Below are 57,428 nucleotides of genomic sequence, written 5' to 3'. Positions count from 1 at the left end.
TTCTTCTGAGTCTATATTTATTAAATATTCTCCTTCAAGTACATCTCTTGCCAAGTTCAAAGCTCCTGCCATTGAAGTTTCTTCTTCTGTAGTAACTAATAATTCAATTTGTGGTCCAACATAATTTTCATCTTCAAGCAAAGCTAATCCCATAGCAACAGCAATTCCATTATCTGCTCCTAAAGTTGTATCTTTTGCAGTTAAATATTTTCCATCAATTACTGGAATTATTGAATCTTTTAGGAAATCATGGTTTGAATCTTCTGTTTTTGATGCAACCATATCCATGTGACCTTGCAAGATTACTTTTGGTGCATTTTCATATCCTTTAGATGCTTTTCTTTTCAAAATTACATTTAAACTTTCATCTTGATATGTTTCAAGATTTAATTCTTTTCCTGTTTTTACTAAAAAATCAGAAACTTTTTTTTCGTGAAAGCTTGGTCTTGGAATTTCCATTAATTTTGAAAAATAATAAAAAACTCTTTCTGGTTGTAATTTTTCCATTATTTACTCTCCTTAGCATTTAACTCTACAATATTTTTTAGAACTTCGAGTGATTTTTCCATTATATCTACTGATAAAATTTCATATCTACCGTGGAAATTGTATCCTCCTGTAAAAAGATTAGGTGTTGGGAGTCCTTTGTATGAAAGACTTGCTCCATCTGTTCCACCTCTTACAGGTTTTACAATTGGATCCATGCCTGCTTTTTTGATTGATTCTTTGGCAAGCTCAACTATTTCTATACATGGCTCGATTTTTTCTTTCATATTGTAATAAGAATCTTCTATTTTTAAATCTATTATATCATCATATTTTTTATTTAGGAAATTTACTATTTCTTCTAATAATTTTTTCTTTTCATTAAATGAGTCTGTGAAAAAATCCCTTATTATATAAACAATATCAACTTCAGCAGATGTTCCATAAATTTCATCTAGCATAAAAAATCCTTCATATCCTTCTGAATATTCTGGTCTTTCATTTACTGGAAGCATTGAATTTAATTCTTGGCCTACTAGAAGAGCATTTATCAAAACATTTTTTGCAGCTCCTGGGTGAACTGATTTTCCTTCTATATGAATTTTTGCTGTTGCTGCATTGAAATTTTCATATTCTAATTCTGCAACAGGTCCCCCATCAATTGTATAGGCAAAATCAGCTCCAAATTTTTCTACATCAAATAGATCTGCTCCCCTACCAATTTCTTCATCAGGTGTAAATCCTATTTTTATATCCCCGAATTTTAAATCTCTATTTTCCATGAAATATTTTGCTATTTCCATAATTATAGCGATACCAGCCTTGTCATCTGCTCCAAGCAAGGTTGTTCCATCGGTTGTAACTAATTTATGTCCTACTAATTCTTTTAAAAATGGATATTCTTCTTCGCTTAATTTATATTTTTCATTTAGAATTATATCTCCACCTTTGTATGAATCAATAATTTGAGGATTAACATTCTTGCCTGTTAATTCCAAAGCTGTATCCATGTGAGAAATGAAACCAATTGTAGGAACATTTTTTACTGTTCCTTCAATTGATGCATAAACATATCCATTTTCATCTACGTGAGCATTTTCAATTCCTATTTCTTTTAAATCCTCAACGATAACTTTTGCAAGTTTCATTTGTCCTGGTGATGATGGACATGATTCGTTTTTGTCATCACTTTGAGTATCATATTTAACATATTTTAAAAATTTGTCTAACATAGATTCTCCATTTCTAAATTACAGTTTGTATTCCCAACATAACTATGGCTAATACTAACAATATTCCCATTAATGGTGCAATAAATTTAATCCATTTATTATATGAAACATCTACCATTTCTAGAGTTGCCAAAATTAAACCTGTTGGAGCTATTATTGCCATCCAACCTTGTCCAAAATTGTATGCTGATACCACAACATCTCTTCCAAGAGAAACTGTATCTGCAAGTGGAGCAATAATTGGCATTGACAAAGTAGCAAGCCCTGATGATGAAGGAATAAAAATTCCCAAGAATGAGAATAAAATCATTTGTACTGATGAGAATAATACTCCATTTATTCCGCTAATAATATTAGATGCTCCATAAAGCATTGTATCTGAAATCATTCCATCATCTAAAATTATATTAATTCCCCTAGCTACTCCTATGATTAAGGCAACTGATACTAGATCTGCTGCTCCATCTAAGAATGATCCAACTGCTTCTTGTTCTTCTAAACCTGATAGAATAATCAATAAAATTCCAACTATCAAGAACAAGGTTGACATTTCTTCAAACCACCATTCTAAATTCATAACACCATAAATCATTATAGGAAATGCTAGCATAAATACAACAAGCATTGCAATTCTTCTAAAATTAAATGGTGCTACATTATCTGGATCATAATCTTTTAGATATTGATCTTTAATTCTAGGCATATCTTCTGCAATTATAGAATTTGATGGATCTTTTTTAACTTTTTTAGAATATCTATAGATATACCAAAGAGAAATAGCTTGAGCTAAAACCAAGCTTATAATTCTTACTCCCATTCCTTCTTTAAAAGAAATTCCAGCAGCATTTGATGCAACTACAACTGAGAAAGCATTTGTTGTTGAAAACATTGTTCCTATTGATGAGCCCATATAAATTGCAGCAATTGTTACCATAGCATCAAATCCTGATGCTAAAAATATTGGCATTAAAATAGGATAAAAGGCAATTGTTTCTTCTGCCATTCCAAAAGTTGTTCCACCAAGAGCAACAATACTTGATAAAATTGCAACCATCAAAAATTCTTTTCCCTTTGTTAATTTTGACAAAGCAGCAATTCCCGCATCAAAAGTACCTGTCTTATTTAAAACTCCAATACAACCACCAAGTAGCAATACAAAAACAATAATTCCTATAGAATCAGCTACACCATCTATTGGTGCTCTAGCTACCTTTAGAAAACCTTGTGGTTGTTGATCAAGCTTGTGGTAAGATCCTGGTATAGCTACAGGCTTTTTAATATCTTCCTTTACAAAACTTTTTAATGGAACAGTTATCTTTAACTTATCCAAAACATCTTGAGTTGCAGGAAGTTTTTCTTCCTCTCCATCAACTCCACTTCTTATGAATACATTTTCTTCCTTATTATATTCTAACCTATCATAAGAACCTGCTGGTACTAGGTAAGTTAAAATAGAAGCTAATACTAAAACTATAAATAGTACAGTAAAAGCTGAAGGAAACTTAAATTTCTTTTTCTTTTTTTCACTCATAATTATACCTCCAATTCAAACCATACAGGTTTTAACTAAGATTGTCAATAATATTGTAATGTTAATCAATCAATCTAAAAGATTGAATCATATTTGTGATTTAATTGAAATTATTATATTTTTTCACTTAATTTTATCTAACTTTCATATTTATTTATTGTAATCAATAAATATTAAATCATTTATTTGTTTTTAGATAAATCTTTTTTTGTAATAATAAAAAATACCAGATTTAAAATTTTAAAATCTGGTATTTCTTATAAATATAATAATTTTATATATCTTTATTCATTTTTTCATATTTAATTATTTCTCCAATCAAATAAAGAGATCCACACCATAAAACCAAATCATTTTCTTTAGCTATTTGTTTTGAATATTCGTAAGCATTTTTTATATCATCTATTGCCTTAACATTTGTAAATTTTTCTCTAACAATTTTTTCCAATTCGCCTAAATCAAATGCTCTTGGATTATCAACTTTTGTTATAACAATTTCATCTGCTATTGACGACAAATTTTCTATAATATACTTATAATCTTTATCTTTTAAAACAGAAAAACCTACTATAAGCCTATTATATTTAAAGATTCTTAAAGATTTAATTAAAGCATCTATAGATTCTTTATTATGACTTCCATCTATTAAAACCCTTGGGTTTTTGGAAATAAGCTCCATCCTTCCCGAATTTTTACTTTCAAATATCCCCTCTTTAATAATATTCTCATCCAAGAAAAATTCCTCTTTAAAATAATCCAAAAAATTTATAGCATTGCAAGCATTAAAAATTTGAACCTTTCCTATTAAAGAAGTTTTTATATTTTTATAATTTCTAAAATCAAATTCATTGTAGTTATAATTTTGAGTTTTTATTTTTATATCATCAAAATCAAATTTATAAATCCTAGATTTTTTTTCATTCGCTTCTTTTAAAATGACATCAAGTGCTTCTTTAACTTGAGGGTAAATAAATACAGGCACATTTTCTTTAATAATTCCCGCCTTATTCCAAGCAATTTCTTCAATAGTATTACCCAAAATATTTGTATGGTCCATTGATATTGTTGTAATAATTGAAGCAAGAGGTTTTTGTACAATATTTGTAGAATCCAATCTTCCTCCCAAACCAGTTTCAACAACACATACATCAACTTTTTTATCATAAAAATACTTATACATAAGAGCCGTCATAACCTCAAAATAAGTATTTTTCAAATCTCTTTTATCCAATTTTTCACAAACAGGTTTAATTAAGTCAATATAGGAAAAAAATTCCTCATCACTAATTGCTTTTCCATTTATTTGCACTTCTTCATTTATTTCAACCATATAAGGAGAAGTAAACAAACCACACTTAGAAGTTTTTGCTAGAGTTTTTGCAATATAATTTGCAGTAGAACCCTTTCCATTTGTTCCTGCTATATGAATAACCTTTATTTTATCTTGAGGATTTTCAAGCTCATTTAGTAAAGCCTTTATAGCTGATAAATCTCTCCTTTTGCCAGCAGAATTTCCTCTTCCATAAATCCAATCCAAATAATAATCTTTATCTTTAATCATCTCTACCTCTTTCTTAACACAAATATTATATTATAATAAAAAATAAAGTAAAATAATAATAGACACTCTTATTTTAAAGGAAAGAAAATGAAAAGAAACTACACACTAGATAAGTACAGAGGCTTTACAATAATATCTATGGTATTATTTCATCTTTGTTATGATATAAACCTATACATAAGGCTTGACTGGTACAATAATATTTATATAAATAAAATTTGGCAATTATCCATAGCCATATCATTTTTCATAATTTCAGGAATCAGCTCAAATTTTCTTGATTGGAAAATGAATTTAAAACGTGGAATAATAATTTCAATCTTAGGAATTTTAACTACTTTAATAACATATTTTTTTGTACCCGACCAATTAATAATTTTTGGGGTACTAAACGGTCTTGGTCTATCAATGATACTAATATCTTTTTTACAAAAAAATATAAAAATAAACAAAAACCTACTGGTTATTTTTATTATCTTGTTTGCTATAACTTATAGCCTACCTAGCGGAAAATTTTTAAGTAAAAATATAGAGCTTTCTTTATATAATAAAAATTTATTTATTCTAGGATTTCCATCAAATAGCTTTCATTCAACGGATTATTTCCCAATTATTCCGTGGTTTTTTGCTTATATGAGCGGTTATATCATAGGAAAAATTTTAATAGAAAAAAATTTTTATAATCATTACGGCAAAAATTCTTTACTAGCAAAAATAGGTCAAAATTCCCTAAAAATTTACCTCTCCCACCAGATAATAATATATGCCCTTGTTTATTTTGTTTTTGAAATAATTAAATAACAAAAGAAGGCGATAAATAAAAAATAATTTATCGCCTTCTTTTATTTTTTACAATTAGGACAAATTCCTCTAATTGTTATATCTACACTATTTATTTTATAGCCTTCTAATTCTTCTAATTTTAGATTGTCGATGTCAACATTTAAATCCAGAATATTTCCACATTTTTCGCAAATAAAATGAGAATGATTTTTTTGATAAAAATCATATCTTTTTCTTGGTTGATTAAAATCTAATTCACTTACTATATTATTTTCAACAAATAAATTTAAAGTATTATAAACCGTTGCCTGAGATATAATAGGATCATAAGATTTTAAATTTTTATAAATATCATCAGCTGTTGGATGATTTCTATTATTCACAAGAAAATCTAGTATCATTAGCCTTTGATGACTAACTCTAATCCCATGTTTTTTTAGTATATGTTTTTCAATCTCAAATTTTTTATTTTGATCGACATTTTCAAGAGAATCAATAATTTCTTTCATATTCTCCTCTTTCCAAAATTAAAATCCTTCATTTTTAATATACATTATAAACTAATAAGTGTCAATCTTCGCAAAGAAAAAAAGGCTCAATTGAGCCTTTTTATAAATAGAAACTATGCTAATTCTACTTCTGCACCAGCTTCTTCTAATTTTGATTTTAATTCTTCAGCTTCGTCTTTAGCTACGCCTTCTTTAACTGGTTTTGGAGCTCCATCAACTAATGCTTTAGCATCTTTTAATCCAAGACCTGTAACTTCTTTAACTACTTTGATTACGTTAATTTTTGAAGCACCTGCTGATTTTAATACAACATCAAATTCTGATTTTTCTGCTGCACCTGCTTCAGCTGCTCCTGCTGCAGCTACTGGAGCTGCTGCTACTGTAGCTTGAGCTGTTACATCAAATTCTTCTTCTAATGCTTTTACTAATTCTGATAGTTCTAATACTGTAAGTTCTTTAATTTCTTCTAATAAGTTTGTTACTTTTTCTGACATTTTTAATCCTCCGATATTTTAATTTAAATTGTTATTATATTAAGCTGCTTCGTTTTCTTTTTTTTCTCTAACTGCATCAAGTGCATAAACAAGTTTTGCATTGATTTGTGATAAATCACCAGCAAGTTTTCTAATTGGTGCTTGTAATGTATTAACAAGCATTGAAGCAAGTTCTTGTTGTCCTGGTAATTTTGCAATTGCTAACATTTCGTCTGGAGTTTGATAATTTCCATCAACTACACCAGATTTAATTATAAGCTTATCTTTGTTTGCATCGTCTTTATCGATGTATTTCCTTGCTACTTTTGGTCCATCAACCATTTCTTCATTTGAAAAAATTAATGCGTTAGAACCTTTTAGCTCTTCTGTAAATTGGTCAAATCCTAGTTGTTGGAATGCAAATCTCATCATAGTATTTTTGTATACTTTGTATTCAGTATTTGCATCTCTAAAATTGTTACGTAAATCAGTAATTTCTTTTACATCCATTTTATCAAACTCTACAAGAGTAACTGATTTAGCATTTTCAATTTTTTTAACTATTTCATTAACAATTACTTGTTTTTGTTGTATAGCTTTTTCAGACATATTTCACCTCCTATGGCTTTTGGTAGGTATATAAAAATCCCCACAATTAGGCATAATTATTATGCCTACATCGGTGGGGATGTAGATTCTTATTCCCACCTATACGGAATAATTAAACTATTAAGTCTCCGTAGTCTTTGGTAGCCTATTTATTTGACTATGATAGTATATCACTTGATAAATATGTTGTCAAATATTTTTTTATTTTTCAACCAAGTCCATTGCTCTTGCTGAAGATAATTTTACTCCAGGACCCATTGTTGAAGCAATAGTAATTGATCTTAAATATTTTCCTTTTGCTGAAGCTGGTTTTGCTTTAACAATAGCAGTGATTAAAGCTTTTAAGTTGTCTGATAATTTTTCTTTACCAAATGAAACTTTTCCAGTTGGCACGTGAACTAGATTGTTTTTATCTGTTCTGTATTCTACTTTACCTGCTTTTACTTCTTTAATTGCGTTTGCAATATCATTTGTTACAGTTCCTGATTTAGGGTTTGGCATTAATCCTTGAGGTCCTAAAACTCTACCAAGTCTACCTACTTGTCCCATCATGTCAGGGCTTGTTACTATTACATCAAAATCCAACCAGTTTTCTTTTTGGATTTTATCTGTATATTCTTCACTACCTGCATAGTCTGCACCTGCATTTAAAGCTTCTTCAACTTTATCATCTTTTACAATTGCAAGTACTTTAACATCTCTACCAGTTCCGTGTGGAAGTACAACAGTACCTCTTACTTGTTGGTCAGCATGTCTTGAATCTACACCTAATCTTACGTGTAATTCTACAGTTTCGTCAAAGTTTGCTTTTGCAGTTTTTTCAACTATATCTAATGCTTCTGATAATTCATATTCTTTTTGAGTATCAAAAGATTTTTTTGATTCTATATATTTTTTACCTTTTTTAGCCATGTTGCCTCCTTGTGGTATAACGAGTTTCCTCTTCCACTTATTCCTCTACAGTAATTCCCATGCTTCTGCATGTGCCTTTTATCATGCTCATTGCAGCTTCTAGGCTTGCAGCATTTAAATCTTGCATCTTAGTTTCAGCTATTTCCTTTACTTGTTCAAGTTTTATTGAACCAACTTTATTTTTGTTTGGTTCTCCACTTGCTTTTTCAAGTCCTATAGCTTTTTTGATTAATACTGGTGCTGGTGGTGTTTTGGTGATAAAATCAAATGATCTATCCTTATAAATTGTCATTTCAACCGGTATTATCATTCCAGCTTGGTCAGCTGTTTTAGCATTAAATGCTTGCACGAATTCCATGATGTTGATTCCGTGTGGTCCTAGCGCTGTACCTACTGGAGGTGCTGGTGTAGCTTTTCCTGCTGGTACTTGTAATTTAACTTTTGCTTGTACTTCTTTTTCTTTTGCTGGCATATTAAATCCTCCTTTGTGGTTTTTGGCGGGTTATCCCCTCCCACTTACATTACGTAAGCCAGTTTAAATTGTCTCAATATCCTCGAAACTTAAATCAATAATTGTATCTCTTCCAAACATATCAATTAAAGCTTTGATTATTTGTTTGTCTGTATCAACTTCTTTTACTTCAGCTACTAAATCTTTAAATGGTCCTTGGATAATATTTATATTATCTCCTACATTTATATTAATATTTAGTACAGGCTTATCTTCTTTAATACCAAATTTTCTTACCTCTCTTTTTGTTAATGGAACAGGTTTAGAATCTGGTCCTACAAAGCCTGTGACGCCTTGAGTATTTCTAATTATATACCAAGATCTGTTAGTAATATTCATCTTTACCATTACATAACCTGGGAACAATTTTCTTGTTTTAAGTTTCTTTGATTCATTTTTTACTTCAACATACTCTTCTTCTGGCACTGTTACATCGATGATATCAGGATTTTGTTCGTTGTCTATCATCATTTGGATCTTATCTTTGACCCTATTTTCGTAGCCAGTATATGTGTGAACTACATACCATCTTGGTTGTTTTTCTGAATCTTTAGAATCAATTTCTTCTTTAGTATTGTTTGGTTCATTTGAATTATTGTTATTAGATAAATCAGTCATATCTTACCTACATCAAAAATCCAAGCATGTTTCCAAAGACTATATCTAATAACCAAATGAGAAGTCCTGTAATCACACTGACAATAATAACAAGTAATGAGTAATTTAAAGTTTCATTTTTTGTTGGCCATGTGATTTTTTTGAATTCTCTACTTACAGATTTAAAAAATCCATCTTTTTTCTTAGCCATTTTAAAACTCCTTACTATTTTGTTTCTTTATGAACAGTGTGTTTTTTACAGAAAGGACAATACTTTTTAAGCTCAAGTCTTTCTTGAGTGTTCTTTTTGTTTTTTGTAGTATCGTAATTTCTATTTTTGCAAACTGTGCATTCTAGTTTTACTTTATCTGCCATTAAAACACCTCCTAATTTATATGGATAGTCCCATACAAACACATATATTACCATCAAATTACAATATTGTCAATATTTTCTATTGACTTTTTTCTAGGCTTTCATAAAGTTTTTTTCTTTTATTTATTAAAAAATCTCTAAGATCATCTAAGTCGTGATTAGAAAAACATGAGTCGCTATAATCAAGAAGTATTTCTTCTATATCTAAAAGCTCATATACTCCTTCGTCATACATTTTCCCCAAATAATTTTTGTTTTTATCATAAAATATTTTTGGCGGATAGCCTTCTAATTTTCTTGTGTCCATGCTTATATAAGATTTTTTTGAATATATTTTATTTCCTACTACAAGTACAGCTTCTTTTATATTTATTTCTCTACCCGTAAGATAATCTTTCATTAATTAAAGTCCGCTTTTTTCTATTGCTTCTACTATATTATCTACTTTTTCATTTGCTATTTCTTTTGTTTCAGCTTCTGCCATAACACGAATTAATGGTTCTGTTCCGCTTTCTCTAACTAAAATTCTTCCTGTATCTTTTAGACTTTCACTTTCTTTTTCTATAATATTTTTTATAGATTCATCATTTAATACAGCTTTTTTATCATTTACTCTTACATTTTTTAAAACTTGTGGATAAATTTTTAAATCTCTTTTCAATTCTGATAGGCTTGTTTTGTTATCTATCATAGCTTCCATTAGTCTAAGTGAAGTTAAAATTCCATCTCCTGTGTTTGCATATTTTGAAAAAATAATATGACCTGATTGTTCTCCACCAAGTTCATATCCATTTTCGCTCATTTCTATGTGGACATATTTATCTCCAACTTTTGTCTTGCTATAATTTATTCCTATTTTATCAAGTGCTTTGTACAAGCCTATATTTGACATTATTGTTGTTACAATTGTATTTGATTCTAAATATCCTTCTTCTTTCATGTGTTTTCCACAAATATAAAGAATAGCATCTCCGTCAACAACTTCACCATTTTCATCAACTGCAATACACCTATCAGCATCTCCATCATAGGCAAATCCACAATCAAGTTTATTTTCTTTTACGTATTTTTGTAAAACTTCAATGTGTGTTGAACCACAATCTACATTTATATTAAAGCCATCTGGATTATTATTTATTACGTAGGTTTCTGCTCCAAGAGCATCATAAACACTTTTTACTATTGAAGATGCAGCTCCATTTGCACAATCTAGTCCTACTTTTTTGCCTTTAAAAGATTTGGATACAGTTTGAATCAAAAATGCTGTGTACCTATTTCTTCCACCAACAAAATCATGAGTTCTTCCTATCTCTTCTCCAATTTTTAAATCAATATCTTTAATATCCGCATCAATATAATCTTCTAATTTTTGCAAAAATTCGTCATCCATTTTTTCTCCGTCAGAATTTATAATTTTTATTCCGTTATCATGATAAGGATTATGACTTGCTGTAATCATTACTCCACAATCAAAATCTTCACTTCTAACTACATAAGATACTGAAGGAGTTGTTGTTACATGAAGAAGATATGCATCAGAGCCTGATGAAGTAATTCCTGCTGATAAGGCATCTTCAAACATATATGATGATCTTCTAGTGTCTTTGCCTATTACAATTTTTCCGTTTCCATTTTTTTCTTTATTAAAATAATATCCTAAAAATCTTCCAATTTTAATTGCATGATAAAGGGTAAGATCTTGGTTAGCTTCTCCCCTAAATCCGTCTGTTCCAAAATATTTCATTCTAACCTCCTAATTTACTAATATAATTATAGATTAGTAAGTTCATTGATTCAAGTAAATTCTTTATTTTAAATAACAAAATAGATTTTATTGCTTATTTTTTTCATTATTATATAATTTAACTATGGAAAAATTAGATTACATACCAAAAACAAATTTATATATGAAACACGTAGATAAGTCTTATTCTTTCGGAATTGATTCTATTTTACTTGCAAATTTTTCAAAAATGAAAAAGAATAAAAGTTTAATTGATATTGGCTCTGGCAGTGGGATTTTATCTCTTGCTTGTTCTTCTTATTACAATTTAAGTAAAGTTTTTTCTATTGAAATTCAAAAAGAAAAAGCTAATCTTTTGAAAGAAAATATAAAATTAAATGGAATTGATAATATTGAAGTTATTAATGAGGACTTAAATAAGGTAAATTTTCCTAATAATTTTTGTGATTATATTATTACAAATCCTCCTTATTATAAAAAGGGAGCTAATATAAAAAATGAAAAGGAAGAATTTCTTTTGTCTAGGCAAGAAATTAAAATGAATCTTTCTGATATTTTTAAATTTTCTAATAAATGTCTAAATGATAGGGGAAAATTATTTATGATTCATAAACCCGAAAGGCTTGTTGATATTATAAAAGAAAGTGGAAATTTAAAATTGAAAAGAATAAAATTTGTTCAATCAAAAGCATTTGAAAAACCTGTTTTTATTTTAATGGAGTTTGTAAAAAATGCAAATGACGGATTAAAATTTGAAAATCCCCTTATAATATATGATGAAAATAATAATTATACAAAGGAGGTCAAAGAAATAAATGGATTATAGTATATATTTTGTTCCAACTCCCATAGGAAATTTGGACGATATGACATTGAGGGCTATTAATGTTTTAAAAAATGTAGACATTATAGCTTGCGAAGATACTAGAGAAAGTAAAAAACTTTTAAATTATTTTGAAATAAATAAAAAACTAACTTCATATCATAAATTTAATGAAAAGCAAAAATCACAGGAAATTATTAAAAACGCCCAAGAAGGTACAAGTTACGCAATTATAACTGACCAAGGAATGCCAGGAATTTCTGATCCAGGTCATATTCTAATTAAAGAATGCATTAAAAATAATATTTCTTACACAGTTTTGCCAGGTCCATCATCAATTCTTACAGGCTTAATTGCAAGTGGCTTTGATAATGATAGGTTTGCTTTTTATGGTTTTATTCCAAAAAAAAATTCTGATAAGAAAAAATTATATGAAGAGCTAAAAAATGAAAATAAAACCTCAATTTTATTTGATACTCCTCACAACTTAGAAAATACAATCAATGATTTTAAAATAGAATTTCCTAATAGAAAATTGGCGATTACCCGCGAATTAAGCAAAAAATTCGAACAATATCAAATTTTTGATATAAAAGATATAAACACAGATGAGCTTGCTTTAAAAGGAGAATTTGTTCTTATTTTGGAAAAAAATAATGAAGATGAATCTTTAGATATTTCATCATACAAAGAACAAATTTTACAAATGAAAAAAGATGGCGAATCAACTAAGGATATTGTAAAATCCTTGAGAAAATCCACCACTTTTTCAAAAAATGATATTTATGAATTTGTAATCAGCTTAGATTAATTTTCTAATTTATTTACTGGATATTCGTTTAAATATTCAACTATTTTCTCCAAACTTTGTCCTGCTGATGCTTCAACAGCAATTTGAACACTTGTTTCAACAATTGGTGTTCCAGCAAGATAAACTTTGGATTTTTTTTCATCATCCAACATATCAATTGCCATTTGACAATTCATCATGGAAGAACCCAAATCAAAAAATATAACTAATCCATCTGTTGAATATTCATTTATGATTTGATTAATTTCATTAAAATTTGAACCGATATTTCCATCCTTATCTCCGCCGCTTACCAAAATATTTACATTTGGAGCCATTTGAATGAGAATTTCTCTTAAACCTTCAGCCAATTTTTTGCTGTGGCTTGCTATTAATATATTAATCATTCAAATCTCCCACTATGCTTTTTATACACAAATATGAAGAATATGCGCCTGGATCAATATGTCCAATTGACCTATCCCCAAGATAGGCAGCTCTTCCTTTTCTAGCCTTAATTTCTTTTGTTTTTTCCATTTTTTCTTGTGCAATTTTAAGAATTTCTTCAAAGCTTGAATCATTTTTTAAAGCCTCTGCTACAGGATATAAAACATCAACCATAGTTTTATCTCCAACTTGAGCCTTGCCTCTCATTATTACTCCATCAACTCCGTCAGAAAAAGCTTTTGAAAATGAATTTTTATCCAATTCAATATCTCCATCAAAAGCTTGAGCAAATTTCATAAAAAATGTTCCATATAATGGCCCACTAGCTCCTCCAACATTAGAAATCAAAGTCATAGCAATCTTATTAAAAAGTGTTTTTAAATCTTTGTAATCATCATTCATGGCATCTTTCACTTTGTTAAAACCTTTTGCCATATTAAAACCATGATCACCATCGCCAATTGCCCTATCAAGATCTGTCAAATATTCTTCATTTTCAATAATTATATTTGATAAAGCTATTACCTTTGATTTAACTTTTTCTATATCCATGTTAACCCCTAACTATATCTACATTTTCTTCAATCAATTTTAAAATTTCATCATCAACTTTAAAAAGTGTTAATGAAAAACCTGCCATATCCATGCTTGTCATAAAATTACCCAAGAAAGTTTTTTTGATATTAATATTTTTTTCTTTCAAATAATCACTTGCAAAATTATTTACAATAAATAATTCCATTTCAGTAGTTTGACCCATGCCATTAACCATTAAAACAAAATCTCCATCTAGATTTTCAAAATCGTCAAGAATATGATCTAAAAGTTCCTTAGAAATTTCGTCAGCTGTTTTTATTTTTTCTTGTTTTACACCAGGCTCTCCATGAATTCCTACGCCAATTTCCATATCTTCTTCAGACAAATCAAAGCTTTCTTTTCCAGAAATAGGATTTATGCAAGCCTTAGTAGCCATGCCCATTGATTTAATATTTTTTACAATTTTTTCAGCCATAGCTTTCATTTCTTCCAAGCTTTTTCCACTTCTTGCCATAGCTCCCAAAACTTTATGAACAAAAATTGTTCCAGCGATACCCCTTCTGCCAGTAGTGTATGTGGAATCTTCAACTGCTACATCATCATTTACGATAATATAATCAACTTTTATTCCTTCCATCTCAGCCATATCTTTTGCCATTTCAAAATTCATGACATCTCCAGTGTAATTTTTAATAACCATAAATACACCTTGACCAGAATCAGCAAGTTTTATAGCTTCCAAAACTTGATCTGGAGTTGGAGATGTAAAAATTTCTCCACAAATTGCACAATCAAGCATTCCATCGCCAACATATCCAGCATGAGCAGGCTCATGACCACTTCCACCGCCAGAAATTAAACCAACTTTTCCTTTAATGGGAAGATCTTTTCTGTAAACTATTTTTAACTCTTCATTAATTTTTACCTTGTCCTCATTAGCTTTTTGAAGACCATTTAGCATTTGACTTATAATTTTATCCTTGTCATTAATTATTTTTTTCATACAAACCACCTCTCTTAATAAAAGTATACCCAAATCAAAATAATTTATGAAATTAATTGTATAATATTATTAGGTGATTATTATGAAATTTAAATTTGATAAAAACGCAAAACAATTTATAAAAAATAAAAAAATAGACAATATAGTTATACAAACAGATAATGATACTAAAAGCGCATGCTGTGGACTTGGAGCAATTGATTTTAATGTTTACACAAACTGTAAAGAAAAAATCAAAAATTTTAAGAAAGTAAAACTTGATAATGTAGAAATATATTATGAACCAGCTATGGATTTTTATTTCGAGGAAAACGAAGAAATTTTAATAGCACTTATAGGAATATTTTCATTCAAAAAATTAGCTATAGCTAATGAAGTAAATATTTTAAAATAATTATAAGCTCAGCTAATATGTAAATAATTGCATATAATAATTAAAGGATTTTCAGATGAAATTTTTATAATACTTTCAAATTAAAAAATTTCTTTGAAAGTCTTTTTTTGATTAAGATATAATTTTATTGAAACGCTAATTTGTAAAAAAAATATTTAATTTTCAATATTTTTTTATTTTATTTAAAAAAATTCTTAAAAAAATGCTTGACAATATTTTTATAAGTATGTATTATTATCTTAGATATTGATATAGGTTATCAGTATCAAAGAAAAATTTAAAATTTTTAAGGAGAAATTTATGAAAAAAATTGCTATTGTTTATTGGTCAGGTACTGGTAACACAGAAGCTATGGCTAATGAAATTGCAGAAGAACTTAAAAAAAATGATGTAGAAATTGAATTATTAGATCCAAATTCTTTTACAAAAGACTCAATTGATTCTTTTGATGGATTTGCATTTGGTTGTCCTGCTATGGGCAGTGAAGAATTGGAAGAAACTGAATTTGAACCTATGTTTGAAAGTATTGAAAAAGATCTTTCTAACAAACCCGTTTTAATTTTTGGATCTTACCAATGGGCTGATGGCGAATGGATGGAAATTTGGCAAGATAGATGCAAGGAAGATGGAATAAATCTTGTAAGAGATGGTCTAATTGCTTATGATAGTCCAGATGACGAAGCTTTAAGCGAATGTAGAAAGGCGGCATTAGATTTATCTAAAGCCATAGGTTAATTTTATGAACGAAGAATTGTTAATTGATTACGCATCACAAACTTTAGCGAATCAAAAACTTGCTAATTTATTTACTTTTAAAAATTCTGAAAATATTGATATAGAAAAGATGGTTTTTGAGTGGAATGAAATACTTAATGAAAAAAATATGTACGTGGAAATACTTAATAACAATAAATCTTCCGCCCAAATTTATGCATACAGACCTCACAAGCTAAAATACGTATTAAATGAAACAAAAACAAAAACTCTCCTAAGTAAATTGGGTTATAATACCAATGACTTAAATCAATGCATAAACCATTTAAAATTCAGATTTAAAAAAGAAAATTTCCCACATGAAATTGGTATTTTTTTAGGATATCCTTTTGAAGATGTTATGGGATTTATTGAGAATAAGGGAAATAAATTTCTAATAAATGGATATTGGAAAGTCTATGCCAATGAAGATAAAAAAATAAAAATCTTTAATAACTACAATAAAATTAAAAAATCTTATAAAATCTTATTTAACCGTTACAAAAACATAAGCCAACTTTGTGTAAATTAACAATTCTTTAAAATTATATTAACCTACTAAAAATGGATTGTTGTAAAAATAGATAATCTTTTTATTTTAGAAAACTCTTTTAGGAAATTTTCCCAGCTAATCTAGAAAAATTTCCTTTGAGTTTTTCTAAATAATTTAAGATTTGTAATCTATTTACAACAATCCCTTTATTTTTAATAAATCACTGATTTTTTCAATTTTATAATCTGATAGGTCTCCCTCACTTTCTTTACCGTAGCCGTATTTTGCAAAAATGGATATATTATTATTTAGAAATCCAGCTTTTATATCGGATAACCTATCTCCTACCATTATAAAATTATTAATTTTATTTATTCTTATTATTTCTGCTTTTGATTTGTAATTGTAATCTTCTCCTACTAAATATTTACTAAAATATAAATCAAGATCATAGATTTTTCTTGCATTTTCTATATATTTTTTTGTACAAGAAGATAATATTATAAGTTCGTGTTTTTCTTTTAGGAAATTTAATACTTTTTCTGTTTTTTCATATAAACTACCAAAATCTTTCATATTTTCCATCATCAAATCCCCTGTTGATTCTATTAATTTTTCTTTATCATAGGAATCGTCTAGAAAATCATCCCAAATTTTTCTTGGTGGATATCCAAGATATGATTTTGGATCAAGATTTGGTTTTTTTATTTTATATTTTTTTAAAGTATCATAAAATGCTTTTTCATAAATTTCGTCACTTTTATGGATAGTTCCATCAAAGTCAAAAATTATTTTCATATAAGATCCATTAGATTTGCCATTTCAATTGCAGATATTGCTGCATCACTTCCTTTATTTCCAGCTTTTGTTCCTGCTCTTTGAACAGCTTGTTCGATTGTATCAGTTGTAACGACTCCAAAAATAATTGGCTTTCCGCTTTCAAGTGATACGTTTGCAATTCCTTTTGAAACTTCTGAGCAAACATAATCATAATGAGAAGTATCTCCTCTTATAACTGCTCCCAAACAAATTACAGCATCATAATCTTTGTGAGCTAATTTTTTTGCTGCAAGAGGGATTTCAAAAGCTCCTGGAACTCTTACAAGCTCAATTTCTTCATCTTTTACTTCATGTCTTTTTAATGTATCAAGACAACCTTCTACAAGTCTATCTGTTATAAAATGATTAAATCTTGCAACAACAATTGCATATTTTTTTCCATTTGAAACTAAATTTGCACTATATTCTTTCATTTAATTCTCCTTAAATTCTCTTAAATCGTGACCCATTCTGTCAGCTTTTGTTTTTAAATAAATTCTATCTATATGATTTGAATGAATTTCTATTGGAACTCTTTTATTAACTTTAATATCGTATTTTTCCACTTGTTCGATTTTATCAGGATTATTTGTGAGTAAGTCAATTGATTTTACTCCCAATTCTTTCAACATAAGACAAGCTATTTTATAATTTCTCAAGTCTGGTGCAAAACCAAGTTTTATATTTGCATCTACCGTATCATAACCTTCTTCTTGAAGATGATAGGCTTTTATTTTATTAAATAATCCAATTCCTCTTCCTTCCTGTCTTAAATATAAAATAATTCCTTCTCCCTTTTCATCAATCATCTCCATTGCCTTATGAAGTTGATTTCCACAATCACACCTGTTTGATGAAAACACATCCCCAGTCAAACATTCAGAGTGAATTCTAGTTAAAATATTTTCTCCATCAATCTTGCCTTTGATTAAAGCTAAGTGTTCTTTTTTTTCAACTTTGTCATAAAAACTTATGGCTTTAAATTTTCCATGATCTGTTGGGAGATTGATAATATTTGTTTTTTCCAAAAAATTTTCTTCATTTTTTGAAAAATCCAACTTGTTTTCTTTTATATATTTTTTTATCTCAGCAACACTTGTCATTTTCATTCCAAGTTTTTCTGCAAGCTCAACTACTGCTTTTCCTCTTAGCATGTGACCATCATCTGCCATAATTTCACAGCATAAACCAATTTCTTTTAAATTTGCAATTTTCATCAAATCAATTGTAGCTTCTGTGTGGCCTTCTCTTACCAAAACTCCCTTATCTTTTGCAATAAGCGGAAAAACATGGCCAGGTCTTCTAAAATCACTTGCTTTTGTATTACTATCAGCAAGTGCCCTTATAGTTTGTGCTCTTTCAAATGCTGAAATTCCTGTTTCTGTATCAACATGGTCAATTGAAACTGTAAAGGCTGTTTCGTGATTGTCAGTATTATTTTTAACCATCATTTCTAGGTCAAATTGTCTAGCAATATTTTTACCAATCGGTGTGCAAATCAAACCTCTTGCATATTTTGCCATAATATTAATCATCTCGCCTGTAACTTTTTCTCCAGCACAGATCATATCGGCTTCATTTTCCCTATTTTCATCATCAGTTACTATAATTATTTCGTTATTTTGTAATGCTTTTATTATCTCTTCCATATTTTTTAAAAACCATTTTCCAATAAAAAGTTTTTATCCAACCTTTCTTCTTTTTTATTTGCCATAGATTTTTGGATAAATCTATTTATAATATCAGTTTCAATATTTATTTCATCGCCAATTTTTTTGTATTTAAAATTTGTTCTTTCTATTGTTTCCGGAATAAGTGATACCTCAAAACTTGTAATTTTATCATCAGAAACAGTAAGAGAAATTCCATCAAGAGCAACTGAGCCTTTTTTCACAATCAAAGAGCAAATTTCTGGACTTGCTGAAATTGTATAAACATTTTTATTTATGTTTTTTATTTTACCAACTCCATCGACATGACCTTGAACAATATGGCCATCAAGCCTATCAGAAAGCCTCAAAGCTCTTTCAAGATTTACATTTTTATTTACAATTGACCTATCAAATTTAGTAATTTTTAAACTTTCATTCATAAGATCCGCCTTGTAAGTTTTATCAGTAATTTCTGTCACCGTAAGGCAAACCCCATCAGTCATAATAGAATCTCCAAGTTTTGTATCTTCCAAAACAATATTTGCCTGAACTTCAATTTGAACATGGTCATTAATTTTTTTAAAAGAAATTACCTTGCCCATTTCCTCAGATATTCCAGTGAACATTTTTAGCCTCAATCATAATATCATTATCAAATCTTTTCACATCTTCAAGCTCAAACTCATAAGCTTCCTTAATTTCATCTACTCCCCTTCCATAAAAAGAAGATTTAGAATCAAAACCACTAATTATTTTAGGCGAAATAAATTCATAAATTTTATCAACCAAGCCTTCTTCTAAAAATCCATAATTAAGACTTGAGCCACCCTCAACCAAAATCGAACCGATTTTCATTTGGTAAAGTTTAGTTGCCAAATCATTTAAATCAACATGGTTGTTTTTCATTTTACATTTAATAATATTTAAATCAGGATTATTAGAGGCCTTGCAAGTTGCTATATAAGTTTTTTTATCACTTTTTAAATTAAAAATCTTGTAGGACATATAATCTTTTTCAATTTCAAGATTAGTGTCCACAATAATTCTTACAGGATCAACACCGTTTTCAATCCTTGAATTTAAAGATGGATCATCCTTAATCAAAGTATTTTTTCCAACAATTATTGCATCATAATCACTTCTTAATTCATGAACATAAGCTCTTGATGATTCATTAGAAATCCACTTAGAATCATTAATATTAGAAGAAATTTTCCCATCTAAAGTTTGAGCAAATTTTAATGCAATAAGAGGTCTGTTATATTTTATATTGAAGAAAAATTTTTCATTTAATTTTTTTCCTTCATCTTCAAGCAAACCCGTAACAACTTCAATATTGTTATCTTTTAAAACTTTAAGACCATCAACCTTTGGATTAGTATCAATATTTGAAATTATAACTTTTTTAATATTTCTTTTAATAATTTCCAAAGTACAAGGACCTTGTTTGCCCCAATGAGAGCAAGGTTCCAAATTTACATACAAAATCGCTCCATCACAATCACTTTTCAAATTATTAAAACAATCAACTTCCGCATGAGTTTTCCCATACTCATGATGAAAACCCGTAGAAATAATTTCATTATTCTTTACAAGCACAGCACCAACAAGAGGATTTGTTAAAGTTTTTCCCCTTGCCTTTTTTGCAAGCTCAAAACATTTTCTCATATAATCTTTATCATTCATCTTGCCTCCTCCACAATTCTAGGCAAAAGAAAAAGTCCCATTTCAGGGACTATAATTATTTCAAAAAGAAAAATCAAAAAAATCTTCTCTCATCCAGACTATACTGTCGGTATAGGAATTTCACCTATTCAGCAAAAAGCTCGCGGACTTTACCGCCGGTGGGGAATCACACCCCGCCCTGAAGAATTGTGTTATTTTATTTACACTTTTATTATAATACAAATTTTATTTTTGTCAATCGTTTACATAAATAAAATAAATATAACTATTATATTAAAAATGAATTAATTTTTATTCTACCTTTTCTATGAAAGGAACTTTCAAATTATCATTTACAAGAATATATACTCTGGATTCATCTTCATCAATATATTTTGTCCTGCTTGGAAATCCTATCCATTCATTTACAGCATTTTCCATTTGATTTCTTTTCTTAAAAGGAAGGTAGAGAGTGTAATCTCTACAAATTTCATTTTCACTTTGATCATTTGTTTGAAAACCATAAGGAACTTCAACAAGTTTATATTTTTTTTCATCTCCATAACTAAATGGCTCATTGCCAAAACTTGTATATTCTACAAGTCTTAAACTATAGGTTAAATCATCTATTTTTTGATTAATTTCAAATTTACCCAAACCATTTGTCAAATAAATAGTGCTTTCATCTTCGTATTTATAAGATAAATCAAAGGTTCCCGCTTCTTCTCTAAAGTGTATTTTTGTAAACCAATTACCCCCTTCTTCTTGTAAAATAAGTTCTTTGCCTATTAAATCTTCAAGAATATCTTGATTTTCCAAATTTTTGCTATAAGTTTCTGTAGTATTATTATTCCTACTAGAAAAATCGCCAACAATAGAAGACCTTGATTTAAAAACTCTATCATAAAAATAATTTTTTTCGCCTCTTATTTCTTTTATAGAAATTAGGTCTTCAAACCCATAAGATTTTATAGGGAAAAATATAAGGCCTAAAATAAATAATATTATAAGTTTTTTCTTTTTCATAATACGCTCCTATCTTACATATTCAACCATAAAATTTTCTTCGCTAGCATCTTTTTTTCCTATGGCAAAAACTTTAAGTTCTCCATCTTTTATATGTTCATCATCAATTTTTGCAATATATCTTTCATGATCTTTTATATCATTAAGCTTTCTATGCGGTAGATAAAGAATATATAAATTATCCTTGTCATCTTTTCCATACATTTTAGATTCTATATATTCTAGGGTAAAGTCCATACCCTCAATATTTCTCATCTCACTTTCTCCTAGAGGAAGTTCATAATCTATCCTCCTTAAACTTATAAGATATGATGTTTCATCAAGTTTTTCTTTTATGTCAAATTTCCCATTATAAAGTGAAACTTTACCTTGGTTATAATCTCCACTTCTAAAGGCTCCATCAAAATACCCCTCTTTATAAAAATATATGACTTCTGCTTGACTTTGATAGGCATAGAAAAATTCTTTGCCCTCAAGCTCATCATATATTTTCTTATACTCATCCTTTTTTATATTTTTTACTTTCTTTGTTTCTTCTGATTTTTGGCTGCTTTCTACTTTCGAATTATCAACTTTTGTATTTTCCTTTGTGTCTTTTTTATTACACGCAGAAAAAATTAATAATATAGTTAGCACTATTAGTATTTTTCTTTTCATAAAAACTCCTTTTTGTACTTAAAAATACTATGACAGAATAAATATTTTATTCTATTTTCAAGAAAATCTATCATATACCTATCTTGATTACCTTTGTTTTGTAAATCTTCATTTAATGAATATCTAAAAAAATTTTCATCATTTTCTTTATAATATTTATAAGAAAGGTTTTCCTAATACGTATTAATTTGTCTTTTTAGAAATTAAGTTTAAATATCCCATATAAGCTATAATTATATTTCTCTTTTTTATATTATATCATCAGTTTAAATTTTATACTAGAAACCATTGTTTGAACAATCTTTAGCATTTTACATTACTTTTATAATCTACTATCTTATTAATGCATATCTTATACGTGACTTGAGAGTTAAGAATGTGTAACATTTTATTAAAATTGTACATAAATCCCAAGATCTCCCTATATATTTACTCTAAATCTTTTTTAAGCATAACCATATCTTTAGTTCTGTAATCTTCAGTAAATCCACAATCTAAAAAAAGATTTATAGCACTATTATCCAAAGCTACACTATCATATAAAATTCTTAAACCATTATTTTTTGCTAAACAGCATAACAGTTTCAAACCTTCACGTCCATAACCATTTCCACGATATTTTGAATAGATAATTACATTTACCAAATATCTATTCTCTATTTCATCTAAATGATAAGCTATCTCCCCAACAAAATTATTATTTTCATCAATTAAATATCTATAAAGCCTTTTGCCCTCTGAATTTTCTACCCAATAATGATACCATATTTGCCACTTGGATTCTGGAAAATCAATGGTTCCTCCCCATGCATTATTATAAGACATAGTGTCTGGATCAGATAGTAGCTTTTCTCTAAACCATAAGTCTTCATATTTTGGAATATAAATCTTAACCATTTATTTTACTCCTTCAAATAAAAAATCATTTTTAAAACACATTTGATAAATCACTTAGATATAATACATAAAATCTTTTAATTTTTTATTATATCATTTTATCAAAGCATTATTACAAATAGCAATAGCTTATACAACTTATCAGAATAATATCCCTTATGTTATAAATTTAAATTAATTATCGAAAAAAAAATAATTTTCACATAAAAAGACTTCTAAAGTTCCTTTTAAAACCTTAAAAGTCTTATAAATTATTTATTAAATTCTTTCGAGCAAATCTATTGATTCTGTATTCGTTATCTTAACAAACATATTTATCAATTTAATATATCCAATCTCGATATCGTTTTTAGTTTGTATCTTCAAATATCATGCTAGTGTTGATATGTCACAGGATATTTAGACGAATTTTTGTGTGATTGATTTTATTATTCCATAGACGACTTTAGAATCATTCCTTTTCGTTGTGTACAAAATAGTATGAATCCTAAGTATTCTTTTGTTAGTTTCCTATGATGTTTTTTGATTCTTCTATAATAGAATGAACGCTTTCAAAGTTGTCTAGTTTTTTGTTTTCGATGACATATTTTACTGTATCTTTTGCGACTCCAGCTCTGATTGTGTCGTATTGATTTACTTAGGAGAAGTATTATTTATGGCTTATTATAAATGACAAATCTGAGATTTTATCTACAAATTATTTTTTTATACTAAATCGATGTTTTTATTTTTTACATAAATTTCCACGATTTTATCCACAGATTGTAGATTTTCTAGGATTGCTTTTATTATCCAATATCGATATACTTAATACATACGTGCCGTTTTGCTAATTTATTCTTTAAAAATTTAGATATTATATCAAATTGACTTATTTTATAAATCTAAATCCATTTATACTCATATGGTATACCATCTAAAATATAATTAGGAATTTTTCAAACACGTCTATACTATAATGAAATTCTATCATATAATGTAGCTCCCCTTTATAGTAAAGTCGATTCTAGACAACAAACATCAAATCTTTTAATATAAATTCCACCCTAATTATTTTTCACTTCACAAATTATTTCACATTTGCTTGATTACTCAACATTTAATGCTCCACCAACTAGATATTTTGATTTTCTACTTTGTATGTAAGCAATGCTTGATCTCTGATAATAACAGCTGTGACTCTCACTATGTGTCGTCATTTCTCTATTATCATTATAAAATCCATAAAACTCTTTAAGCATAAAACACGGGTACATAGTTATTAACTAAACCTTCTTTTAAATCATCTAAAATACAATTTAAATTTTGAATATTAAAACTATAAAGTTTATCTAAAAAATACTGATTATCATATACATAGTTATCATCCATTAATGAAGATTTCCTAAGTTTAAAGTAGAAAGTTGTCTTTAAAAGTTTATCATCAGTATAAGTGAATGAAGAACCAAAAACACAAGCTTTTTTATAATCAGAATTTTTATTTATTCTTATAGTAGATAATAAATATATTAAATCCTTATTTTGTTGTTTAAGATTTGCTATAGTCGAGATTAATTCAATATAACTTTTAACTTGCTTATCTTTTAAACCAATTGGCATTGAAATAATTTTTTCAAAATTATTATTCTTAACATACTCAATTGTATTAAAAATAATACTCTGATCCAAAAGAGCTAAATATTTAAAAAAATCTGTAGAAAATCGGTTAGTATTAAGCGATTCTTTCAAATCTATTAACTGATAAATTTTTTTATCCTCTAATCCATTTATATCTATATTTATTCCTCTGTGAGGATTATATGTAAATTCGCTTTTTTCTAAATCTCTCAACATTTTCATTACCTTTATTAGATTATAATATTTCAATTAAAATTATATATATATATATATTGTCAAGTATTATTTCATTACGTAAGTTTTACATATAAATCTTAATATAGTAAATTATTTATAGATATAAATATAAGATAATTATTATATTAATTATGTGTTAATTTTTATTATTAATATAAATTACAATTGCAAAACAACATTATGTCTGCTATTATTATATATAATGAGTTAATATACGGAGGATATATGCGCCTTAATATAAATGATAAAGAAAAAGTAAAAAAATATTGGGATTTTTTTTATAATCACCCATCTTCAAGTTTTTACCAAGATAAAATTTGGGCCTTAATAAAAAACGGATGGAATAGTGACTATTTTTATATAGAAAAAAATAATGAAGTAATTGCTGTCGCACAAGTTTTATCTATATACAATTCAGAAGCAAAAAAAAATTTATTCTATTGCCCTCGTGGACCAGTATCAGATCTTTATGATATAGAAACAAATATAGAATTAATTAATGAAATCAAGAATTTTGCAAAGAAAAATAATGGATTTCTTGTTAAATTTGATCCCAATTATGAATATGATGAAAAACTTGTAAATGAATATAAAAAACATGGCATAGAATTTTGTCACAAAATGTATTCTTATGTTCAATTCCCTTTTTCAATGATGTTAGATATTAATGGAAGAAAATTCGAAGATGTCATCCAATCTTTTTCTAAAAACGGAAGAAAACAAGTAAGGAAATCATATAAACAAGATTTAGAACTATATGTTGGAAATAGAGATGACATTAAAACTTTTCACGAAATAACTGCTGATATGTGCGAAAGAAAAGGTATAACATATAGACCTATAGATTATTACTATCGTCTTTATGACAACTTTAAAGATAACGCAAGAATGACTTTTGTTAAATACAAAAACGAATTTTTGTCTTGTTCTTTTTTGATAACATTCAAAGATTATGCGATAGCTCTATATGGCGCAGATAATCTTAATATTGATTTAGGTCAATCTTATTTTTTAGATGCTGAAGAAATAAGATATTGTTGTGAAAATAATATAAGATATTATGATTTAGGTGGTGTTAAATCATTAGACATAAACGATGGTCTATATAGGTTCAAAAGAAAATTTACAAATAATAATATAATAAAATGGATTGGAAATATAGAATGTATCATTGATGAAGATTCTTACCAAAAATTTATAGAAAATAAAGATGATAGAGACTATACTCCCGAGCTTAAAGGAAATATTGCTGATTAATTTTGTCAGTAAATGTAAATCTTTTTCTATAGATATTTAAATAATTTCTTTATTCAATTTCTACTTATAATTTGATTAAAAATCAAATTATAAGTAGAAATTGATAAATAGTTTTTTTCTTGTTTATAATTAAAATATAAATTACCTTTCATAATTTTCTTATTTAGCATGCTCAGATGATAAAGCTAAGTTTTAAATATCAGATATTCTAGTTTTAAATAGTTTATGATTTATTTTTAGAAAATAGTAATAAAATCCCATTAATTTGTATTATTTTTTAATATAATGTTTTTGAAATCTCATCCCAAATCTCATTAAAACTTTTACCATCAAAAAGTTTATATCTAAACGCTTTATCTATGCTATTAAATATTTTTTCTTTTTTGAGAAATCCAATTGCTATATCATCTGATATACTAACAATAGCATCTTTTTTATGATAAATAAATTCATATCCACCTTTAAATTTTTTCCAATCAAATGGTGTAAATTTAGACTTTCCACTGAATATATAATGTAGATCTTCTATAAGATACTCTGTAAAATATTCATCATCAGAAATAACAAAATTCGTAGATTCCGGTTTCAAAGTCGCCAACATAGCAAGGTTATAAGACATACTCATCCTATCAATTTTACTTACCTCTACTTGTATTTGTCTTTTTTGGTTTTCTTTCGTAATTATAACTTCTGACCATAAATCAGCTTGTTCTCCAAAAATATTAAAATAATCAAAGCCTGCTGTTACAAGTCTATTGATAGCCTCTTTTAATATATATTTTTCTTTTATATGATGTCCAATAATAAAACAGTGTTCTCCTGAGCAAATTTCAAAATTCATATCATTGATATCACTTATACATATATTATTCCAAATCCATTTATTTTTATAGTACATACTTTATTAGCCTAACTTTCATGAAGATAAATTTTGATTTTTATCTTAATCCATTTACCTCGTATTTCTTTATCAATAACTTTAGCAAAAAGAATTTTTCCAGCATCCATAAGTCTAGAGAAAATAATATTATCTTGACGAGGGACATAGCCGATTTTATCTTTTTTCAATGTTTCTACTCTAATAGCTTGAGGATCATGTTCATTTTCTGGCTCACGATAAAAAACTAATTTGTCTCCGTCTTTTATATAAGATGAAATATTTTCAATTCCTTCAATATGTGTTGTCCCAGCAACATAAGTATCAAAAAGATAAATATCACGCTCAAAAGGTTTTGGTAAATCAATTCCTACTTCCTTATTCAAAAGATACTCAATTATTCCTCTCTGATCTTTTTTTTCTAAATTATTCATATCTCATCCCTAATTAAATTATTTATATATTCTTCTTGCGTTCGTACTGCATCATCAAAACTTTTTAAATCTTTTTCTAACTGACTTAACCTCTCTGACTTTTTCTTCTCATCTTCCACGTAAATTCTCCAAGTATAAGGAGGCATAGATTTAGTTAACTCAATGTCATTTTTAATTAGATTTACTAAATCAGTTAGTCTTATTACCTCTTCTTCCAAAGATTTACCAGCCAAACCTATATCATCTTTCATATCTTCACTGCAAACTATATCAAAAATAATTTGTAAAGATTTGAGATCCCCATTTTTATAAAATTCAGTAGCATTATAAAATAACTCTTTCTCAGAATTTGTTATCGATAGATTTATGTCTGGGTGTAATTTTTTTACAATAAATTTATATAATTTTTTTAGGCGTTTTTCATCATCATCAGATAATATTTCAGATTTTGAACGCCTTAATGCAGTATTAATTTCTTCAATTTTTTCATTTAATTTTTTCTTATATTCTGTAAATTCTAAGTCTAACTTTTTATCGATAACTTCCATATTTATTTTTTCTTGACGATTCTTTTTCGCTTGAATCATATCTTTTTTTCTTTTCAAACGAAGATAATTACAATAAGCTTTATAGATTTTGTACTCAAGACTTCCAAAAATAAGCATATATTCAGTTTTTATATTTTCACAAATTATATATTTAAGATTGTCCCTTTCAAAAACAAGATTTTCCAAGGTTTTTTTAAGCTTTTGGATTTTATCCTTTGATTTTTTATCATTTGGAAACTCAATAATTTGTCCCATATATACGTCTCCTAATACAATTATATTTTTTAATAATAGCTTTATACGAAGCTATTATTATAACATTAAGATGATACAAACAATTAGCATAATCAATTACAATAATATATAAATCCCAGTAGCCAATGCTACTGTCTAGACGTAGCTCAATACTTGCTGATTAATTATGTTCCGCTACAGGACTAACAACTAATTTTGTGTTAATATCTCTTAACAACAGGAATAAAGACGTAATAAGCAGCTAACCATCAATTATTTCTTGCTCACCATCTTTATTTTCATACGCAACGATATTACCAAGAAATACGAACCTTCACGTTCAATTCCTCCACTAGTAACCGTGAATCTTCATAAATCTTCAAACAGCATTTCTGCCTGTTCTTTAGTCCAAGCATAAGGTCGTTGATATTCTGGAATAACAAAGGGTTTTACTCTTCCACTACCAAGTAATGCCTCCATACTTTGTTTGTTAACTTCTATTGTTGTTGAAATAAATAGTCTTCCTCACTTCGTCACCATATCAAGGAGTGTCTTATAGCTATCAACAACATCGTAAATAACCTCACCATTGCTGATTGCCTTAAAGTGTTCTCTTGCACAGTGAATCTTTGATTCTTCAATTAAACGAAGCTGCATTGAATCCATAGAACCTTTTGTCTCTGCAACAAAATAAATGTGCTTAACGGTTCCTTCATAAAATGCAATTGCCCAGTCAGGATTATAATGTCCAACTGGAGTTGAAATATAAAATCCGTCTGGCAATTTAACATATACTGCTACATTTGTGTTTGTATCCAATTCAGTAGCAAACACCTGCTCGTTTGATGAATCATAAACGATATGGTCATACAAATGCTTTTTTGCTTTCATTGCATTTACACCTAAGCGCCCTTTGATTGTAGGATCAGTAAATACGTCAGTTCCATATTTATCATCCATAACATCGTAAGTAATATGTTCAATTATAACAGTTGCTTTTTCATCATTAATAAGTGCTGCTGCCTTAATGATGAATTCTTCTGGATTGTTCTTAAACTGATTAAAGGTTTCTGGCTTAATACCCTGAAGAATCTGGATTACAGCTTTTCTTGTAAGTCCAGTCTCATCTACAAGCTTTCCAATCAAGTCATATTTAACATTAGAATTTGCAGCAACAACATTACCGTAGCTTGCAGATTTTTCCTTAACAAAAGATTCACCACTCACAAGGTCTTCTTTTGATTTAATCTGTTCCATAGCTCCGATTTCAACCTTGAAATAAATCTTTGAAACGCGAAGTTTTCTATCTAATGAATCAATAGATTTTCTGACCAATTCATCTGTATCAAAATCAACAACATATACCGACTTAGAATTAATCTTTGCCCACAAAGCCTTGAACTCAGGCATAGCAAGTTTACTTTCATCAACCTCAAGTTCAATATTATTACTACGAGCATTTTCAGGCTTTATAGCTCTGCTGTCATAAATGGAATCAATAATTTCAATAACAGATCCTGCAGAATCAGCTACTTCTTCAGCAACCTTCAATTCACCATTAGCCTTATCCTCATAATATTTATCAGTAAGAACACCCTTCCTATCAATGTAGCCATTAACAATAAGATCAAAATGGATTGCTCTACCTATATCAACATCAATAACCCGTTCATTACCCTTGTCGTCCTTGATTACCTTACCAATGAACAAATCTGTAGTTACTGCCTTTGGTCTGTCAGAAATTGCTTCTGCGATTTCATTCTGAAGACCTTTAGCAAAGCTATCATAGCTTTCACTGGCAATTACAGTAAGCACATTTACGCTATGTACATCATTGCCGAGCACATTTGTATCCATACGTTCACCATCTTGATTAACACAAAGACGGAGACCACGTCCTACTTCCTGACGTTTGCGAACATCACTTCTGCTTTGCTTCAAAGTACAAATCTGGAATACATTAGGATTATCCCATCCTTCTCTAAGTGCAGAATGTGAGAATATAAAACGCACCGGAGATTTCTTCGGATTTCTATCAAGAAGAAGCTCTTTGTTTTTCATAATAAGATCGTAAGCATCAACGTCATTCGACATTTTTTCCTTAGAGTTTTCTCGCTTTTCATTTGCCTTACTATCAATCATCTTTCCTTTTTTATCGATAGAGAAATATCCAGCATGTGTCTTATCTTCAGAGATAGCAGAAAGATACTTCATGTAGTCGTCTTCTCCCATGCCAATTTGAAGATTACTGATAACATCCTTGTATTCTTCTTCGAACATCTCTGCATAAATACCATTTATCGGCTGACCAGTTGAATCATACTGCTTATACTTAGCAACCTCATCAATAAAGAACAGTGAAAGCACTTTAATGCCTTTATAGAACAATTCTCTTTCCCTTTGAATATGAGAAAGGATTGTTTCTCTAATTTGAATGCGACGAAGCTGGTCTTCTGATACCTTACCAATAACGTCACCTGAATAAAGTTTAATACCATTAATAAATTCTACAGAATCATCACGCCCATCAATTCTTGAAACAACAAATCCATGCTTGTACTCTTCCATCTGACCAGAATTATCATAAAGGTTATAACCCTCCGAAACAATACGAGTAATCTTTCTAATGCTAGTTGCACCTTTAAAATCAAACTGTATTGTCGCTGTAGGTGCAGCCTTTGAAAGATTTATACTTTCCAAGTAAATATAACTTTCAGTTGCATTACTACCAGATTCTGTAATCCCCTTAACAGCAATTTTTTTAACAAGACGCTTGTTGTAGGCTTCCATAGCATCCAAACGGTAAATCATATTATAAATACTATCTGACTTGTGAGTTGCAGAATAACGAAGAGTCATTAAAGGATTAAACTGTTTTAAATTTTCTTTTGTTTTCTTACCCTCTACAGATTGCGGCTCATCAATGATTATGATAGGATTTGTTTTTGCAATAATATCAATTGGACGACGAGAACGAAACTCATCCAATTTCATATAAATTCTTCTTGCATCTTTTCCCCTTGCATTGAATGCCTGTGAGTTGATAATCATTACGTTAATAGAACTATCTGATGCAAAGCGGTCTATTTCGGTAAGTTGTGCAGAGTTATATATAAAGAAACGAATCTTTTTTCCATACTCTTCAGCAAAATGATTTTGTGTCACTTGAAATGACTTATATACACCTTCACGGATAGCGATGCTTGGTACAACAACTATAAACTTACTCCAGCCATAAGCACGATTAAGCTCATACATAGTCTTTATGTATGTGTATGTTTTCCCAACACCAGTTTCCATTTCAATTGTCAGATTATATCTACCTTCTAGTTTCTCTGAAGGCTTAATCTGATTTGCTCTCTGAATTGTATTTATATGTTCCAGAATCAATCTATCATTTAATTCTGGTACAATCTTTTGATTGCTCCAACCAGTGAAATCATCTTCATCTGTTAATGATTGCTGGATATGTCCTAAACCTCTATCCATCATATAAGAAGGAGTCAAATAAGGCTGACCAGCAAATACATCAACTACAGCTTTTGCAGCATCTGCTTGGAATTTCTGACGCCTAAATTGTAGTTTCATAGCTGAATCTCCTTAAATAACCTTTACTCTTGTGTCAGGTGCCATCAATTTAAAGATTTCTCCAACATTAATCTTTGAAGGACTGTTTTCAAAACTGCTGTCACGGAATACTGCACGAAGAGGCTGTCTCCTTGCAATTTCCTTAATCACACTATCCGGAACATTTTTATCAAAACAAGCAATAAGGTCACCTTCGTTATAGTTATGAACTGTACATCCATCAATATGCTCAGAGCTGTAAGGAAGCGATAAAGGAAGTCCCCACTCAAGAAGACATCCAAACAATAAATCAAGGTCATTACGGTCAGATTTAACATTAGATTCAAGCATTGAGAGTATTTCTTGGCTGTATTCTGATGGTCTGTAGTAAACATCATTCATATTTGAATCATCAATTTTCAATACTCTAAAGCCCGTATCAAGGCTGACTGTTGTTATTGGATTTTCTTCTTTTATTTTTTTTCCTGCTCTTCGGATTCTTTCTTTACCAACATCACATATTACTTGATATCCCATTTTATAAGAATCAGTATTTACTGCAATTGGTTCAGGAATTTGAATCATAATAAATTTTCGATTATTTCCATCTTCAGAGTTCAGCAACATTGTTGCATGAGCAGTTGTTGCTGACCCACTAAAAAAATCAAGCACAATATCATTTTCATTAGTATTAAGTGAGATTAAGTCCTTAACTGTATAAACACTTTTTGAAAAATCAAATGGAGCTTTATCTCCGAATAACTCCTTAAGTTTATTCGTTCCGTTAGAAACATTGCTATATATATCTTCTGTCCATAAACTTATTGGAGTTCTAGTTTTATCTGATGGAATTTTAATTTGTCCTTTTTCGTATATATATGAATTACACTCAGCTGAAACTCTGTCGTATGTTCTCTGCCATACTTTTTCTTCTCCATTTTTAGATATAGGTAACACAAATGTATATCCTAATTCTTCATATTTGTATTTCAACTGAGAAATATATGCCTCATTAAATTCCCTTCTTTTAGAGTAAATCTCTTCATATTCCTCTTTATCAATAACTGAAACTTTACCATTTTTCACCAACATAGGATAAAATCTAAAAGGTCTTTCAAACTTTCTTGAATTTGTACCACTTCTCATTAAATATCTAAAATCCATATCATCTTCTAATTTTTTAATCTTTAGTGGTGGCATAGAAAATAAATCCTTAGCATAAAGCAAATGGTATTCGTGCACTGGATCAAGATTATTTTTGTTTCTTCCTTGTGGATTACATCTTGTAACTAATGTGCCAATAAAATTATGTTCTCCAAATACCTCATCACACATCATCTTCAATGTAAATAATTCATTATCATCAATCGCCAACGCAATATAACCATCATTTGTTAATAGGTTTCTAGATATTAATAGCACAGAATACATCATAGAGCACCAGTCCGAATGGAATCTGCCATTGGTATCAGTATTTTTCATTAATACATTGCCATTTTCATCAAATATACCAGTTTCATTATTATATTCATCTATAGAAATACTATAGTCGTTCGGATATATAATATTGTTTCCAGTGTTATAAGGTGGATCAATATAAATCATTTTAATACTATTTAGATAACTTTCCTGAAGAAGCTTTAATACTTCAATATTCTTACCTTCTAAATAAAGATTTTCTGTATTATCCCAATCCACACTCTCTTCAGGACAAGGACGAAGCGTTTTGCGAATAGATTTGTTCGCTTCAACTATAGATGCCTTTTTCCCAACCCATGTAAACTCATAAGCTTCATCTCCTTCAATTATATCTCCTGAAAGCATCTGCTTTAAAAGCTCAAAATTAATAGCTTTCTTAGGATTTCCATTCTCATCTGCTGTCTCAGTAATGCAGTTAGGGAAAAGAGCACCTATCTTATCAATATTTTGAGCAGTCAAATCGACTGATTCCATTCTCATTTTATCCATTTTAGAGAACCTCCAATTCTTTCTAGAGCTTCTTTAGCTCAGTGTTAATTTGCATCTGTTTATTAAGCTGTTTTTCTTTACGAATTTTATTTTGAAGTGTTGCTATCTTCTTTTGAATCGCCTGCTTCTGTTCATTTCGTGCAACGTACTATTTCCGTAATGTTATCAAATACTTTTACTTCCATAGATTTCATCCTCTTTAAATAGTATGAATAATCATGCTAATTTATATTTTCGACTGTCTACACAGCCACGCATTCTGTTATAGTCGTTCAGACATCCATTTATTTGGACTCTTTTGATTCATCTGTTGTATCATCTGGAACAACTTCGACAATATCTCCTATATCACATTTTAAATACTCGCATATTTTAAGGAGCAAATCCGTTGTTATATTAGCTCCTTTACCTAGTTTTGCCAACGAAGCCGAACTAATACCTGCATTCTTTGCCAACTCAGTTTTCTTCATGTCTTCTTCTACAAGTTTTACCCATAATTTTTTATATGATAGTTTCATTCCATCTCCTTCGGGAGGTATTTCCTCCAAATTGAATTAAATACTTAAACGTGCCTATACTTTTAATCACTATAATATGTAATCACTCTGCTCTGAACCTTTATGAATGACAAATTATTAATATAATCCATTCTTCAATGTATCCTCTTTAATTCGATCCTCTTTACGATAACTTGTCAAAAATAAAAACTTATTCTTATCAAAGCTAAATAAATAATAAACATACCTTAGCGTCAAAGTTTTACCCGTATTAGACATACCTTAAATAGCCTTAAATTTATATAAAACTCAATAGTTTCCCAATCAATGATAAGTTTTCCATCTTCAAAGTATATTCTATTTCAGCAAGGTTATTTAGACTAGGATTCGTCTCATAAATATTAATCTGAATATCGACATCATATATACCTTTGGATAAGCGACGAAAAATCTGATTAATAATATCTTGCATGGTCATCTCTATTTCAACTGTAATATATCTTCAAGCTAGAAAGCTTTGTAAATGATCTTTATCTAAATTATAAATATCCTATATTTCTTCAGCAAAATCAGCCTCATCGTACCTACTACAAATCAATCCATCCCTGTTCTTTAAAATATACTTTTTGCCTTTAAAAATTTGGTATTGCATATTTAAGAACAATTTAGTTACTTGATTGAACTTATCACTCACAGACATTTTTTCTTCTCCGTCAGTCATCAGGTCATGTAATGTATCTCCAACAAGCTGCAAAACAAAAATCCCACCGCGTTCTGACAGTGACATATAAGTCTTTAATTTTCCAGCTATCTAATGAAAATACACTATCCACCCCCTTTAACCTTTTTGGTCAAACCACAGTTACGCACGGTCAAACTTAAAAATATCCGATTTTCCATAATTGAATCATACTTAAAAGAGTTAAAATAGATTTTTTAAAGTATAACACACTTTTTCGCGTTTTTCAATATTTTACAAGTTAACGCTTATAAATTATTTACGAATGCAAAATATTTTTTTATTACTGATTCAATGAAGAATATAGCATTCACTTGGCAAGATATTAAACTGTTTAGATCAGATATTAATACTAGCTACCACATCGTTTGGAACTGAATCAGCAGTCTAGAATCCTACAGCCCTAAATACAATGCTAGAATTATCAATGAGCTTGACCTGAAATTAATTATACTTATATCTTTGAGTGAACTTCTTAGTGATAAATCAAAATATCAAAAACAGTTACAGCAAAACATTTCATTAGTCATCAAAATTTCTGCTACTATATTCACTGATGATATTTATAAGAAGCTTATTTGATTTCAGCATGAGCTTGTTAAAAGAGCCACAATAAATAAGCCTATGATGATATTGCAAACCAGATTTTTGCACTCAGATAAAAACTCCAGCATATATAAATAGATACGGAACAGTGTTACTAACAACTGCAATATATCACAGAATTGCAGGATTTAATCAAAGAACAGTCTTCCGATCTTACCGTATTTGATGAAGCAATTGTAAAGCGCTGTCTTAAACAAACCGTAATATGGTCAACTAATTGCACTGTTGAATCAAAATCCGGACTCAAGGTCGATGTTGAAAGATAACCCTATACGCACGAACCCCTCCCAGCCATGATGACGCGGAGGGTTGTTTTTGTAATTAGAACGCAATGTTATCCTCACAGTTTCTCTGTTTTAACCAAGACCAAGTCTCTTTATATATTTCATCAGCACCAAGTGGTATTCCATTCTTTTGCTTTGCTGGTAGATAGTCACTTGGTGTAGGCATATCTGTTCCATCAAGAACTGCGCCATCTGGTAAGTCAACTGCATCTATTTCTTCTGGAGTGAATGTTGGAATATCATTCATTAGTATTTCTACTTTTTTACCTTTCTCTATTTTTTCAGCAGCAGGCTGTGGTTTCCCTCCTGCTTTTACTCTTCTTCCACCTCTGTATGTTCCGTCTTTAGCGATAGTATCACCTCCTAATACTTAAATATAAAATCTCCCTTCAATAAACAATATTGTTTACTGTAGGGAGATTTTAGTTTAACTATGTTTGTCTAAAAATAGAAAAGATCCTCAAATTTCTTTTCTAAAGCAATGCAAAGTATCAAAGCTAATTTAGCAGTGGGGTTAAATTGACCAGTTTCAATTGAGCTGATTGTATTTCTTGAAACACCCACCTCATCAGCTAACTGTTGTTGTGAATAGCCTTTTTCTTTTCTGACTTCTTTTAAATGATTTTTAAGAACTAGTTTATCATCCATAATCCATCACTACTTCAATGTTATAAGGTTAGCTACAAATAAGGCAATTCCTATAATCGCCATAAGTATCCCCATTAACAATTGCTTTCTTTCTTTTAATTTTGCATACTTTACAAGTTCTTTCGTTGCTTCAATACTAAAATAAATACTTAGTATTCCATAATTAAAGGAATTGAAGAAAAAAGCTTCAATTCCAAATAGGATGGCAGCAACAGCTAATCCGATTTGGCTGGAAACTTCACCTGCTTTTTTAAAAATATCAACCATCATCTCATCGTGATATTTATACTCCTCACGACTTCTTGCTAAAACTTCATCTCTCTTCATATTTATTCTCCTTTATTCTTTTGCCAAGTTTACTTGGTATTTATATTATATCATGCCAAGTTTTATTGTCAATAGGTTAGAACAAATATTTCAGCTTTTAAAAGATTTTCATTAATACCCCCTTTGAACTCGAGTTTTTGTGTGCGCTTGCCCAAATGGCACCTACTAAAATACTAATTCTTGAATGGCAGGATTTACAAAGTGATATTAAGTTTGACTTATCACGATTTCATAAACGTCTTAAAGGTAAAATATGATGAACCTCTTGTGCTTTAGTAAAGCCTCCATCCTTTAAGCACTGTTCACATAAAGGGTTATCGTTTATATATCAATTTCTAATCTTTCACCACTTAGACCCATATCTTTTCTTTGTCAAAGGATCTCTTTTATATTTTTCATAGTATCTATTAACATCTCTTTTATGTTTTTTACAATAACTACCATCTTCTATTAATTCAGGGCATCCTTGATATGGACATGGTTTTCTTGGCATATTCTTCTCCATAAAAAAAGTCTTAAGGATGAAAAATCCCCAAGACTTAAATAATTATTATTTTCTACTCTAATACTACTACACTTAGCTACTATTATTCTATCAACTTTACTATATATTTTAGTATATCGTTAATCATTATACAGGTTCTTATCAATTATTTCTTCAATTGACAAATTTTCTATTCTTACTGAATTTAGTAAATCATTATATGAGCTAAAGATATATCCTTCTTCTGAATAGCTTAGAGAATACATTTTGTCCAAGTAATAAAATTCGAATTCATGGTTAATTGATATATATCTCCTAAAAAAGATTGTAAATTATAATCATACACAATAACAACCTATTCATTAATATTGATTTTAGGGAAATCAAATGATATTACATCTATGACATAATCAGCCCCCACTACTATAAAATGTATTAATTCTGTATCATCCTCATTAATTTTTTTATAAACTCAATAAACTGAGAATCTTTTGTATAATATATTGGATTATAATCAGAAAAATCTTCTATCCAAAAATCTGGTCTATATGACTCATCCGTCTCACAGTATGATAGAATTTTGTCCTATTTTAGTTGAATATTATTTTCATTACCCGCATCTTCTAAATTAATCACAAATCCATTATCTTTATAACCTGAATCTTTAATGTAAAAAACTTGCTTTATTTCTAAATCTATTTCATATTTAATAATCATATCATCTATACCTAATCTTAATTGGTCTTTTATACTGAATTTCTAAAGTTGGTCTACCATCTGTACTATTTGATCTCACATTAATCTTTGTGCCATCCGGTAATTGCCCAACTTTGGTACCATTTGATTTTTTTCAACCTTTCCTTCTAAAAATATTTCTTTAGTCTCAGCTCCTAAACCATTATAAATATCTTTTAAAAGTTTTTCCTCTTCATTTTTTCTTGCACCTTCTAAATATAAGTTATATACTTCAACATTTTCAGCAAAACTATGCTAGTATTCGTGATAACAATAGCAAAAACTAATATAAATGCAACAGTTTTATTATAGTCATAACCATTTTTATTACAGCAACTTAGTCAAATAATTATTATTTCTTAGTCTCACCTTCATTTATTAATCCTAGGCCATTAAAGTAGTTATATAGTTCATTATTATATTTTTTTACTATTTGGCTAGCCCTATTTTCCCAAAACTCATATATTCTTTCTATTTCATCAAGACAAGCTTTCTTGTCTTTTTCTTTATATATTTTTAATGGGTTATCAATCATTTTATATTCTGACAGACCATGAGTATCTAAAAAAGATTCCCACGTAAAATTTTTAAAATATTCTTGTGATTCTATAAACCTTAACTTCACTTCTCTTAAATAATAATTTTTTACTTCTTCCAAATAGTAGTCTAAGGAATCGTACCAGCTAAGCTTTGCACTTTTTCTTCCATGACACATAGGTATAATCCAAAAATTAGCTAAACAATGGTATTTTGAATGATAATCAATTAATTCTTCGGGCCACATTTCTTTTGGACTTCTACAGTATTTACATCTATCACCCAAGATCACATTCGCCAAAGAATTAAATGAATGCATAGTGTCTCCCATATAATTCTCATTTATATATTTTCCGTTTTCTTTTAGAATTTTTCCATTATTTTCCTTTAAAATATTCTTATATACTATTTTATAGAAACCCACACTAAAATCTGACATGTCTTCATCTAAACCACTATTATATAACTGTGGACTATATATAATATTATCTTGCATACAAATTTTTTTAACATTATTATCACATATGATAGGGGTAAGTAATACTTCATAAACTTTCTTTTCTATTTCTGTCATTTTATTTTACCTTTCTTCCACCATCCATACCGTTGAAACGACCCTTTTAGAATATTAATAGTTACGTTACAAGTCGGTTATTTAGGAAATATTTTTGAACGCTGATTTCAAGCCTTTTAAAGCTACTTTACTAGAATTCTCTTGTCATCAATACTAGAGTCTCGACATAGCTCGGTTGTTCAACCAAAAACATACTCAACCCCTATTGTACAAGGAAATGGTAGAACACCTATTTTCGCCTTAAAATGGGTATGTTGAACCGACACAAGTGTTGAGTTACTCCATTCATCAAACAGGGCAATATCTTCAAAACATTTTTATCAGTTGTCATTATAACCATTCTTAATCGTATCAAAGCAACGTTTCCAATATTGCTCTCTTTCAATAATCTTCACAGTATCATATGACAAACCAAAATACTCTAACAATGTATATGTAAAATACTTCTCAAAATACTCTGCACCCTTCTGTTCATAGAGTGCGATAAGTTTTTTATTTCCGCCATGCTTGGAATCTAGATAATTACCCCATCTTTGGGCAACTCCTTCTTCGCCTGTTGCAGAACCAATATATAACTTTCCTGTGTGAGTATCAGTTAAACAATAAACTCCTGTTATCTTTTTTAAGGCTTCATAATAAGTTGGGAGAATCCGACCATTGAAAATGTCAGATAATCTATGATATGGCAGATGCACACGGTCATATCCTTCAAACTTCTCGCCACTATAAACACATGGAAGAACCTCTCGGACAATTGCTTGATCAAGATATTTGCTCAAATTAAATACATATCTTGAAAAGGTGTTACCTTTCTTGCATTTGATGATGAGCCTTCCGAATAATGGAATAAATCTATCAAGCACTTGAACATCAGCCCAATCATTGGCTGGAGTATCTATTATCTGTGCAGCCGAAATAAGCAACCATTCATCTTCTGGCATTCTTGCGAAACTAAAAACCCATTGTCCAGGATAAAAGTTCCTCTGCTTTCCATACCAACCCCAATATGAACAGTCCTTGCAAGTACCGTTTGCTTTATCTCTTTCAGAATGTTTTAACCATCTATCAAGAAATGGTTGTCCTCCACTTCCGGCTTGCATATTAAATTCTATTTTACTATTGTTAATCTCTTCTTTTGACAAATAAAGAATATCGTTTAATAACAAGTCCATGTAGACACCACCATTGATATTATTTCTTTATCACTTTTATAAGTGCCTTTGCTACCTTGGGACCATACTTTTTTAAGCCTATCCCAATACCAGCAATAGCACCCATTCCAATTATATTATTACCTTGTTTTTGATGTTTTGGACATAATCCCGTTTTATTTTTTGGATCTGTAATGATTCTTCCACACACCATACAAGTTTTTTCTTTATTGCCCATAATCATCATTCTCCACTGTCATAACATATATTTCTTGATTTTGTGTTTCATCCATACCAATGGATAATGCACTCATACTTCTTTCAAGAGCCGGTTGCATTTCTTTCGAAAAATAATGCCAACAATTCAAATTATCCTTAGTATATGGGAAGTAATCATGCATCAAATTCACAGCCGTTATCCCTTTACGTGTCACTGGCTTTGTCAAAAAATCATAAACAACGTGTTGGTAGGCTTGTAGTACTTCCTTTGCTACATTTAAATCCCCCAAATATTCCAAAAGTTGCATTCTAACTCCTACATACTTTGTTGCTATTTGAAAATCACTAGTAAGAAAATTCATATAGGTATTCAACTGATTTCCAAACTGTAGAAATGGTGTATTGGTTCTTTTAGCAAATGAACGTGTTGTTGTTTCAATATCAGCATAAACAGCATTTAATGCCGTCCTAATCTTATCGTCTGCGGCTTTCAATGCTGCTATTTTTTCTTTTTCCGTTTGTTTATACTCTGCCTCCAAAACAAGTGATCTAGCATCTAAAAAAGGAACAATTATATCTCGGTCTCTATCCTTTTCAAGCTGATAGGTTTGAAACTCTTGAATATCAGCTAACTTCGCATATATTTGACGCATTTGCATTTGGTTTCCAATGCTACGCACAGTTTCAACGTTTCCTGGATTACTTATTACTCTTTTCAATGTAATATCCTTTACACGCACTCCTTCTTCATCAAGTATAACTGCACGAAGATTACCATCAACCTGTTTTGATTCACCAACAGTGTAAATACCCTTTTTTAGCTTATCTTTTATACCTACAGGAAGACCATCGAAATCAGGCAATAAAGTTATATTTCCCTTTAATACTACACTCGCTTGATGTATTGCATCGTTTATTATTCCTATACTGGCAACAGGAATATCTTGAATGACTTCAAGGTTAGATTGGTCTTTTATTGATAATGCCATTTGTTGAACATAACCATCAAAGAAATCACTCATCAATGTTATATCACGACCATATTTATCAGCATCTGTTTTAAATATAACGATAGGTCTTTTTTCAGCTTCAACAATTTTTACTTCTTCAATTGTTTTATTAGTATCTGAATCCACTATAATCACCTCATTCATTACTCGTTTTTATCTGTTCTCCATTCGGAAAGACAAATGACTGTTCAAAAGTAACCTCCGTCACATCAGCTATCTGTTTCAACTCCTCAAGAGTAACTGTATCTCGTTTCAGTTTCTTACCAAAGTTCTGTGGAGTCTGACCTATCCTCCTTGCAAGTTCCGAAACGCTTATATTCTTTTTATTACATAATTCTTTAATCATATCGGATGTTTTCATCTTAATCCTCCATGTCTAAAACGCACCTCACTTACTACATCATAATCCATTTGGTTTATAAATTCAATCCCGGCACGGTTTTGCTCTGTAAATTTTCTATGAACGTGAAAACACCCTGCATTGCTGCAAGGTGTTGATGTAATAGTTCCAATTCAATTATCTCTTGAGTTCAATAGTCATGCCGGATCTAAATTCGAAAATTAGTTTATCATCATAAACTGTGATTTTTTCAATAAGCCTTCTGACTAGTTGCTCATCATATTCTGTGATTCTGCTAGTTTGCGTTTGAAGAAAATGTCGCATTTCATTTATTCGTTTTCTGAGCATTTCCTGTTCAGCATCCTTTGTTACAACTGCTGCTTTCTTTTCTCTCAATATCAACACTATAGTCTCCATGTTAATTTTTAAGTCTATTTTTAAACTTCTTAAATTAATCTTATTTTTTTATAATAGCCACTTGTTTTTTTCCATATACTTTTGAAGTAAATTTATTATATACGCCTGATGATTTCCATTTTCCAGCAATAGCTATAATCTTATCTCTATTGTTATATATTTCAGATCGAATTTTTTTATAATTTTCTTCATCTGAAAATGATAATATAAACGTATATTTTTTACTATTAATAGGAGACACTAAATAAACTTCTTTCTTATTATCATTATATGATTTTACGTCTACAGTCGCTTCAATTATCTTATTGCCAAAACACCCTTTTGGATACATATATTCGCTCCTGTCATCTAATATCATTGAACCAATTGCTTTACCTGCATATGTATTTCTAACAGGGAAACTTTTACACAATGAATACATTTGTCTTAATGTTCTTGGTGGATGAGCACTAGGTTCACCAGTACCATGTGCATAAGGAATGCTTTTTTGTGATGATGGTTTTGTGTTGCATAAAAGATTATTTATTGCATCTTCATAATCGAACTTTGATTCATCAAATTTACTATTGTCAAATTCTGCAACACTATTCCCATATGGACAGTTTTCAATATGCTTAGAATCAGACTTTGTTGCTCTAAAATAAGCATTTTTACTTCCATCAATTGCACAAATATATAATTTTGCATTACATACAGGATTAGGACAATAAAATTCCTTATTTCTATCTTCTTCTATTGCCTGATTTGCAAAAATAATATTTTTTCTCTCTTTATCTCTATATGCATATTTTGTCATATAATTACCTCCTAGCTTATAAAAATATATTTTATGACAATAGTTCTATTGTCTCTATACACAAAAAAGCCTATTTGACAATAGTCCTATAGTCTTGTAATGAACAAAAAGTAGTTCTATAGCCACAACTAACTATTTCCAGTAGTAAATACTATTTTCAAATGCTATAAAATCACATTGTAAACAAGTCATCCAATCCAATGCATTTTTTGCTAAACTCATTGATTTCAACACTTTTATGGCCTATTATCTTAATTTCTTGTCATCAATACTACAGCCTCGACATTATCTTTATTGTCCAAACCAAAGTCAATCTCATTATCTATAAGCGGAAGCTTGAAAACAACCGATTTTATCCAAGTGTCCTTTTCTGTTTTTTCGTCATAAATTTGAATTTCTTCTATCATTTCGTTAAGTAATCTCTTCTTGTCGATATCTGAAAGAACTGTATAAAGGCTATTAAAATTTACAAGAATCTTATAAATATTATCCGAGGTTATTTTTTCTTCAAGAATTGCCTCTTTCCTTTTTCTGCTATCATTTAACTGCATTTCTGCATATTCTAACTGGTCATATATAGCATCAAGTCTAAGATTTAAATCGGTGTATTTTCTATCATAATGTTTATCTTCAAAATTTAAAGAATCTATTTGATTAATTAGTGATGCTTTTGTACCTGTTAATTGCCTAATCTTCGCTAAGTGCTTATTAATAACTTCATCAATTTCTTTTGTGTCTATTTGAATATTGATTTTTTCTTCAATTTTTTTGGCAAAAGTAGGATTACTAACTACTTGAGTAATTATTGTTTCAACTTCTTTTTCAATTAATTCAGCTCTAATTTGTTTATTAAAAGTACATTTATGTCCATTCATCATTTGTCTATGTTTACAACCGTAATAGTAATAATCTTTGTAATGCTCTCCTTCTTTGTTTTTATTACGTTTACGGCTTTTGTTTCCATACAAACCAGCACCACAATATGGGCATTTTATTAGATTTGATAAGATATGAACTCTCTCATCTTTTCCTCTATTTATCTTCTCATACTTTTTAGCTTGAGATTTTCTTTTTTCCTGTACTGTATTCCACAACTCATCATCAATTAAAGCTTCATGATTTCCTTGAGCTATAATATAATGATCAGATTTTTCTAATTTAATTTTACCAGTAGTTTTATCTTTAATTGTTTTTCTTCTTCCATATGCAATTTTCCCATTATATACAGGATTATCCAATATTTGTCTTATTAAACTAGCTGAAAAATATGGATTCTTGCCATTTTGTCTTATAGGTTTATTAATACCTAAAGAAACTAAATACTTAGATACTCCATTGGCTCCCATATCTGAATTAGCATATAAATCAAAAATCATCCTTACTGCTTTAGCTTCATCTTCATTAACAACTAATTCTCCATTATCTAATGAATAGCCAATTGGAGCAAAACCACCATTCCATTTTCCTTCTCTTGCCTTTTGTTTCCTTCCTTCCATAGTTTGAGAAAGTATATTTTCACGTTCCATTTCTGCTACTGCCGATAGAATTGTTATAACAAGCTTTCCAGAATCTTTAGAACTATCTAAACTATCATCAACACAAATCAGATTTACATTATGATTTTCCATGACTTGCAATGACTGCAATACATCCGCTGCATTTCTTCCAAATCTAGATAATTTAAAAACCATTACATAATCAACTTTATCTTTTTCAGCTTCTATATCATTAAGCATAGCTATGAATTCATTTCTACCTGAAATAGATGTTCCTGATTTTCCAGCATCTTTATAGGTTTCTATTATTTCTATACCATAAGCTTTTGCATACTGTTTTATTCTTTCTTCCTGAGCATCAAGTGAGTAACCGTCAATTTGCATAGATGTTGACACTCTTGTATATACATACGCCTTTTTATTTTTCATTTTTCCACCTTTAGTTTGGACATATTTTCACGTTATAGTTATACCTATATTTTACATAAATCATAATATAAAAGTCAATACAATAACCTAATCCGATGAATTAATATTATCCTCATTTTTATTTTTTTCTGAACATCTTGGCGGTACTTCCAATTTTTCAAAATCTAACTGATCTGCATACTTTTCTATTAATTCTTGTAAGAGACGTGCCAACCCATCTAATTCATAAGAACAATCTTTTACGCTATTTTTATTATACAAGGTAAATTGCCTCCTAATTTTGATTTCACCTTGTATATGTCAGAAAAAAGTATTGATTCGTGTTTTTCTCCACACAGACTTTTTTATTGAAAATCTTTTAATGCATATATTCAATAGTTAATTGAAGAAAGGAGTAAAAAATGAAAAAAGATAGGAAAATTCCACTATTAAACGAGTTTTATTGCCGCGGAAGGATTGTAGGAAAAGGAGGTTTTAAGGAAAGAAATCCATACTTAACAATCTTTATTAATGGGAAAAGAGAGCCAAATTATATGAAAGTATACTTTGAATCTATAGATATTCATGATTTTAAAATGAATCAAACTGTTTATATTACAGGTTTTGTGAAAAGCCCTGTCATTCCCTATTTATATGAAGGTAGAAAAGAACAGTATTTTCTTGGTGAAAAAATAGTCTTAGAGAACACTTTGTTATCAGAAGCCTTTGAAATAGAAAATATAGGTTTTTCTTTTAAAAACCCATTTTCACGAGTTTTTCTTAGCGGTTCTATCTTAAGCATCAAAGAGTTCAATAATTGGATTACGATTCAAGTGCGAGACTATAGAGAGCAAGTAATTACACTTCAATACTCTAAAAACATGCGTGTAAATGATGTTTCGCTCGAAATAAATGACTTTGTTTTCGTATCGGCAATACTAGTCTCTGCAAGGAAAAATTATGATGAAATTACAGTTGACTATGAGGATTTAATAGTGGATGATTTAGCTGTGAATTAAAAAATAAAAGCTTGAGGTTAGACAATCTCAAGCTTTTATTTTTACTAGATTTAATTATAATTTTTTAGTCACTCTCTTTGGATCTCATACACAAAGCTATGCCAGTTATTAAAGAATTTTTCATTAAACAAATGGGACAACTTTATGAAGTTTTTAAAGCCTATACTCTCTAAATCAAGCTCTATATCAAAACTTCCATAAACTTCTACATAGCATCTTATGGTTACTATCATATCGCTTAAAAAGTACTGAAGTGACTCACCTTCTCTTTCTAGTAAAATATCTCTGACGCCATCTACACAATAATAGTGTCCTCCAACATCTAGCCACACTTCTTCACTTAAAATAGATTTTTCTACCGACATAATATTCATGACTACACTTTTAAAAACCTTATCCAACAATTCTTCTTTTTCTAATATCATAATAATTTCCTTTCCTAATATATATAGTTACTTCTTACAGTCTTTATATGTCAGAATTAATATCCAATAACAAACTTGTCGTCATTGAAAATTCTTCCTATTATTATAAGAGATTGCTACTTATCTTTTACACTAACTAAAGAGAGTAATACTTTCTTTAAATTCTACTACTTACACCAATCGAATATCTATCCTTTTTCACAATACATATCACTTCTATCCTCATTTAATGAGGTCATGAAATTGACTTTTTATACTATAAACTAAATTTTCAACTTTCTCTTTTTTATTTTTAGAATAATAAAGATACGGCTCCTTGCATAACAGTCTTTTTATATATCCTAAAATGCGCCCTTTGTTTTTATCTTTTAAAAAAACTTCACTAACAATTTCTAACAAATCATCTGAATCAAAAAGTATTTGATAACCTAATTGCCTTTCTTGAATTAGGATATCGCTAATCATTAAGCTTCCCCACTCTTTTCCTCTTCGATCCTTTTCCCTATATTTTTTAACGGCTTTCACAAGAAGGTCTCTACACATTAATTTTTGCTTTTCATATGGCTTAAAAAGATTTTTTTCTAAATATAAGAATAATTTTTGACGAAACACTTCTTCATTTAAATTAAAAAGATTTGTTTCTTCAAAAAAATCTTTAAACTTATCTGTTTTTTTTATTGTATGCTCATATCTATAAATACTCCCATTTAGTATCTCTCCATTTTCATCAACGATGACGATTTCTTTATTTTTATGCTTCTTTTTTGTTTCTTTTAATTTATCATAAAATGTAATTTTATGTCGTTGATTTTGTGCTGTTATTGTTTTGGATTCATAGCCGTCTTTCTCTTTATGGTTTTCAATATCTATGCAAATTTTCATATACGGGATAAATCTAACCAGAGTACGTAATGGGTCTTCAAAATCTTTAGTATTACCTGTCGTTAAATAATTGTAGTTAATTTCACAATAGTTAAAAATGACATTTGATATGTCTATCTCAATTTTATAATCTTCGTATAATATATTTTTAATTTCCACAACCACATCTTTTAATTCTTCTAAAGAAAAATTTTCTATATTTTGTCCTAGAATGTCCGTTGGCGAAAAATCTATTCTTGCATATAAGCCACAATCTATGTTGCAACAATTCTCTCTTCTTATCTCCAATCGCCCAATTCCTCCCCTTTCAATTCGAATGGATTTCAGTTCTTTTCTATAATAACTAAATTTCGTTATTCCATATGAGTTCTGATATAAGCTTATTAAGTGATTAATCTCATACTCGGTAACTCTTACATTCTTAAATTTCACTCTATCAAAGCCAATGCGTTGAAATTTCTCATATCTTACTAAGATGTTTTTTTCTATTTTCATAATTCCCCCATATAAAAGAAAGTTTTTAATCTATCTCTTATATGTCAGAAAATTTAATATTTTTATTTTCTACACAGGATTTCCAATAAATAAAATCTGTTTATACGGTCCATTTATGGACGTATAAACAGATTTAGGGTATTTACCAAGGATAAGTTTTTAAACTCTTTTGTTATTAAGAACCTTTTCTGACAAATTATAAATAGAAGATTGATGGTATGGAGAAAATAAAAAAGATAAGTGATCAAAAATGAGGAAACAAAGAGAGGAAGTCGCAAAATATGAAGTAAGAAAAAAATAAAAAAGATTTATAGAGCAAAAATTTTAAGTATGTAAAAAAATGTATAGTGTAGGAATTCACTTACAAAAGCATTAAATAGCAAGCCAAGCTATCAATCTAAAAATGTGTACTTTAGAGCAAGCCAAGCTCTTTAAAAAATGTGTTTTGTCTTAGATTGGACAACTTAGAAGCTTCTACGGACTCGGTAGTATAAAAAGCTTAGTCTTAACAATTAGAGTAACAAATAAGGCTCTAGAATCGTTTTTAAGAGCTTTAATTTTAAAAAGATAGTTATATATTTGAAAGGAGCATTCTATGTCTTTTAATATCACAAACAAAGCTTTTAACAAAGAATTTGGAATAATAGATGAAGAAAAGAAAAAAACTAAAAAATGGGATAAAAGAAAGCAAAAAAACATTTTAAAAAATCAGATTTATGATAGATTAACAAGAATGTTAAATGATGGTATGAGTACATCAAGAAATGACGATAAAAATGATTTATCAACTACAACAATAAATAAAATTTATAGCGTTACAACTTATAAGACATACAAAAAACAATGTTATAAATTTGCAGAATTTTTGAAAGAAAATTATCCTGAAATAAAGAAAATGCAACAAGTTAAAACAGAACACGTAAATGAATATCTGAAAAACTTAACAAATCAAGACTTATCTGCTTACTCAATTAGCACATCTAAATCAGCTATAGCAAAGGTTTTAAGAACATCATCTACAAACTTTATAGCGACAGCTCCAAGGACAAGAAAATCAATTAAAAGAAGTCGATATGAAGCTAAAAGAGATAAACACATATCAGAAGAGCTAGAAAGAAAATTTTCTAAAATAACAAGCTCTACAGGATTAAGAAAAAAAGAAATGGAAGCTGTAAGAGGGGTTGATTTAAAAGAAATCAACGGAAAATATTATGTAAAAGTTAGACAAGGAAAAGGTGGAAAAAAACGCTTAGCTTTAATCATGGGCAAAGATAAAGAAGAAACAGATGAAATAATAAATATTTTTAAAGAAGCTGGAGAGCTTAAAATAGCACCAAAATTACCTTCTCATTATGACAACCACCACTACAGAGCAGTATACGCCAAGAGAATTTATAATCATTATGCAAGACCAATAGATGAAATACCTGGTGGTTTAATTTCAGAAGGAGGAGAAAGATACATCATGAGAAATGATAGAGCTGGAGAAATATTAGATCGAAAAGCTATGTTAATAACCAGCAAATACTTAGGACATAATCGTATTGATGTAATCGCTCAATCTTATCTGTACTAAAATAAATAGATGTAGATATAAAATCTAGGTTTGGAGAAATTGATTTAAAGCTAGTTATTTTCTTATGATATACAACATCCACTGAATAAATTTTAAAAAATTGAAACTGAAATAAAGATCTTACATCATGAAGTATAAAAATGTAAAAAAACTGAATAAAACCAATTTACAGAGAAGTATTATATCGAACTTTCTATTTATAAAATAGCTACTAATGAAATTTTAGAAATCTATAAAATATTACCAAACATAAAAGAAATATTAATCAGACTCGATAAGTTGCAATAAAAAAGAATACCCTTATGCAAGAGCATTCTTTGAATAAAGAAGAATTTTCTGACCTTTTTCAGTATAGGAAAAACTATGAAAATCACTTATGGGAAGGAAGTGGAGAGATAAAATGCTATAAGCAGATAAACTTATATCTTTTTAAGATTATTTACAAAATTTTACTCTAAGCTTATTATATTACTTAAGGAGATCCTACTAGATGACCTACGAACATTGTTATAGGAAGTAATAAAATCAAAAGGATATTTAATGCCATAAACAACTTATCCTTTTCCTTTACCCCATATACTAAACCTATTAGTCCAATAATTGGCAGAAAAACATTAATGTGAAATTTATAATAATCTTTATGAATTTCATGAGCATCTATATAATTACTTGATTTGATTTTTATTTCACATCCACCATTAAATTTACAAACAACTTCATAAATACCATCACTGGAAAAATTTAATGGATATTCAACATTTTCATCATGATTTATAACTCCAATATATGCCAATTTATCCATTATTATCCACCATAAAATTTACTACTATATCTTTTAAGAGACATTTTAAAAATAAAGAAGGTTAACAAAAACAAAAATGTTCTTGATAGTAGTAGTTTTATATAATCATGTTGTAGTAAACTTAAAACTTTTATAGTCATCGGAAATGTAATATATCCACTATTAACTACTAAAAGTACCATTAATAAAATGTAATAGTTTATATAAGTAAACAAATCCTTTTTTAATAGTAATAAAATAGATAGAACTATATAACTTGCAGATAGAATTTCTAAAATTGTTAATACATTAAACTTAATACTAATTAAATACACTTCACCTGTTATAAAATAATTAATTCCTTGAAAAAAAATTTGTCCCAAAATATAAAATATTAATTCAGTCCCCAAAATAATATAAAATATCTTTCTAATATTCTTTTTCTCGTTAATTGAATATATTACCATATAGTCTTTCTGTATACATATAAACTTTTCATTTATTACATTTAATACAAAAATAGGCACCAAGAATATTAAAAATACTTGATGAGTCAAAAGACGAAATAAGGAGTTACTCTAGCACTTTTATTGTTTTTTATTACTTCCATTGCATATTCTTCTCCATCTAGTTCATCTAATTCTTTAGTTGCTACTGCCATTTTCTCAGTTTAATATAGATCCTTGCCTAGCTTATCAAAATCGCTGAAGTTATTTATAAGGCTATAGCAATGCAAGTTGAAACTTAGGCTTACTAAATCTGCCATTGTATTAGGTTCTTCTGTAAAGGTCGCAGCACAAAACTTTTCTATTTCCCTTGGACTGAACCCATCAAATCTTTTCATTAAATAGTTTAGTTCATCTATATTTACATTTTTATCAGCCAGTATATTTGAAAATCTTTCATCCCTACTGCCTTCTATATAACAGTTTGACCTTGTACTCATTTCTATTCCTAATTCATTGCATACCTCTTGTAGTTTATCTTCCTCCATTGGAATCCATATGGTTTTTCTTTTATCATCATCCCTTGATTTTTTAATAGTTATATTCAATCTTTTTCCTCCATTCTATTTATTAATTAAAAATAACTCTGTCCCGTATCTATTGATTAAGGCAGAGTTAATTATTGATTTAAATATATAGTCATCTATTAATTCCCTATCTGCTAGCTCATTGATTCTTATACACTCCTTTCCAGTTGATAGGGTCTTTGCAGTTTGGTATAAGGCATAGCCATTGGTATCTATATCCCGAAGACATATTTGTTTTAAGCCAAACTTAACATTTAAAATATGATTTTCAGAAACCTTCCATAGATTTTCATCGGCAGTAAGTAAAAATAGGATAGCAATAAATCTTGGGGATATATCATGAATATCTAGATCTTGGTTTCGAAGAAAATTATAGAATCTTTCTTTGTGGTTATGATTTAAAAAGATTTCCCCCTTGAAATTATTTGCTAGACTTTCTAATCTTTCCTTTAAATAATAATTATTTATCTTTCCAAAGCACTCTCTGACTAGATCCTTATATCTACATCTATCCACATTGATTTTGAAGTTTGAACCAATGTGTCCACACTCCTTACAATCATCATCAACATTAATCACACCAATCTTGCAATCTCCATCACCCCCTTGGCAATTAAAATAATTATTGATGATTATTCCATTTCCTCTTGGCTGGAAATTTGGAACCATAACCATCAATTGCTCTATTCCTTCCAAGGATGTACCATACATAAATAATTTTGACATTGTTCCCAATCCTTTCTTTCTATTTTTAAGCATAAAAAAATGACGAAGTTTATTGGTCTTTAGTTGACCTAAACTTCGCCACCATATTCTCGATATTTAATCTTGATTTATATACAAATAGATGTATTAGAATATCAGATATTCTAATACATCTATTTGCTACATTTCAAATTCCTTTAAATATTATTTCTTCATTAATTAGTTGCACATATACCTACTATATCAATAAATTTTGAGTTATCATTGACTATATTAGTTGCTATTATCAGAATAGTCGTCGATAACTATATTTTCGTGCAAATATGCAAATAAGTAAAATGATAGTTATGTTATATCATAATAATTGAAAATAATAGAATGCATTTTTCAATGTAATCATAACCACCCGTCAAACGGGTGGTTTGATCACGGGCTATAAGCCCGAGTGATACCAACCAGCGTCTCAAGGCGCTGGTTTTCACTTTGTTCAAACCTTATTGTTTTTGCCTCTTTAGCTAGCCCTGAAAGGGCTTCATTCATCTTCTTTTGAATGGATCTTCGTATTCTTTTACACTTAATTTATCCATTGCTATGTCGTGTTGCTATTGCTCTCTTATATACTTTGCTATTGTTTGTTCATTCAATCCTACCGTACTTACATAATATCCCTCTGCCCAAAAATGTCTATTTCCAAATTTGTATTTTAGGTTTGCATGCTTGTCAAACATCATTAGTGCACTTTTTCCTTTCAAGTATCCCATAAAACTTGACACTGATATTTTTGGGGGAATACTAACTAACATATGCACATGATCTGGCATTAAATGTCCTTCTATTATTTCTACTCCTTTGTATTTGCATAATGTCCTAAATATTTCTCCCAAACTATCTCGGTATTGATTAAATACTATTTTTCGTCTATACTTTGGTGTAAAGACAATATGATATTTACACATCCATTTTGTGTGTGATAATGAATTTGCCTTTTGTGCCATATTAATCACCTCTTATTATTTTAGGTCTGAACAACTCTATTATAATACGAAGGTGATTTTTTGGTATAACCTATTGTTGCCTACCCGCATAGCGGGTAGTTTTTTGTTTCGCACGCGTTGCGTGCTCAACTGACTAAAGTCACAATAAGATTAAGCGTTCTCTTAAAGTTAGAGAACGCTTAATTATTTTTAATTTATTGAAATAATTTGTAACTATTGAAAACAGACAAAAATTGTTCATTGGATAATTTATCAAGATCAGTAACATTCGCATGCTTCAGCACCTGTCTTAATTGATTTTTAGTAAAAAGAACATGATATTCCCTGTTTACCCATTTATAAACGAAAAATCTATACTTTTTGTAGTCCTTCTTTAAAATAAATGGTTTATGCCTTTCAAGTACAATCAATACAGAATCTACATTAGGCTTAGGGTGAAAATATGCTCGTGGCACTTTTTTAAGAATTTTTATATCCATTTCCACCATTAACAGCAAACCTAAAGCTCGTTGGGTATTTTGCAACCTTTTAGCAAATCCCCTCTCTACAATAAGGTAGCTATATTTCGCTTGACTATCAAAAGCAATCTTTTTTACAATATCAGTACTAATATTGTAGGGAATATTACCAAATATTTTATAGTCTGTATTTTTAGGAAAGCTAAACTTCAAAATATCCTCATGAATAACTTTTATATTCTGAAAAGGTTCAACTGCTTTTTTCGTGGCATGACATAAACCTTCATCAATCTCTATAGCATTCACCCGTTGACTCATTTCCACAAGTTCCTTGGTAAAATGTCCTTTTCCTGACCCAATTTCTATTATTTTATCTTGTTTATTGATATTCGTATATTTTAATATTTCCTTTACATGCTTTTTAGATGTAATGAAATTTTGCGTATTTTTCGGGTTTTTCTGTTTCATTATAACCTTCTCCTTGCCGGTTATAATGAACTAATCTTAAGAGCTCATTATAACCAATTATTTTTGGTTTAGTTGATCATGAAATCTCTCAATAACAAATATAGAAAACATACCCATACCTTTACCTCCTTTAATTTTTTTCATTATAAATGAGATAAAGTAATATCTACTACTGCAATACATGTACACATATTTAACTCCTCCTTATGCAACTGATTATATCACTTTTAATTTCTCTATTCAATAAAGTTCTGTGCTAATCTACCTCACCCTATGGATTTTTAATCCCGAAACATCAAATGTCATCTGTCAAATGCCCTATTTAAAAGGGTCAAAAAACGGTATTTTTTAGCCTGTTTTTGACCCGATTTTCGTACTCAAACCACTACATGTTGTGGTTGACTCCTATTATTCCTTGTCCAAACCACAATACGTCATCAGAATTGCTGCTTCAACGTGTGTCGAGTTGCCTTGATAGCTATCAAAACTGCATTCTCAACCCCTAAGGTTATGGGGAACATATCCACGCTCGTAGATGGAAACATATCAAAGATTGGCTCTCGTTTGTAGGAACATATCGACTGTAATTATTTCATTTTCAAGCCTTTATCGATAGCTTCCTGAATAATCTTATGACAACAAACTCCCAACGGATTGTTTTCTTTACAATTAGAATTTTTCATTGCCCCAGTGATGGCATTTACTTCTTTTACGGATTTCGCGCCATGCTTTACAACTGCTTCAATTACCTGATTTTCTGTGACTTCGCTACAATAACAAGCATACTTAGGATCTGCATCTTTCTTAAACCAGATAGGAACTCTAACTTGGTCTTTCAAGAATTTTATTTCATTATCTAAGTTATAGTAAACAACGTCGCAGTCCTCGTTCATGCAAATCTTATATTGATCTCCGTTAACAGCATTACGATAATCATCTACCACTAGATGTTCAACAGTTACTTTACTAACGGAAATCCCTTCATTATTACATACAGGACAATTGTCTTTAATTTGATCCGGCTTTTCTGTTTTGCATCCACAACAACATTCATTATTAATCTTCATATTCTTAGCCTCCATATTTTCATTATAATTTCTTTTTTAAACTAGGTAAAACCAATTTCATATACTTGTCATTTATTAATAGCGTCAAACATTTTAGCTGGTGTTAATTTACTTAGCTCCCTGTTGTCAGCCAACGCACGTGTAGCTTTTTTGTGTATAAACACATCAGCGTCATGTTACCCATTGCTCGGCATTCTTCTAATGAACCCAAATACATGGAATGGCAACCCTTTTTTAGACAATTTATAACCGAACATTATCAAGCTTGAAAGTTTCTTTAGATTATAAAATATATTCTCAGACAATCAAGGGTAAAGGCTTCGCCCAAATTTCGTTGAAATTTGCCCTTGACAGTCTGTTCATATATTTTATTTAATTTATGAAACTTCCAGAGCTTTTTATTCTGCTTTTCTATATTCTACTGGTGTTTTATATCCTAAAGATCCATGAATTCTTAGGTTATTATACCAATATACGTATTCTGCTAATTTTAGATTAAGTTCTTGGAAATTAGTAAAGTTCTCCTGATATATGAATTCTGTCTTCATTACTTTATTGACTGCTTCGCTTACTGCGTTATCATATGGGCTTCCTTTTTTATTTAGCGATCTTTTTATCCCAAATACCTTTAATATTTCTTCTATTTTTATATTTTTAAATTCTCTTCCTCTGTCTGTGTGAAATATTTTTATACGATTTAGTGGCTGCCTTATTGAGTAAAATGCTTCTGCTTCTAGATTTGCATCTTTGTTTTTACCTGATGAGTATCCTATTATTTCACGACTGTTTAAGTCTATTATTAAACATATATAATTCCATGTTTTTCCTACTCTTACATATGTTAGGTCGCTTACTATTGCTTCTAAATAGTCTCTATTGTCAAATTATCTATTTAAAAGGTTAGGGATGTCTTCTTCGTTGCATTTGGATCTTATTACTTTATATTGTGCTACTGTATAGTTTGAGACTAGGCCATTTTTTTTCATTGTTCGGCCTATTTTTCTTCTCGATATTTTATATCCAATTTTCCCTAGTTCTTTTTTTATTTTGCGTGTTCCATAGTTGTTTCTACTTCTTCTGAATATTTCTTTTATTTCTTCTATTAGTTTTTCATCTTCATCTAATTTCACATCTTTTTCTTTGTTCAAATGATAATAGACTAAACTTCTTGTGACCCCAAGTAGTCTACACATTGCACTAATGCTATATTTATCTCGGTTCGAGATAATGAGGTCTATTTTTTGCCTAACAGTAGTGCAGCTTGCTTTAAAATATCATTCTCCATTTCAACCTGTTTCAATTTTTTACGAAGTCTGATTATCTCTTTTTGTTTCGCATCCACATTATCAAAATGGTTACTCTAAGCAGAACACCAACTATTTATTTTTTGAGTTTTAAACTTTGGTAGAAGTCTTGAACTCTTTATATTTACATAACTATTTGCCTCTATCACTATTATGACACGAAACCCTGCACAATGATCTAAAATTTTCAATTCTAACAAGTCTTTTTCAGTATTTTTAACTTCATAAAAACCTCTTTGGCAATAATGCCTAATTCTTCTTTAGTTGTTAAAATTTTTTATTTTACCATCATCGTTCCCCTGATTTTCAATTAATCTTCTTAGGTTATATAAGAAGTACATATCTTTTTAATCTTAAAGTTTTTAAGTCTTAATTTTAAAATTTTCAATCTTAGATATTATTTAAATCATTCCAAAATGCTCTAAAGCATCTTCGATTGCTTTTTCTTTTTCTTCTGGGCAATTTGGCACTCTTTGATTTTCTTTCTTACTAAAATTATAATTTTCTCTCTCTATTAGACCATGTTTCCTTTTTATTTGTGCAATATATAGGCTTGAAACTTTTAGTCCGTATTTATCTAACACATACTTTTTAATTTCTCCATAAGTTGCGTCTTTTGAAAAGTCAATTTCAGATAATTCATCTTCCCCTATTTCTATATCTAAATGATGTTCTGTATTTAGTTTGGACAACAGAGCTACCGTCTCCACATGCGTTGTCTTTTGCTTGGGAACATAATTTTTTATCCTCGTCATTCTTGTAGGAACACAATTTATTAATGTCATTGTCTTTGGCATTTTTTCTTTTATCTTTAAAGTTATTAGAATCTTGACTATCTTTAACTCCTGTTTTGAAATAGAATGTTAAGTCATAAGGATGAACTGTTCCGTCTTTGTCAATTCTTCCCACCACGACTTTATCAACTATGCTTTCA

The 57,428-nt window shown here is 29.2% G+C and carries 65 protein-coding genes, 5 pseudogenes and 1 riboswitch (1 of these 71 running past the window's edge); of the genes and pseudogenes, 10 read left to right on the top strand and 60 right to left on the bottom strand.

Annotation, left to right across the window (positions count from 1 at the left end):
• From pepD to HMPREF3045_RS00320, 4 genes are all read right to left on the bottom strand, one after another.
• On the bottom strand, positions 1-507 hold the start of the coding sequence (gene pepD, locus HMPREF3045_RS00335) for a beta-Ala-His dipeptidase (RefSeq protein ID WP_070736690.1). The gene continues 894 nt to the left of window position 1, outside the view; 507 of the gene's 1,401 nt are visible here — the first part of the coding sequence; the start codon lies at positions 505-507; its stop codon lies beyond the left edge, outside the window.
• Positions 507-1,718: a peptidase T gene (pepT, locus tag HMPREF3045_RS00330; protein WP_070736689.1), complete on the bottom strand. Its 1,212-nt coding sequence runs from the start codon at positions 1,716-1,718 to the stop codon at positions 507-509. The genes pepD and pepT overlap by 1 nt, the downstream gene beginning before the upstream one ends.
• 13 nt (positions 1,719-1,731) lie before the next feature.
• A complete protein-coding gene (locus tag HMPREF3045_RS00325) occupies positions 1,732-3,249 on the bottom strand; it encodes a YfcC family protein (protein WP_070736688.1) in 1,518 nt (505 codons plus the stop codon).
• 274 nt (positions 3,250-3,523) lie between these two features.
• Entirely contained in the window at positions 3,524-4,810 is a 1,287-nt protein-coding gene (locus HMPREF3045_RS00320) for a bifunctional folylpolyglutamate synthase/dihydrofolate synthase (RefSeq protein WP_070736687.1), read from the bottom strand.
• Positions 4,811-4,897: 87 nt separating this feature from the next.
• Here HMPREF3045_RS00320 and HMPREF3045_RS00315 point away from each other — a divergent pair, with 87 nt between their 5' ends.
• Entirely contained in the window at positions 4,898-5,611 is a 714-nt protein-coding gene (locus HMPREF3045_RS00315; RefSeq protein WP_070736686.1) for a heparan-alpha-glucosaminide N-acetyltransferase domain-containing protein, read from the top strand.
• Between the two features lie 41 nt (positions 5,612-5,652).
• Here the strand turns inward: HMPREF3045_RS00315 and HMPREF3045_RS00310 are convergent, their stop codons facing one another.
• From HMPREF3045_RS00310 to glmM, 10 genes are all read right to left on the bottom strand, one after another.
• Entirely contained in the window at positions 5,653-6,102 is a 450-nt protein-coding gene (locus HMPREF3045_RS00310; RefSeq protein ID WP_070736685.1) for a Fur family transcriptional regulator, read from the bottom strand.
• Between the two features lie 113 nt (positions 6,103-6,215).
• On the bottom strand, positions 6,216-6,596 hold the full coding sequence (gene rplL, locus HMPREF3045_RS00305) for a 50S ribosomal protein L7/L12 (RefSeq protein WP_019117746.1): 381 nt from the start codon (positions 6,594-6,596) through the stop codon (positions 6,216-6,218).
• 39 nt (positions 6,597-6,635) lie between these two features.
• Entirely contained in the window at positions 6,636-7,184 is a 549-nt protein-coding gene (gene rplJ / locus HMPREF3045_RS00300) for a 50S ribosomal protein L10 (RefSeq protein ID WP_004838716.1), read from the bottom strand.
• A 201-nt stretch (positions 7,185-7,385) separates the two neighbouring features.
• Positions 7,386-8,096, bottom strand: coding sequence for a 50S ribosomal protein L1 (gene rplA, locus HMPREF3045_RS00295; protein ID WP_070605320.1), 711 nt, complete (start codon positions 8,094-8,096; stop codon positions 7,386-7,388).
• Between the two features lie 37 nt (positions 8,097-8,133).
• Positions 8,134-8,568 (bottom strand): 50S ribosomal protein L11, encoded by a 435-nt coding sequence (rplK, locus tag HMPREF3045_RS00290; RefSeq protein WP_004838714.1) that lies wholly within the window; start codon positions 8,566-8,568, stop codon positions 8,134-8,136.
• Positions 8,569-8,631: 63 nt separating this feature from the next.
• Entirely contained in the window at positions 8,632-9,225 is a 594-nt protein-coding gene (gene nusG / locus HMPREF3045_RS00285; RefSeq protein ID WP_004838713.1) for a transcription termination/antitermination protein NusG, read from the bottom strand.
• Between the two features lie 7 nt (positions 9,226-9,232).
• The gene (secE, locus tag HMPREF3045_RS00280) at positions 9,233-9,415 is read right to left on the bottom strand and encodes a preprotein translocase subunit SecE (protein WP_004838712.1); all 183 of its coding nucleotides are present in this window, start codon (positions 9,413-9,415) and stop codon (positions 9,233-9,235) included.
• Between the two features lie 14 nt (positions 9,416-9,429).
• Entirely contained in the window at positions 9,430-9,579 is a 150-nt protein-coding gene (gene rpmG, locus HMPREF3045_RS00275) for a 50S ribosomal protein L33 (RefSeq protein ID WP_004816546.1), read from the bottom strand.
• A gap of 79 nt (positions 9,580-9,658) precedes the next feature.
• Positions 9,659-9,979: a hypothetical protein gene (locus HMPREF3045_RS00270; RefSeq protein WP_004838710.1), complete on the bottom strand. Its 321-nt coding sequence runs from the start codon at positions 9,977-9,979 to the stop codon at positions 9,659-9,661.
• 3 nt (positions 9,980-9,982) lie between these two features.
• Positions 9,983-11,323, bottom strand: a complete 1,341-nt coding sequence (gene glmM, locus HMPREF3045_RS00265) for a phosphoglucosamine mutase (RefSeq protein WP_070736684.1) — start codon at positions 11,321-11,323, stop codon at positions 9,983-9,985.
• A 124-nt stretch (positions 11,324-11,447) separates the two neighbouring features.
• Between glmM and HMPREF3045_RS00260 the strand changes: the two genes are divergently transcribed.
• Both HMPREF3045_RS00260 and rsmI read left to right on the top strand, forming a co-directional pair.
• Positions 11,448-12,149: a tRNA1(Val) (adenine(37)-N6)-methyltransferase gene (locus tag HMPREF3045_RS00260; RefSeq protein WP_070736683.1), complete on the top strand. Its 702-nt coding sequence runs from the start codon at positions 11,448-11,450 to the stop codon at positions 12,147-12,149.
• The gene (rsmI, locus tag HMPREF3045_RS00255) at positions 12,139-12,957 is read left to right on the top strand and encodes a 16S rRNA (cytidine(1402)-2'-O)-methyltransferase (protein ID WP_070736682.1); all 819 of its coding nucleotides are present in this window, start codon (positions 12,139-12,141) and stop codon (positions 12,955-12,957) included. Before HMPREF3045_RS00260 ends, rsmI begins: the two co-directional genes overlap by 11 nt.
• Here the strand turns inward: rsmI and dhaM are convergent.
• Genes dhaM through dhaK form a run of 3 tightly spaced genes read right to left on the bottom strand, consistent with a single transcriptional unit; the run spans position 12,954 to position 14,923 of the window.
• Positions 12,954-13,343, bottom strand: coding sequence for a dihydroxyacetone kinase phosphoryl donor subunit DhaM (dhaM, locus tag HMPREF3045_RS00250; protein ID WP_070736681.1), 390 nt, complete (start codon positions 13,341-13,343; stop codon positions 12,954-12,956). The two genes, rsmI and dhaM, sit on opposite strands and share 4 nt — an antisense overlap.
• Positions 13,336-13,935 carry a dihydroxyacetone kinase subunit DhaL gene (dhaL, locus tag HMPREF3045_RS00245; protein ID WP_070736680.1) on the bottom strand — a complete coding sequence of 200 codons (600 nt, stop codon included), beginning with the start codon at positions 13,933-13,935 and terminating at the stop codon, positions 13,336-13,338. Before dhaL ends, dhaM begins: the two co-directional genes overlap by 8 nt.
• 1 nt (position 13,936) lies before the next feature.
• Complete coding sequence (gene dhaK / locus HMPREF3045_RS00240; protein ID WP_070736679.1) at positions 13,937-14,923, bottom strand: dihydroxyacetone kinase subunit DhaK; 987 nt, start codon at positions 14,921-14,923, stop codon at positions 13,937-13,939.
• A gap of 82 nt (positions 14,924-15,005) precedes the next feature.
• On the opposite strand from dhaK, the gene HMPREF3045_RS00235 reads away from it, so the two are divergent.
• From HMPREF3045_RS00235 to HMPREF3045_RS00225, 3 genes are all read left to right on the top strand, one after another.
• Positions 15,006-15,317: a CC/Se motif family (seleno)protein gene (locus HMPREF3045_RS00235; protein WP_070736678.1), complete on the top strand. Its 312-nt coding sequence runs from the start codon at positions 15,006-15,008 to the stop codon at positions 15,315-15,317.
• 300 nt (positions 15,318-15,617) lie between these two features.
• The gene (locus HMPREF3045_RS00230; RefSeq protein ID WP_039920469.1) at positions 15,618-16,052 is read left to right on the top strand and encodes a flavodoxin; all 435 of its coding nucleotides are present in this window, start codon (positions 15,618-15,620) and stop codon (positions 16,050-16,052) included.
• 4 nt (positions 16,053-16,056) lie between these two features.
• Positions 16,057-16,602 carry a DUF3793 family protein gene (locus HMPREF3045_RS00225; RefSeq protein WP_004838694.1) on the top strand — a complete coding sequence of 182 codons (546 nt, stop codon included), beginning with the start codon at positions 16,057-16,059 and terminating at the stop codon, positions 16,600-16,602.
• Positions 16,603-16,755: 153 nt separating this feature from the next.
• Here the strand turns inward: HMPREF3045_RS00225 and HMPREF3045_RS00220 are convergent, their stop codons facing one another.
• From HMPREF3045_RS00220 to HMPREF3045_RS00180, 9 genes are all read right to left on the bottom strand, one after another.
• Positions 16,756-17,361 (bottom strand): HAD family hydrolase, encoded by a 606-nt coding sequence (locus HMPREF3045_RS00220; RefSeq protein ID WP_070736677.1) that lies wholly within the window; start codon positions 17,359-17,361, stop codon positions 16,756-16,758.
• Positions 17,358-17,816: a 6,7-dimethyl-8-ribityllumazine synthase gene (gene ribE, locus HMPREF3045_RS00215; protein WP_004838691.1), complete on the bottom strand. Its 459-nt coding sequence runs from the start codon at positions 17,814-17,816 to the stop codon at positions 17,358-17,360. The genes HMPREF3045_RS00220 and ribE overlap by 4 nt, the downstream gene beginning before the upstream one ends.
• Complete coding sequence (locus HMPREF3045_RS00210) at positions 17,817-19,031, bottom strand: bifunctional 3,4-dihydroxy-2-butanone-4-phosphate synthase/GTP cyclohydrolase II (RefSeq protein WP_070736676.1); 1,215 nt, start codon at positions 19,029-19,031, stop codon at positions 17,817-17,819.
• Positions 19,032-19,036: 5 nt separating this feature from the next.
• Positions 19,037-19,660, bottom strand: a complete 624-nt coding sequence (locus tag HMPREF3045_RS00205; RefSeq protein WP_070605290.1) for a riboflavin synthase — start codon at positions 19,658-19,660, stop codon at positions 19,037-19,039.
• Entirely contained in the window at positions 19,641-20,720 is a 1,080-nt protein-coding gene (ribD, locus tag HMPREF3045_RS00200; protein WP_070736675.1) for a bifunctional diaminohydroxyphosphoribosylaminopyrimidine deaminase/5-amino-6-(5-phosphoribosylamino)uracil reductase RibD, read from the bottom strand. The genes HMPREF3045_RS00205 and ribD overlap by 20 nt, the downstream gene beginning before the upstream one ends.
• Before the next feature lie 77 nt (positions 20,721-20,797).
• Positions 20,798-20,910, bottom strand: a riboswitch (FMN riboswitch).
• Positions 20,911-21,011: 101 nt separating this feature from the next.
• A complete protein-coding gene (locus HMPREF3045_RS00195; RefSeq protein ID WP_070736674.1) occupies positions 21,012-21,725 on the bottom strand; it encodes a hypothetical protein in 714 nt (237 codons plus the stop codon).
• A gap of 9 nt (positions 21,726-21,734) precedes the next feature.
• Positions 21,735-22,382 (bottom strand): hypothetical protein, encoded by a 648-nt coding sequence (locus HMPREF3045_RS00190; protein WP_070736673.1) that lies wholly within the window; start codon positions 22,380-22,382, stop codon positions 21,735-21,737.
• A gap of 429 nt (positions 22,383-22,811) precedes the next feature.
• The gene (locus HMPREF3045_RS00185) at positions 22,812-23,279 is read right to left on the bottom strand and encodes a GNAT family N-acetyltransferase (protein WP_070736672.1); all 468 of its coding nucleotides are present in this window, start codon (positions 23,277-23,279) and stop codon (positions 22,812-22,814) included.
• Positions 23,280-24,512: 1,233 nt separating this feature from the next.
• Entirely contained in the window at positions 24,513-25,112 is a 600-nt protein-coding gene (locus tag HMPREF3045_RS00180) for a hypothetical protein (RefSeq protein WP_070736671.1), read from the bottom strand.
• A gap of 246 nt (positions 25,113-25,358) precedes the next feature.
• Between HMPREF3045_RS00180 and HMPREF3045_RS00175 the strand changes: the two genes are divergently transcribed.
• Positions 25,359-26,390 carry a lipid II:glycine glycyltransferase FemX gene (locus HMPREF3045_RS00175; protein ID WP_070736670.1) on the top strand — a complete coding sequence of 344 codons (1,032 nt, stop codon included), beginning with the start codon at positions 25,359-25,361 and terminating at the stop codon, positions 26,388-26,390.
• Positions 26,391-26,667: 277 nt separating this feature from the next.
• On the opposite strand, the gene HMPREF3045_RS00170 is transcribed toward HMPREF3045_RS00175, so the two are convergent.
• From HMPREF3045_RS00170 to HMPREF3045_RS00075, 22 genes and pseudogenes are all read right to left on the bottom strand, one after another.
• Positions 26,668-27,288 carry a hypothetical protein gene (locus HMPREF3045_RS00170; RefSeq protein WP_070605274.1) on the bottom strand — a complete coding sequence of 207 codons (621 nt, stop codon included), beginning with the start codon at positions 27,286-27,288 and terminating at the stop codon, positions 26,668-26,670.
• Between the two features lie 11 nt (positions 27,289-27,299).
• Positions 27,300-27,701: an HIRAN domain-containing protein gene (locus tag HMPREF3045_RS00165; protein WP_070736669.1), complete on the bottom strand. Its 402-nt coding sequence runs from the start codon at positions 27,699-27,701 to the stop codon at positions 27,300-27,302.
• Positions 27,698-28,504 (bottom strand): molecular chaperone DnaJ, encoded by an 807-nt coding sequence (locus tag HMPREF3045_RS00160; protein WP_070736668.1) that lies wholly within the window; start codon positions 28,502-28,504, stop codon positions 27,698-27,700. The genes HMPREF3045_RS00165 and HMPREF3045_RS00160 overlap by 4 nt, the downstream gene beginning before the upstream one ends.
• Positions 28,505-28,852: 348 nt before the next feature.
• On the bottom strand, positions 28,853-28,963 hold the full coding sequence (locus tag HMPREF3045_RS09505) for a GmrSD restriction endonuclease domain-containing protein (protein WP_373880580.1): 111 nt from the start codon (positions 28,961-28,963) through the stop codon (positions 28,853-28,855).
• Positions 28,964-29,008: 45 nt separating this feature from the next.
• Complete coding sequence (locus HMPREF3045_RS00155) at positions 29,009-32,071, bottom strand: type III restriction-modification system endonuclease (protein WP_070736667.1); 3,063 nt, start codon at positions 32,069-32,071, stop codon at positions 29,009-29,011.
• Between the two features lie 12 nt (positions 32,072-32,083).
• The gene (locus tag HMPREF3045_RS00150) at positions 32,084-34,018 is read right to left on the bottom strand and encodes a site-specific DNA-methyltransferase (RefSeq protein ID WP_070736666.1); all 1,935 of its coding nucleotides are present in this window, start codon (positions 34,016-34,018) and stop codon (positions 32,084-32,086) included.
• 284 nt (positions 34,019-34,302) lie between these two features.
• A complete protein-coding gene (locus HMPREF3045_RS00145; protein WP_070736665.1) occupies positions 34,303-34,536 on the bottom strand; it encodes a helix-turn-helix domain-containing protein in 234 nt (77 codons plus the stop codon).
• A gap of 529 nt (positions 34,537-35,065) precedes the next feature.
• Positions 35,066-35,302, bottom strand: coding sequence for a hypothetical protein (locus tag HMPREF3045_RS00140; protein ID WP_070736664.1), 237 nt, complete (start codon positions 35,300-35,302; stop codon positions 35,066-35,068).
• An 894-nt stretch (positions 35,303-36,196) separates the two neighbouring features.
• A pseudogene (locus HMPREF3045_RS00135) lies at positions 36,197-36,496 on the bottom strand (terminase); the annotation flags it as partial.
• A gap of 89 nt (positions 36,497-36,585) precedes the next feature.
• Positions 36,586-36,792: a helix-turn-helix transcriptional regulator gene (locus HMPREF3045_RS00130; RefSeq protein WP_004816384.1), complete on the bottom strand. Its 207-nt coding sequence runs from the start codon at positions 36,790-36,792 to the stop codon at positions 36,586-36,588.
• Between the two features lie 9 nt (positions 36,793-36,801).
• Positions 36,802-37,119 (bottom strand): DUF6442 family protein, encoded by a 318-nt coding sequence (locus HMPREF3045_RS00125; RefSeq protein ID WP_070736663.1) that lies wholly within the window; start codon positions 37,117-37,119, stop codon positions 36,802-36,804.
• Positions 37,120-37,462: 343 nt separating this feature from the next.
• The gene (locus HMPREF3045_RS09480) at positions 37,463-37,612 is read right to left on the bottom strand and encodes a hypothetical protein (protein ID WP_180362990.1); all 150 of its coding nucleotides are present in this window, start codon (positions 37,610-37,612) and stop codon (positions 37,463-37,465) included.
• Between the two features lie 576 nt (positions 37,613-38,188).
• On the bottom strand, positions 38,189-38,320 hold the full coding sequence (locus HMPREF3045_RS09395; protein ID WP_257244366.1) for a hypothetical protein: 132 nt from the start codon (positions 38,318-38,320) through the stop codon (positions 38,189-38,191).
• A 370-nt stretch (positions 38,321-38,690) separates the two neighbouring features.
• Complete coding sequence (locus tag HMPREF3045_RS00115) at positions 38,691-39,449, bottom strand: hypothetical protein (protein WP_070736662.1); 759 nt, start codon at positions 39,447-39,449, stop codon at positions 38,691-38,693.
• A 320-nt stretch (positions 39,450-39,769) separates the two neighbouring features.
• Entirely contained in the window at positions 39,770-40,621 is an 852-nt protein-coding gene (locus HMPREF3045_RS00110; protein WP_070736661.1) for a GIY-YIG nuclease family protein, read from the bottom strand.
• A 19-nt stretch (positions 40,622-40,640) separates the two neighbouring features.
• Entirely contained in the window at positions 40,641-40,838 is a 198-nt protein-coding gene (locus HMPREF3045_RS00105; RefSeq protein ID WP_070736746.1) for a hypothetical protein, read from the bottom strand.
• Entirely contained in the window at positions 40,828-41,955 is a 1,128-nt protein-coding gene (locus HMPREF3045_RS00100; protein ID WP_218970135.1) for a hypothetical protein, read from the bottom strand. Before HMPREF3045_RS00100 ends, HMPREF3045_RS00105 begins: the two co-directional genes overlap by 11 nt.
• 10 nt (positions 41,956-41,965) lie before the next feature.
• A complete protein-coding gene (locus HMPREF3045_RS00095) occupies positions 41,966-42,190 on the bottom strand; it encodes a helix-turn-helix domain-containing protein (protein ID WP_070736659.1) in 225 nt (74 codons plus the stop codon).
• Positions 42,191-42,346: 156 nt separating this feature from the next.
• On the bottom strand, positions 42,347-42,565 hold the full coding sequence (locus HMPREF3045_RS00090) for a resolvase (protein WP_180362988.1): 219 nt from the start codon (positions 42,563-42,565) through the stop codon (positions 42,347-42,349).
• Between the two features lie 61 nt (positions 42,566-42,626).
• Positions 42,627-43,382 (bottom strand): hypothetical protein, encoded by a 756-nt coding sequence (locus HMPREF3045_RS00085; RefSeq protein ID WP_070736657.1) that lies wholly within the window; start codon positions 43,380-43,382, stop codon positions 42,627-42,629.
• Between the two features lie 251 nt (positions 43,383-43,633).
• Positions 43,634-45,307, bottom strand: a complete 1,674-nt coding sequence (locus tag HMPREF3045_RS00080) for a recombinase family protein (RefSeq protein WP_070736656.1) — start codon at positions 45,305-45,307, stop codon at positions 43,634-43,636.
• Positions 45,308-45,394: 87 nt separating this feature from the next.
• Positions 45,395-45,568, bottom strand: a complete 174-nt coding sequence (locus tag HMPREF3045_RS00075; RefSeq protein ID WP_000282420.1) for a hypothetical protein — start codon at positions 45,566-45,568, stop codon at positions 45,395-45,397.
• A gap of 140 nt (positions 45,569-45,708) precedes the next feature.
• On the opposite strand from HMPREF3045_RS00075, the gene HMPREF3045_RS00070 reads away from it, so the two are divergent.
• Positions 45,709-46,305 carry a hypothetical protein gene (locus tag HMPREF3045_RS00070; RefSeq protein ID WP_000711069.1) on the top strand — a complete coding sequence of 199 codons (597 nt, stop codon included), beginning with the start codon at positions 45,709-45,711 and terminating at the stop codon, positions 46,303-46,305.
• Positions 46,306-46,373: 68 nt separating this feature from the next.
• Here the strand turns inward: HMPREF3045_RS00070 and HMPREF3045_RS00065 are convergent, their stop codons facing one another.
• The gene (locus HMPREF3045_RS00065; RefSeq protein WP_070736655.1) at positions 46,374-46,730 is read right to left on the bottom strand and encodes a hypothetical protein; all 357 of its coding nucleotides are present in this window, start codon (positions 46,728-46,730) and stop codon (positions 46,374-46,376) included.
• A gap of 222 nt (positions 46,731-46,952) precedes the next feature.
• Positions 46,953-48,107 (bottom strand): hypothetical protein, encoded by a 1,155-nt coding sequence (locus HMPREF3045_RS00060; RefSeq protein ID WP_000687657.1) that lies wholly within the window; start codon positions 48,105-48,107, stop codon positions 46,953-46,955.
• A 595-nt stretch (positions 48,108-48,702) separates the two neighbouring features.
• Here HMPREF3045_RS00060 and HMPREF3045_RS00055 point away from each other — a divergent pair.
• A complete protein-coding gene (locus HMPREF3045_RS00055) occupies positions 48,703-49,683 on the top strand; it encodes a site-specific integrase (protein ID WP_000009490.1) in 981 nt (326 codons plus the stop codon).
• A gap of 162 nt (positions 49,684-49,845) precedes the next feature.
• A pseudogene (locus HMPREF3045_RS09390) lies at positions 49,846-50,082 on the top strand (hypothetical protein); the annotation flags it as partial.
• Between the two features lie 73 nt (positions 50,083-50,155).
• Here HMPREF3045_RS09390 and HMPREF3045_RS00050 read toward each other — a convergent pair.
• The 10 genes and pseudogenes from HMPREF3045_RS00050 to HMPREF3045_RS00005 all read right to left on the bottom strand — a co-directional run.
• A complete protein-coding gene (locus HMPREF3045_RS00050) occupies positions 50,156-50,485 on the bottom strand; it encodes a hypothetical protein (protein WP_000359188.1) in 330 nt (109 codons plus the stop codon).
• A 649-nt stretch (positions 50,486-51,134) separates the two neighbouring features.
• Positions 51,135-51,518, bottom strand: a complete 384-nt coding sequence (locus HMPREF3045_RS00040) for a hypothetical protein (protein WP_001027813.1) — start codon at positions 51,516-51,518, stop codon at positions 51,135-51,137.
• 15 nt (positions 51,519-51,533) lie between these two features.
• The gene (locus HMPREF3045_RS00035) at positions 51,534-52,223 is read right to left on the bottom strand and encodes a hypothetical protein (protein ID WP_000039974.1); all 690 of its coding nucleotides are present in this window, start codon (positions 52,221-52,223) and stop codon (positions 51,534-51,536) included.
• A 584-nt stretch (positions 52,224-52,807) separates the two neighbouring features.
• Positions 52,808-53,197, bottom strand: a pseudogene (gene tnpA, locus HMPREF3045_RS00030) (IS200/IS605 family transposase); the annotation flags it as partial.
• Between the two features lie 194 nt (positions 53,198-53,391).
• Positions 53,392-54,123: a 23S rRNA (adenine(2058)-N(6))-methyltransferase Erm(A) gene (gene erm(A), locus HMPREF3045_RS00025; protein WP_000810833.1), complete on the bottom strand. Its 732-nt coding sequence runs from the start codon at positions 54,121-54,123 to the stop codon at positions 53,392-53,394.
• A 57-nt stretch (positions 54,124-54,180) separates the two neighbouring features.
• Complete coding sequence (locus HMPREF3045_RS09500) at positions 54,181-54,240, bottom strand: erythromycin resistance leader peptide (protein WP_373880581.1); 60 nt, start codon at positions 54,238-54,240, stop codon at positions 54,181-54,183.
• Between the two features lie 470 nt (positions 54,241-54,710).
• Complete coding sequence (locus HMPREF3045_RS00020; RefSeq protein WP_000700631.1) at positions 54,711-55,190, bottom strand: Csac_0668 family 2Fe-2S cluster-binding (seleno)protein; 480 nt, start codon at positions 55,188-55,190, stop codon at positions 54,711-54,713.
• A 398-nt stretch (positions 55,191-55,588) separates the two neighbouring features.
• A pseudogene (locus HMPREF3045_RS09385) lies at positions 55,589-56,538 on the bottom strand (IS3 family transposase); the annotation flags it as partial.
• 357 nt (positions 56,539-56,895) lie between these two features.
• Positions 56,896-57,186: a hypothetical protein gene (locus HMPREF3045_RS00010; protein WP_002846220.1), complete on the bottom strand. Its 291-nt coding sequence runs from the start codon at positions 57,184-57,186 to the stop codon at positions 56,896-56,898.
• Positions 57,134-57,428 (bottom strand): annotated as a pseudogene (locus HMPREF3045_RS00005) (recombinase family protein); the annotation flags it as partial. The gene HMPREF3045_RS00010 and the pseudogene HMPREF3045_RS00005, both read right to left, overlap by 53 nt.

Source organism: Anaerococcus sp. HMSC075B03 (assembly GCF_001815585.1).
Taxonomy (GTDB): domain Bacteria; phylum Bacillota; class Clostridia; order Tissierellales; family Peptoniphilaceae; genus Anaerococcus; species Anaerococcus vaginalis.
Note: the sequence above shows the minus strand (reverse complement) of the source record. Positions and strands in the feature narration are given on the sequence as shown.

What these genes read in the sequence shown, in the direction of transcription:
- HMPREF3045_RS00070 (WP_000711069.1), top strand. Translation starts at nt 45,709, where the DNA reads ATGAAAAAAGATAGGAAAATTCCACTATTAAACGAGTTTTATTGCCGC.
- HMPREF3045_RS00210 (WP_070736676.1), bottom strand. Translation starts at nt 19,031, where the DNA reads ATGGAAGAGATAATAAAAGCATTACAAAATAACGAAATAATTATAGTA.
- HMPREF3045_RS00310 (WP_070736685.1), bottom strand. Translation starts at nt 6,102, where the DNA reads ATGAAAGAAATTATTGATTCTCTTGAAAATGTCGATCAAAATAAAAAA.
- HMPREF3045_RS00320 (WP_070736687.1), bottom strand. Translation starts at nt 4,810, where the DNA reads ATGATTAAAGATAAAGATTATTATTTGGATTGGATTTATGGAAGAGGA.
- HMPREF3045_RS00260 (WP_070736683.1), top strand. Translation starts at nt 11,448, where the DNA reads ATGGAAAAATTAGATTACATACCAAAAACAAATTTATATATGAAACAC.
- HMPREF3045_RS00110 (WP_070736661.1), bottom strand. Translation starts at nt 40,621, where the DNA reads ATGGACTTGTTATTAAACGATATTCTTTATTTGTCAAAAGAAGAGATT.
- HMPREF3045_RS00170 (WP_070605274.1), bottom strand. Translation starts at nt 27,288, where the DNA reads ATGTACTATAAAAATAAATGGATTTGGAATAATATATGTATAAGTGAT.
- HMPREF3045_RS00195 (WP_070736674.1), bottom strand. Translation starts at nt 21,725, where the DNA reads ATGAAAAAGAAAAAACTTATAATATTATTTATTTTAGGCCTTATATTT.
- HMPREF3045_RS00145 (WP_070736665.1), bottom strand. Translation starts at nt 34,536, where the DNA reads ATGAAACTATCATATAAAAAATTATGGGTAAAACTTGTAGAAGAAGAC.
- HMPREF3045_RS00175 (WP_070736670.1), top strand. Translation starts at nt 25,359, where the DNA reads ATGCGCCTTAATATAAATGATAAAGAAAAAGTAAAAAAATATTGGGAT.
- HMPREF3045_RS00270 (WP_004838710.1), bottom strand. Translation starts at nt 9,979, where the DNA reads ATGAAAGATTATCTTACGGGTAGAGAAATAAATATAAAAGAAGCTGTA.
- HMPREF3045_RS00150 (WP_070736666.1), bottom strand. Translation starts at nt 34,018, where the DNA reads ATGGATAAAATGAGAATGGAATCAGTCGATTTGACTGCTCAAAATATT.
- secE (WP_004838712.1), bottom strand. Translation starts at nt 9,415, where the DNA reads ATGGCTAAGAAAAAAGATGGATTTTTTAAATCTGTAAGTAGAGAATTC.
- HMPREF3045_RS09480 (WP_180362990.1), bottom strand. Translation starts at nt 37,612, where the DNA reads ATGCCAAGAAAACCATGTCCATATCAAGGATGCCCTGAATTAATAGAA.
- glmM (WP_070736684.1), bottom strand. Translation starts at nt 11,323, where the DNA reads ATGAAATATTTTGGAACAGACGGATTTAGGGGAGAAGCTAACCAAGAT.
- ribE (WP_004838691.1), bottom strand. Translation starts at nt 17,816, where the DNA reads ATGAAAGAATATAGTGCAAATTTAGTTTCAAATGGAAAAAAATATGCA.
- ribD (WP_070736675.1), bottom strand. Translation starts at nt 20,720, where the DNA reads ATGAATGATAAAGATTATATGAGAAAATGTTTTGAGCTTGCAAAAAAG.
- HMPREF3045_RS00035 (WP_000039974.1), bottom strand. Translation starts at nt 52,223, where the DNA reads ATGTCAAAATTATTTATGTATGGTACATCCTTGGAAGGAATAGAGCAA.
- HMPREF3045_RS00155 (WP_070736667.1), bottom strand. Translation starts at nt 32,071, where the DNA reads ATGAAACTACAATTTAGGCGTCAGAAATTCCAAGCAGATGCTGCAAAA.
- HMPREF3045_RS00105 (WP_070736746.1), bottom strand. Translation starts at nt 40,838, where the DNA reads ATGGGCAATAAAGAAAAAACTTGTATGGTGTGTGGAAGAATCATTACA.
- HMPREF3045_RS00020 (WP_000700631.1), bottom strand. Translation starts at nt 55,190, where the DNA reads ATGAAGATTAATAATGAATGTTGTTGTGGATGCAAAACAGAAAAGCCG.
- HMPREF3045_RS00235 (WP_070736678.1), top strand. Translation starts at nt 15,006, where the DNA reads ATGAAATTTAAATTTGATAAAAACGCAAAACAATTTATAAAAAATAAA.
- rpmG (WP_004816546.1), bottom strand. Translation starts at nt 9,579, where the DNA reads ATGGCAGATAAAGTAAAACTAGAATGCACAGTTTGCAAAAATAGAAAT.
- HMPREF3045_RS00325 (WP_070736688.1), bottom strand. Translation starts at nt 3,249, where the DNA reads ATGAGTGAAAAAAAGAAAAAGAAATTTAAGTTTCCTTCAGCTTTTACT.
- HMPREF3045_RS00055 (WP_000009490.1), top strand. Translation starts at nt 48,703, where the DNA reads ATGTCTTTTAATATCACAAACAAAGCTTTTAACAAAGAATTTGGAATA.
- HMPREF3045_RS00225 (WP_004838694.1), top strand. Translation starts at nt 16,057, where the DNA reads ATGAACGAAGAATTGTTAATTGATTACGCATCACAAACTTTAGCGAAT.
- HMPREF3045_RS00125 (WP_070736663.1), bottom strand. Translation starts at nt 37,119, where the DNA reads ATGAAGAGAGATGAAGTTTTAGCAAGAAGTCGTGAGGAGTATAAATAT.
- HMPREF3045_RS00185 (WP_070736672.1), bottom strand. Translation starts at nt 23,279, where the DNA reads ATGGTTAAGATTTATATTCCAAAATATGAAGACTTATGGTTTAGAGAA.
- HMPREF3045_RS00060 (WP_000687657.1), bottom strand. Translation starts at nt 48,107, where the DNA reads ATGAAAATAGAAAAAAACATCTTAGTAAGATATGAGAAATTTCAACGC.
- HMPREF3045_RS00115 (WP_070736662.1), bottom strand. Translation starts at nt 39,449, where the DNA reads ATGACAGAAATAGAAAAGAAAGTTTATGAAGTATTACTTACCCCTATC.
- HMPREF3045_RS00160 (WP_070736668.1), bottom strand. Translation starts at nt 28,504, where the DNA reads ATGGGACAAATTATTGAGTTTCCAAATGATAAAAAATCAAAGGATAAA.
- HMPREF3045_RS00165 (WP_070736669.1), bottom strand. Translation starts at nt 27,701, where the DNA reads ATGAATAATTTAGAAAAAAAAGATCAGAGAGGAATAATTGAGTATCTT.
- HMPREF3045_RS00220 (WP_070736677.1), bottom strand. Translation starts at nt 17,361, where the DNA reads ATGAAAATAATTTTTGACTTTGATGGAACTATCCATAAAAGTGACGAA.
- HMPREF3045_RS00230 (WP_039920469.1), top strand. Translation starts at nt 15,618, where the DNA reads ATGAAAAAAATTGCTATTGTTTATTGGTCAGGTACTGGTAACACAGAA.
- HMPREF3045_RS09395 (WP_257244366.1), bottom strand. Translation starts at nt 38,320, where the DNA reads ATGATTATTAAATATGAAATAGATTTAGAAATAAAGCAAGTTTTTTAC.
- rplK (WP_004838714.1), bottom strand. Translation starts at nt 8,568, where the DNA reads ATGCCAGCAAAAGAAAAAGAAGTACAAGCAAAAGTTAAATTACAAGTA.
- rplL (WP_019117746.1), bottom strand. Translation starts at nt 6,596, where the DNA reads ATGTCAGAAAAAGTAACAAACTTATTAGAAGAAATTAAAGAACTTACA.
- HMPREF3045_RS00085 (WP_070736657.1), bottom strand. Translation starts at nt 43,382, where the DNA reads ATGACAAAATATGCATATAGAGATAAAGAGAGAAAAAATATTATTTTT.
- rplJ (WP_004838716.1), bottom strand. Translation starts at nt 7,184, where the DNA reads ATGTCTGAAAAAGCTATACAACAAAAACAAGTAATTGTTAATGAAATA.
- HMPREF3045_RS00315 (WP_070736686.1), top strand. Translation starts at nt 4,898, where the DNA reads ATGAAAAGAAACTACACACTAGATAAGTACAGAGGCTTTACAATAATA.
- HMPREF3045_RS00140 (WP_070736664.1), bottom strand. Translation starts at nt 35,302, where the DNA reads ATGTCACTGTCAGAACGCGGTGGGATTTTTGTTTTGCAGCTTGTTGGA.
- HMPREF3045_RS00190 (WP_070736673.1), bottom strand. Translation starts at nt 22,382, where the DNA reads ATGAAAAGAAAAATACTAATAGTGCTAACTATATTATTAATTTTTTCT.
- rplA (WP_070605320.1), bottom strand. Translation starts at nt 8,096, where the DNA reads ATGGCTAAAAAAGGTAAAAAATATATAGAATCAAAAAAATCTTTTGAT.
- rsmI (WP_070736682.1), top strand. Translation starts at nt 12,139, where the DNA reads ATGGATTATAGTATATATTTTGTTCCAACTCCCATAGGAAATTTGGAC.
- HMPREF3045_RS00050 (WP_000359188.1), bottom strand. Translation starts at nt 50,485, where the DNA reads ATGGATAAATTGGCATATATTGGAGTTATAAATCATGATGAAAATGTT.
- HMPREF3045_RS00080 (WP_070736656.1), bottom strand. Translation starts at nt 45,307, where the DNA reads ATGAAAAATAAAAAGGCGTATGTATATACAAGAGTGTCAACATCTATG.
- dhaM (WP_070736681.1), bottom strand. Translation starts at nt 13,343, where the DNA reads ATGATTAATATATTAATAGCAAGCCACAGCAAAAAATTGGCTGAAGGT.
- nusG (WP_004838713.1), bottom strand. Translation starts at nt 9,225, where the DNA reads ATGACTGATTTATCTAATAACAATAATTCAAATGAACCAAACAATACT.
- HMPREF3045_RS00095 (WP_070736659.1), bottom strand. Translation starts at nt 42,190, where the DNA reads ATGAAAACATCCGATATGATTAAAGAATTATGTAATAAAAAGAATATA.
- HMPREF3045_RS09505 (WP_373880580.1), bottom strand. Translation starts at nt 28,963, where the DNA reads ATGGAGGCATTACTTGGTAGTGGAAGAGTAAAACCCTTTGTTATTCCA.
- HMPREF3045_RS00180 (WP_070736671.1), bottom strand. Translation starts at nt 25,112, where the DNA reads ATGTTGAGAGATTTAGAAAAAAGCGAATTTACATATAATCCTCACAGA.
- HMPREF3045_RS00130 (WP_004816384.1), bottom strand. Translation starts at nt 36,792, where the DNA reads ATGGATGATAAACTAGTTCTTAAAAATCATTTAAAAGAAGTCAGAAAA.
- dhaL (WP_070736680.1), bottom strand. Translation starts at nt 13,935, where the DNA reads ATGGATATAGAAAAAGTTAAATCAAAGGTAATAGCTTTATCAAATATA.
- HMPREF3045_RS00205 (WP_070605290.1), bottom strand. Translation starts at nt 19,660, where the DNA reads ATGTTCACTGGAATATCTGAGGAAATGGGCAAGGTAATTTCTTTTAAA.
- pepT (WP_070736689.1), bottom strand. Translation starts at nt 1,718, where the DNA reads ATGTTAGACAAATTTTTAAAATATGTTAAATATGATACTCAAAGTGAT.
- dhaK (WP_070736679.1), bottom strand. Translation starts at nt 14,923, where the DNA reads ATGAAAAAAATAATTAATGACAAGGATAAAATTATAAGTCAAATGCTA.
- HMPREF3045_RS00065 (WP_070736655.1), bottom strand. Translation starts at nt 46,730, where the DNA reads ATGATATTAGAAAAAGAAGAATTGTTGGATAAGGTTTTTAAAAGTGTA.